The following is a 55,335-nucleotide window of genomic DNA, read 5'->3' on the forward strand; positions in this document are numbered from 1 at the left end:
CCAGGGTTCGTGGTCGTCTCCCAGCCAGTCGCCCACCGGTTTGACGGCCCCCAGGGTGTCGGTGGGGGCGAGATCCTCGGCGTCCTGGTCGTAGTAGTCGAACCAGGGCAGTCCCGCCCGGGTGTACGCGGCCCGGTCCACCGGCGACGGCGGCGGCTCCTCACCGGTGATACGGCGCCACTCCGGAGGCGTCACCAGATGCACGAACACCCGACCGGCGGGCTCCTTCGCCCAGGACGTCAGCGGGCGGTCGTCCTCGTAGACCTCCTGGCGCATCGAACCGCCCACACCGAGACCCATCCGGGGAGCGGCCGCCGGAGCGCCGGGCGCGGGGGCCAGCGGTTCGGCCACCCGCATCTGGGGCATGCCGTAGCCCCCGGACGACAGGGTGATCGCTCGCGCCCGCTCCGAGCGGCGCCGCTCGTCCTCGCGCCACTTGGCCAACTCCCGCTCGGTGAGCGGGAAGGACTGGAGCTGGACGCCGCCCCACACCTCCTCGCCCGTGACCTGGCCCTCGACGGTCGCGCCCAGGCCCAGCGGGACCGCCACGAACTGGCGGACCGTGCCCTTGCCGGAGTTGATGCCGTCGAGCCAGGGCTGGCGCGGAAGTACGAGGTAGTTCTGCGAGTCCCGGGACAGCCGGTCGCTCCACGGCTTCCCGGAGACCGCGCACACCTTGCCCACCCCGACCTGGAGGGCGGCCGGCTCGGCCGTGCCCGCGAAGCTCAGCCACATCGCCTCACGCAGATACACCGGCAGCATCACCCCGCCCCGCGCCCGCCACTCCTCAGGTGCAGTGTCCGGGAAGTCCGCGACCCGGCGGACCGGGAACTCGCCGAGCCCCGGCGGCAACGGATGCGTGCCCGTCTCGGGCAGGCGCAGGGTGCGGATGAACCGCACCGCCACCCCGCCGGGCAGCCGCAAGGTGTTCCCGTCGATCCGTACGGTGCTGTCGGTCATGCGTCCGCCCCCATCGCCGCACTACCGGAGGCGGTCCGCCCCCAGGTGACTCCGTCACCTAGAACGTTCGGCGCCCGTGTCCCGGTTCCTGCGCAGCCGCTCCGGCACGCCCACCCGCTCCCGCAGCCAGATCAGCCACGGCAGGCGTTTGCGCTGCTCGCCGGCGCACCGGTCGAGTTCCTCCAGCAGCCGGCGCGAGCGGTGCTCGGTGTCCAGCTCGTCCAGCATGCGGTTGACCTCGGTCAGCATGGCACCCAGCAGCTGCCACTGGGCCGCGTCGCGCTGGACCTCCTCCAGGAGCAGCTGTGCCAGCTTGTCGCGGGTCGCCGCGGCTGTGTGCAACTCGGCGGTGAGCCGCGACTCCGCCGACTCGGCGCTCACACTCACATCGGTGGTCACCAGCACCGCGAAACTGACCACGGCGTCCCCGATCTCCGACAGCAACTGCTCTACGGCGGCGCCGGTCGGCGGCGCGAACAGCGGCTCGGGGTCGCGCTGTTTCGCCAGGTCGGTGAAGGTGCGCGCGAGGACGCGGAGCACGACCGTGCAGATCTCCAGGGTGTCCAGACCGGTCCGCAGCACGACCCGGTGCAGCAGCCCCTCCCGTACGCGCGGATTGAGCCGCAGGCTGTCCTCGGCCTGCCGGAGGGCCGCGTCCACCTCGACGATGTCGTGGTCGAGGCGGCGCGCCTCGTGCAGTCGCGCGGTGGCGTGGTCGACGGGGGTGCGGCCCGCCGCCTCCTCGCCCATGCGCCGCATCAGCCGCCGTAGCCGACGGGCCAGGCCCTCGATCGACTCGCCGGCCTCGTCCACCCACACCGGGGGAGCCAGCAGCAGATTGCAGGCGAACCCCACGACCGCGCCGATCAGGGTCTCCACCACCCGCGCCCAGGCCGTGTCCCCGACCGTGGTGACCCCGAGGACCAGCATCGCGCTGATCGCCACCTCGGGCACGTACTCGTCGACCTTCACCAGCCGCCCGACGACCAGCGAGGCCACGATCAGCAGGGCCAGGCTCCACCAGGTCAGACCGACCAGCAGACTGAACGCGATGGCGACCAGGACGCCTGCGACCACGGCGTTCACCCGGCGGATGCCGTTGGTGAGGGTGGCGTAGAGCGTGACCTGGACGACGAGGAGCGCGGTCAGGGGAGCGGTCAGCGGCGCGGGTTCCGGGCTCAGGCGCAGCGCGACGACATAGGCGATCGTCGCGGCGGTCGCCGACCGCAGCGTCTGGACGATCACCGGGTCCCGGTGCCGCCCCACGTACCGCACCAGTGGCGCGGTCCACTCCCGGACATCTCGCATCCTTGGCCTATTCCCTCCTCACGGACGCACTGAACGTACCCATTGCGGACCGCAACTGTCCGCATGGCCTCCTAGATTGTCATCACCGGACGGAACGAAGGGGAGGGGAACATTCATGACGAACAGCCAGGGCATCGAGGTGCTGACCCGCTCGCACGACTACCTGCGCGAGGTGATCGCCGCCGTGCCCGGAAGCGACTGGTCGGCACCCACGCCGTGCAGCGAGTGGACGGTACGCCAGGTCCTCAACCACGCCCGCATCGACCAGCAGGCCTACGGCCTCGTCCTCACCGGCGACCGGCCCGACTCCGACCCCTTCCACCCCGCGGACGCCCTGGACGGGGACCCGGTCGCCGCACTCGACAAGGTGCTCCGCGCGGTGGCCGAAGGCTATGCCGCACTGCCCGCCGAAGCCGACCAGGTGCCGACCCCGCTGGGCCCGATGCCCCTTCCGTTCGCCGCGGCGACGGCCGCCATGGACGCGGCCGTGCACGCCTGGGACATCGCGGTGGCCACCGGCCAGAACCGGCCACTGGAAGCGGACCTGGCGGAAGGAATCTGGCCGGCCGCGGACCGACTCGTCGACCAACTCCGTGACGCCTACCGGGTGTTCGCACCCGCACGTGAGGTGACGGCCGAGTACGACCGGGCCGAGACACTCCTCGCCTTCCTCGGCCGAGACCCGCACTGGACGCCCGCCGCGTCCTGACCCGGCTTCACTCGGCCACGGCCGCCCGGCCGCGTGACCGATAGCCCGCGATCTTCGCGAGGTTGCCGCAGCGGTCCATCGAGCACCAACGGCGGCGGCGGGCCTGGGAGTCGTCCAGGAAGAGCAGGGAACACTCAGGGTTCTCGCACTCCTTGACCCGCTCCAGCAGCGGACCGCCCACCAGCAGGACGCCGTCCCGGGCGACCGTCGCCAGCGCCGCGCGCGCCGGATGCGCCGACTTCCAGCGCCGCTCGCCGAGTTGGGGCGCGAGATCCGGGCGCGCGGCGGCCTCGTTGACCCGCTCGACATCGGCCGCCGCCGGTTCCCGCCCCGCCATCGCGTCCCGTACGACCCGGTAGAGCGCCTCGCGCAGGGTGCGCGCGTCCGTCAGCTCCCGGGCCGTGACCCGCACCGGTTCGGTGTCCGTCGACAGTTCCGCCTCCGTGATCCAGACGGCCAGGGCGGCCGGATCGGGGAGTCGTTCGACGGGGGTGGCGTGCCGTTTGCCGAGCGTCGCCACGAAGTTCAGGCACGGGCGTCCGCCGATGAACGGGAAGACGGGCGGGGTGGTCATGACAGCGAGCCTACCTCGCACACACCGGTTCATGCGGTGTGCGCGAGGAACGCCGGCAAACCTTGACACCGGTTCGTCCGGTGTCGCATGGTGACACCAGTTCAAGAGGTGTCGGCCGGACTCGGTGGCCGCGACAGGGAGTGGGTACGGTATGCGTGCGGTACGGATCGACGAGTTCGGCGGGCCCGAGGTGCTGGTGCCGGTCGAGGTGCCCGACCCGGTCGCGGGTCCGGGGCAGATACTGGTGCGGGTCGCCGCGGCGGGCGTGAACCGCGCGGACGCCCTGATCAGGTCCGGCAATTACCACCGGGCCGGACGCCCGCCGCTGATCCCGGGCGTGGAAGGGGCCGGTACCGTCGCCGCGTTGGGGGAGGGTGTCACGGGATTCTCGGTCGGCCAGCGGGTCGTGGCCCTCGACGGCGTGAACTCACCCGGTTTCTATGCCGAGTTGGCGGCCGTACCCGAGACCCAGGTGACCGCCCTGCCCGACGGGATCGAGCTCACGCACGCCGCCGCGCTGCCCGTCGCCTGGCTGTCGGCCTGGTACTGCCTGCGGCACCTCGCCCGGGTCACCAAGGAGGACACGGTGGTGGTGAAGGCCGCCGCGAGCGGGGTCGGCAGCGCGGCCGTACAGATCGCGGCCGAGACCGGCGCCCGGGTTCTCGCCCTCGCCGGATCACCCGAAAAGGCCGCCTGGGCGGGGGAGTTCGGCGCCCACGCGACCATCGACACCTCGGCGCACCCGGACGAAGCCGAGGTCGACGAGGTGCTGCGGCTCACCGACGGACGCGGCGCGGACGTCGTCCTCGACACCGTCGGCGGCCAAGCCTTCGGACGCAGCCTGCGCGAGATCGGACACGGCGGCCGGGTCGTGGCCCTCGCCAATGTCGCCCTGGAGCCGAGCACCGTCGACACCCGCGACTTCTATCCGAAGAACGCCTCGATCCTCGGCTTCCAGCTCACCAACCTCCAGGTCCACGGCGGCTACGACCCCCGCCCCGACCTGCGTGAACTGGCCGAGCGGATCGCCGCCGGCACCTACCGCGTGCCGATCGAGACCGTCGTACCCCTTGCGGAGGCGCGTGCCGCCCACGAGCGGCTGGAGCGTCGCGACAACCGGGGCAAGATCGTCATCGCGGTGCCGGGGGACTGACGTCAGACGTACAGCTTGTCGAGGAAGGTGGTCAGATTGCCCACCGTCCGCTCGATCTGCTGCGCCACGGTGAGGCTCTCCTCGATACGGATGCCCGACTCGGGGATCTTCCTGCCGCGCACATAGAGGGAGCAGGCGAGGTCGGTGCACATGTACAGGCCGACCGAGTTGCCCTCACGGCCCGCCGGGCCCGCCTTGCGCGCGGTCATCAGGGAGACCCCGCCGCCCGGATGGGTCGTCACGCACAGCGAACACATGCTCCGGTGCAGAAAGCCGCGCTGCGCGGACGGGAACCGCAGGGTGACCCCGACCGGCCCGTCCGCCCGCTCGGCGACGAGACAACTGCGGTCGGGCGCCCCCGGATCCCGCCAGCCCAGGAAGTCCAGGTCGCCCCAGGGACGGCTGTCGAGATCGCGGGGGATCGCCAGCCGCTTCGCCTCGCCCTTGGAGCAGTTGACAAATGAGTTGCGGATGTCGTGCTCGGTGAGTGATCTCATGGGGGAGTCTCCTGGGGCGGTGTCCGTATCCAAAACCTAGGGGGTCTAGGTTTTGGTCCAGGGTAGTGAGGTGAACGGTGGGGGAGCCAATGGATTTCGGGGACGCCGGGGCACGCCAGAGGCGGGCACTGTGCCATGTCGCGGCCCGGTCGTCGGGCCCGGCAGTGGACCCGCGGCTGCGCATCACCCTCAACTTCCACCCCGACCGTACGGCGGCCGGACGCCCGATCCTCGACGCGCTGGCCCAGGACGGCACGTACCACTCGCAGTTCGTGACCGGCACCAGCAACGGCGGCCTCACCGCCCACCCCGGCGGCGACCGCTGGCGCTGGGAGAGCCGGATCTTCGCCGGTGCCTACGACGGGGCGCCCGCCGCCGAGCGGCCGGTGTACGGCGCGCTGAACTTCCGGCGCCAACCGGTCGGCGCCGCCCCGAGGTTCGGCTCCTCGCACCTCCGGCTGACCGGCGCGGCCCTGGCCCACGCCACCTTCTGCTACCCGGACAGCGCGGCCGAACCGACCGACTTCGGCGTCGCCGCCGGCATGTCCCTGATCGCGCTCGCCGAGGCCGACGAGCAGGACGCCCTCAACGACTACATCGAGGCACAGGTGCACGGCGGAGTCGACCTCGCCCGCGACGCCGAGGCCCTCGTCCTGGACGCGAGCTACCGCGGCACCCCCGTCGAGACCGCCGCCCGCCGCCTGCCCTGCCCGGTCGAATGGCACCGTGGATACCGGCTCACCGTAGGCGAGTTGAGGCGGCACGCGGACTACCGAGGGCAGGAGTACGCCGATCTCGGCGCCCTTATCGCCGAGCGCGGTGTCGTCGACCCGCGGATCATCGGCGACGCGGCCCGCACCGGCCGCCATGAACTCCAGGACCTGAAGATGGTCTGGCACACCCTGGCCCGCTTCGGAGCACCGGCGGGAGCGGGGACGGCGGTGGACGGGGTGGACGGCCGCGGTCAGCCGGTGGCGTAGACGCGCTCGTGGATCCGTTCGGCAACCATGATGACGGTGACGTTGGTGGTGGACGAGGGCACCTCGGGGATGATCGACGCGTCGACGACCCGGAGTCCGTCCACACCTTTCACGGCGCCGACGGCATCGACGACTGCCCACGGGTCGCCGGGGCCGCCCATCGGAACGGTGGAGGTGGGATGGCCGTAGATCGCGGGGTTCGCGGCGATGGCCCGGGACAGCGCCTCGTCGTCGGTCACCGTGTCACCGGGGGCCAGCTCCGCCGCGACGAAGGACGCGAAGAGCGGGTCGCGGGCGATGGCGCGGCCGAGCTTGACGCCTTCGAGCATGCGGCGGGTGTCACGGGCGGTGCCGAGGAAGTTCGCGTCGATGAGCGGGGCGAGGTCCGGATCCCGGCCGGCCGGCTTCAGCGTTCCCGTCGACTCCGGTTGGACGAGTGCGGCCATCAGCACGATCGCCCCTCCGGTGGGGCTGAAGGAGCCGTCCATCAGATGGGTGGCGGTGACATGGAGGTCGAGTTCGTCGCCGACGGCTTCGCTGGAGGCCGTCCAGAGGAGGGAGCCCACCGCCGGGCTCATCTCCAGGTGGCCGGGGGCCAGCGCGTAGGCGTTGTAGTAGCCCACCTGGTCCTGGAGGCGCTGTCCGACGGGCAGGTCGGCGACGACCGGGATGCCCAGCGCGGTCAGGTCGGCGGCCGGGCCGACGCCCGAGCGCAGCAGGATCGCCGGGCTGCCGTACGCGCCCCCGCAGAGGATCACCTCGCGGCCCCGGTACACCGTGCCGTCCGCCGCCAGGACACCGGTGGCGGTCGTGCCGTCGAACAGCACGCGGTCGACGGTGACTTCGCCGCGGACGGTGAGGTTGGGGCGGCGGCGCACCTCGGCGGTGAGGTAGACCAGCCCCGTGTTCTGCCGGACTCCGTCGACCACGTCGACCGGGTAGCCGTCGGCGCCGTTCTGTTCGGCGCCGTTGAAATCGTGCACGCGCTTGTGGCCCTGTGCGACGGCCGCCTCGACGAACCCCCGCAGGGACGGCGTCAGTTCGTCGTCCGTACGCTGCCGGATCGGGAGCGGGCCGGTCCGCCCGTGGTAGGCGTCGGCGCCGGTGGGGGTGTTCTCCAGCCGTTTGAACGCCGGGAGCACCTCGTTGTACGACCATCCGCCGACGCCGTGCTCGCCCCACCTGGCGAAGTCGGCGGCGCGGGCCCGCAGGGCGACGCAGGCGTTCACGGCGGAACTGCCCCCGAGCACCTTCCCGCGCGGGGTGGGCAGGTGGGGTGCCTGGTCGGTGCCGCGCGAGGTGTAGCCCCAGTCGTGACCGGGGTCCGCGATCCGGTCGGCGTCGAGCAGGGCGGGCGGGTAGGCGTCGGTGCCGTAGACCCGCCCTGCCTCCAGCAGCAGGACCGCGCGCTGGGGATCCTCGCTGAGGCGGGCGGCGAGGACCGCGCCGGCCGAGCCTCCGCCGACGACCACCACATCTGCGGTCGCGGGTACGTCGGACGTGGCGAACTCCTTGTGTCGCGGACGGTGTTGCCGAACAGGGCGAGGCGCGGGGGTGGTTCAGGCCCGGAGGCGCGCGGTCAGGAACTGTCCGGCCCGGTCCAGCGCGGCGCCGGCCTCGTCGAGGATCGGACCGTAGGCCTGGAAGACGTGCGGCACCCCGGGGGTGACGTCGAGGGTGACCTCCACATCCGCGCCGGCGGCCCGCGCGGCGAGGCGTACGGCGTCGTCGAGGAGGATCTCGTGGCTGCCGACCTGGATCAGCAGGGGCGGCAGGCCGGACAGGTCGGCGAAGACGGGGCTGATCAGGCCGAGCGACGGGTCCTGCCCCGCCGTGTAGCCGGCGACGAGGGGTGCGAGGAGCTCCCGGGAGAACAGCGGATCGGCCGCTTCCTTGGTGTCGATGGACGCCCCGGAGAGGGTGAGGTCGACGTACGGCGACATGACGAAGGCCGCGGCCGGCAGGGGCAGTCCGTGGTCGCGGGCGTTGACCAGGGTGGCGACCACGAGTCCACCGCCCGCCGACTCGCCCGAGAAGACGATGTCCGAGGGCCGGACACCGTCGGCCAGCAGGGCTTCGTAGACCGCCAGCGCGTCGTCCACCGCGGCCGGATAGGGATGTTCGGGGGCGAGCCGGTACTCGACGGAGTAGGCCTTGGCGGCGGTCCGCCCGCCGACCTGCGCGGCCAGACCGGCGGAGCTGAGGGCGTCCCCCAGGAGATAGACACCGCCGTGGAAGTACACGACGACATGCCGGGGCTCGACACCGTCGACCGTGACCTCGACGACGGGGACACCGCCCAGCGAGGTCGGCACCGCCTTCACCTCGGGAGGCAGCGGCTGCGCCGACGTCGCCGCGTGCAGCAGACGCCGCAGCTCCTCGACATCACCGTCCAGGGGGAAGGGCGACTGGCGCAGGAACGCGTCGATGGTCTGTTGCTGCTCGGTGCTCACGGAGCATCTCCGTTCGACGGGGGTGGATCGGCCTGCGCACTCCGCTCGGCCGGTGCGGGCCGTACCCTGCGGACTTCGAGGAGATCGAGTCCCAGGGCCTCGGCCTGGGCGAGGACACCGAAGAGCGCCGCGGTGTCCGGCAGCAGCCCGCTGAGCACCGTCTCGGTGCCCTGCTGCTCCGGCTCGAACGCGGGGAACGCCGTCAGCAGGGTGGGGCCGAGATGGCCGCCGACCCGGATCTGGTACATGACGGGGTCATCACCCATGCCCCCATGGTCCTCAGGGGCCGGGTGAACGCGCGTCGCCGGAATCCGGTGATCGTGCGGCGCTCAGCCACGGCCGTTCGACAGCAGCCTCAGTTCACGGCCGCGGTGCACCGCCGAGGACCGGTCCCCGGCGCCGAGCTTGGCGTAGATCCGCCGTACGTGGGTGTTGACGGTGTTGAGCGAGACCGACAGTTCGGCGGCGATCTCGGAGCGGGTGAGGTTCGTCGGCAGATAGCGCAGGACGCGCAGTTCGCTCGGGCTGAGCTCCTCGGCCGGACCCGGGGGCGCCGACCGGTCCGGGGTGTCCCCGCGGACGGTGTCGAGGATGTCGGAGACCAGCGCGGCGTGCGACGTGTTGCGCGGCAGGGCGTCCAGCAGTTCCCAGGCGCCGGTCATCACGAACGGCAGGATCATCCGGTCCGGCTCGGCGAGGTTCAGGGCCTGCTCGACGGCCGCTCCCGCCGCCTGCTCGTCACCGAGGTCACGGCAGGCGAGGGCGTCCAGGAGCCGGGCCTCGATCGGGGTGAGGAAGGAGCTGACGGGGGCGGTGCCGTCGAGAACCGTCCGGAGCGCGCGGCGGGCACCGGCCGGATCCTTCTCCGCGAGGTGGAGCACTGCGGCCGCGGTGCGGACCTCGCCCGCGGCGGCCTGTACGTCGTCGAGGGCGGCGAGGTCCGCCCGTGCCCGGTCGACCGTCCCGAGGCGGGCTCGGGTGGCGATCGTCCAGGCGGTCACCCGGGTCGACAGCCCGTGTCGGCTCACCATGTGCGCCTGCACCTGCTCTGCGGCGGTCAACTCGGCCAGCGTTTCGGCGTGTTGACCGCGCGCGGCGGACAGCATCGCGGAGGTCAGATGGACCAGTAGACGCACGCCGGGCTCGCCCTCGGACCGGGTGACGTGCCGGGCGCGGTCGAGCCACTGCTCGCCCCGGTCGAACTCGCCCGTGCAGATCAGCGTCCCGGCCAGGGAGACCTGGGCGGGCGCGATCACCGCCGCGGCGTCCCACCCGTACCGGGCGGCCAGCGCCACGGCCTCCTCACAGCGCTGCCGGACCAGCGCGAAGGAACGGTTGCCGGAGGCGAAGCCCAGATGGGCGCGGCAGGCCACCTCCAGATAGGGGCGGCCGATGTCCCGGGCGAGCGCGGCGCCCTCCAGGAGGTGCCGCTCGCTGTCGTCGAGCCGCAGCGACCAGGCCTCGGTGACCCCCAGGTTCAGCAGCGCGAGGGCCCGCAGGTCACTGGCGAGCGCGATCTCGGTGTTGGACCGGCCTTCGGCGGGCGAGGGCAGCGCGTCGGCCTGTTCGAACACGGCGTCGAAGTGCCCGCGCAACCGGGCCAGCAGCAGATCCAGGGACGCGATCGCCGTCCGCAGCCGGGACCGCCGGTCGGGCGCTGTCGTCTCGGCGTACGCCCCGGCGATCTCCAGATGAGCCCGGGCCTCCTCCAGCCGGTGCTGGTGCAGGTCGGCGTTGGCGTACACCAGGGCCAGTTCCGGGGAGTCCTCGCCGACACAGGCCGGGAAGGCGCGCAGCAGCGCCACCACGCTCCCGGCCTGCCCGTCGAGCGTCAGGCTGACCGTGTGGTCGGTGAGCAGCCGGGCCGCCTCGGACCAGTCGCCGGCGGCCTGCAGATGTCGTACGGCATCCACGGCCTGGGAGTGTTCGGCGAACCAGCGCGCGGCCAGCCGGTGCAGTTCCGGGATGGCCTCCGGGAAGCTACGGCGCAGCTCCAGCCGGAGCAGGTCGGCGAACATGTGGTGGTAGCGGAACCAGGTGCGCTCGGGGTCGAGCGACACCACGAACGCGTTGGCGTCCTCCAGTTCCAGCAGGATGCGCTCCGAACCGGTCGCGCCGGTGAGCAGGTCGGCCAGCTCGCCGTTGATCCGGTCGGGCAGCGAGGTGCGCAGCAACAACCGCTGTACATCGGCCGGTTGGCGCTCCAGCATCTCCGCCATCAGATACTCGGCGACCGTACGGTGACTGCCGGAGAACTCGGCGACGAACCGCTCGGGATCCGGGTGCCCGGCGAGCGAGAGCACCGCGAGCCGCAGCCCGGCCGCCCAGCCCTCGGCCCGCTGGTGCAGCAGACCGGCCACATCGTCGGGCAGCGCCACTCCGGACGCGGCGAGCAGGTCACGGGTCTCTGCCTCGCTGAAGCGCAGCTGCGCGGCGCGGATCTCGGCCAACTCCCCGGTCAGCCGCAGCCGGTGGAGATGCAGCGGCGGGTCGTGCCGGGTGGCGACGATCGCGTGGACGCCCCGGGGAAGCGCCGTCAGCAGGGCCGTGAGCTGTTCGGCGGCGTCCGCGGAGCCGAGTTCGTGCAGGTCGTCGATGACGAGGCAGAAGGTGCCGCCGGACGCGGCGATCTCGGACAGCACCTTGTCCACCATGGCGCCGCCGTCGAACCCGGGCGCCGCGGGAAGCGGCTCGGTGGCGCCCGTCGCGCCACGCACCGCCTCCAGCAGGGCGAGCCAGAACAGCTGCGCGTCCTGCTGACCCGGCCGTACCGACATGAACGCGATACGGCGGTCCCGTCCCGGCCGGTCGGCCCACGCGCGCAGCAGTGAGGTCTTTCCGCTGCCGGCGGGCGCGGAGATCATCGTCACCCGCTGTTCGGACGCGCGGTCCAGGGCGGCGATCAGGTCGCGGCGGTCGATGAGACCCGGGCGGCCCCGGCCCGGTACGCGGGCGGCGCCCGCGGTGGCCGGCAGGTCGGGCATGACGCCATGTCCTCTGGTCACGCGGCCAGCGTAGTCGATGCGAATCACCGCATCCCGGCGATGACCGGTCACCCCCACGGCGGTGATCCTGGCCACGCGCTCGAAGGGCGAGTCATGTGTGTGAGCCGACAGGAGACGGTGTGAGAGAGCAGCTGGGCGGAACCTTCCCCCTGGGACCGAGACGGGTGCACCGGGTCGGCTACGGCGCGATGCAGCTCTCCGGCGACGGGGTCTTCGGGCCACCGCGTGACCGCGACGAGGCGCTGCGGGTGCTGCGCGCGGTGGTCGACGCCGGGGTGGACCACATCGACACCGCGCAGTTCTACGGAGCGGGCACGGTGAACGAACTCATCCGGGAGGCGCTGCACCCCTATCCGGACGGGCTGGCGATCGTGAGCAAGGTGGGCGCCCGCAGCAGTGACCGGCCCTATCTGCTCCGGCAGGGCATCGAGGAGAACCTGACCGCGCTCGGCGTGAACCGCCTGGCGGCGGTCAACCTGCGGATGGTGGACCCGTCCGAGGCACCGGACAGTCGCTTCGACGCTCAGGTGGCGACGCTGGTCCAGGCCCGCGAGGAAGGGCTCGTCGAGGGCGTCGGCCTCAGCAATGTCTCCCTGCGACAGCTGCTGAGAGCCGTCGCGCAGACGGAGATCGTCTGTGTGCAGAACCTCTTCAACCTGGCCGACCAGCACTCCATGGACGTTCTGACGGAGTGTGCGCGGCGGGACATCGCCTTCGTCCCGTTCTGCCCGCTGGGCTGGCCCGGGCAGACGCGGCACCGGATCCTCGCGAACCCCGCCGTCGTCGCACAGGCCGCCCGGCTGGGCGTCACCCCGGCGCGGATCGTCCTCGGCCGGCTGCTCGACCTCGCGCCGAACGTCCTGCTCATCCCCGGAACCCGTACCCGCGCGCATCTGACCGAGAACCTCGCCGCCGCCGACGTCGGTCTCGACGACGAGGCCCGCGCGGAGTTGAGACGGCACTTTCCCGACACCGAGCAGCACAGGCCCGAGGAGGAACCGGCATGAACAACGAAGAGATCGTCCGGAAGGCCTACCAGACAGCCGAGGTCAAGGACATCGAGGGCTGGCTCGACGCCTTCACCGAGGACGGGACGTTCACCGACGAGTCGGTCGGCGTCACCTACCGCGGCCGGGACCGTGCCTTCCCGGTGGAGAACTACGGGCGCGCCTTCCCCGACATGCACCGCGAGCTCTACCAGGTCTACGTGAGCGGTGACGTCGTCGTCGTACAGCTGGCACTCCAGGGCACTCACGACGGCCCGCTGAGCCTGGGCGACGGGACACTCCAGCCGACCGGGAACCGGATGGACGCCCCCTGCTGCGATGTGTTCGAGCTGGTGGACGGGAAGATCAAACGATTCGACTGCTATCCGTCGGGCACCGTGATCCTCGCCCAACTCGGCCTCCTCGGCGCACTCGACGCGGCCCTGCTCCCCTGACCCCGGGCTCGGGGGCGCGCGGCCCGCCGCGGCTTCCGGGGCGGGCCGCGCGGGATCACTCACGCATGGACCTGCGAGTCCACGCCGAGGTCTAGGCGGAGGGATTCGAGGATGATGAACGTCGTGCTGGCCGTGTACACGTCGGCGGCGGCGAGGACGCCGGTGTACTTCTTGATGACCGGCGCGGAGGCGTAGGCGACCTGGGCCGCCTGGTACTCCTTGACCGCGGCCCACGAGTTGTTCCCGTACTTCACGAAGAACGGCGTGGGGTCGACCGCCGTGAGCGCCTTCTTGACGTTGGCGATGATGTCGTCCACGTACTGCTGGTACACGACCATGTCCCGGCGGGTGCCGAGCCTGCCGATGTGGCCGCCGACGAAGTGCTTCCACGGGTAGCTCATGGCCTTGTCGGGGGCGGCGATGGAGCCGGGGACGTCCTCGTTGAGGTTGAAGCTGTCGAAGGGGACCCAGCCGGGCAGCAGGACGTCGACGAGCATCAGCGTCTTGTGGTCGGGCAGGTGGATGTAGACGTTGTCGGGGGTGTGGTTCGTGCCGTGCCAGGCCAGCTCGACGCGCTCGCCGCCGACCCGCAGCGTGTGGCTCTTCTCGAAGGTGATGTCCGGAACAGGCCGGGCCGGGTCGTTGTCACGGGCCAGCAGTTTCCTGGTCTCGGCGTGGCCGATCCGCACCACGTTCTTGCCGAACAGCGACGAGGCGCCGAGGTGGTCGGAGTGGTGGTGGGAGTAGACCAGGTGGGTCACTCTGTTGGAGACGCCGTTGGCGGCGGCGATCTGGTCGATCGCGCGCTGGATGTTGTGCCCGATGGTCGGGGGCGCGTCGAAGAGCACGACGCCCTCACGGGTCGTCAGGAACGCCGACTGGTAGGTGCCGTCGGTCACCCAGTACAGGTTCTTCTCGATCCGGCCGACGTAGTAGCCCTGGGAGTTGACGGCGGGACCGAGCGCGGAGGGCGGAATGGGAGCGTAGTCGGGCAGGTCGGTGGACGTGGCGGCCGATGCCTGGCCGGCGAGCGCGGCGACGGTGGGGACTGCTGCCAGCGCCGCGCCGGTGGCGAGGAAAGAGCGGCGGTTCGTCGAGGACATGGTGATCTGCTCCAGTCGGTCGATGATGCGGGGGAGTTGATGCCGTTCAGGTGAGGGCGCGGGCCTCAGGCGCCGTAGGCCGGCACGACCGCTCCGCTGATGTGCTTCGAGAGGTCGCCGGCGAGGAACGCGATGACGTCCGCGATCGCCTCCGGCCGGACGGCGTGCGCGAGCGCCTGCGGAGGGAGCGCCGCCCGGTTCCGCGCCGTGTCGAGGAGCTGCGGCGCCACCGCGTTCACGCGGATGCCGTCCGGGCGCAGTTCCACGTCGAGAATGCGGACGAGGTGGTTGAGCGCCGCCTTGCCGAGGCTGTACGCGGCCATCCCGGCGGTCGGCTCGGACGCCGGCCGGGCGGACACGTGCACGATGGCACCCCCGCCCCGCTGCCGCATGTACGGCGTCACGGCCTGGCTCAGCCACAGCGCGGCGGCGAGGTTGACGTCCAGCATGAGGCGCAGGTCCTCGGGGGTCGTGGTGAGCGTGTCTCCCGGGCGGAAGGCCCCGAGCGTGTTCACCAGTACCCCGGGAGGCCCGGACCCGGCGGCGATCCGGTCGACGAGGTCCTTGGCCACGGCCTGGTCGGTCGCGTCGCCCACCTCCCGGCGGATGCCGTCGGGCAGTGCCTCCAGTGTCTTCGCCGTGCGGTCGACCGCCGTCACGGTGAACCCGGCGTTCGCGAGAACCACCGAGGTGGCGAAGCCCAGTTCGCCACCCGCACCGACCACTACCGCCACACGTCCGCTCACGAGACCGCCTCCTTGTCGTGCGCCAAGGTTCGCCGCGGGACAGGTGAGCGGTCCTCACCGGATTCCGGTGATCTCCCGAGGGCCTAGGCCGTGTCCGCAAAGTCCCCGGCACGCTCGCCCGGCACTCCCCCAGCCTTCGGCTGGGGGGACCCCCAGAGCACGCACCGGACGCCGCGGGGCCCGCCCTTCGGGCGGACGACGGGACTTTGGGGACACGGCCTGGCCTGCCGCCACCGGCGGCCAGACACCCGTGTCGAGCACGCCCAACGCATAGGCGCGGGCGACCAGTTCGGTACGGTTCGCCGCGCCCCAGCCGGCCGACAGACGCCGTAGGTGATAGGTCGACGGCCTCGCGGTCGACCGGCCCGTGACGGTACGTCAACTACCGACGAATTACGTGGAGTTGCAGGACCGGCCGACCGCCGCCCAACCGGTCGCGCTGGCCGCCGCCAACCCCTGCCCGCCCAAGCGCGCCGTCCTGGACCGGCCCACGCTCCTCGACCTCCTCACCCCGCTGCGCCCCCGCCACTACTCGATCTCGTCCTCACCCGCCGTCGACCCCTGCCACGCGGACCTGATGGTCTCCCTGCTGGAGGCCGCCGCCCGCTTGGGCAAGGGCGTCTACCGGGGGACCGGTTCCGGCCACCTCAGCACCGTCGCACCGGGCGACACCGTGTACGCCCGCGTCCAGCCGTGCCGCGAGGTCTTCCGCATCGACGACTCCACCCGGTCGTGGTGATCGCGGCGGGCACCCGGGCTGGCCCCCTTCCGCGGCGCCATTGCCGACCGTACGGCAGCCCTCGCCGCCGGCGCTCAACTCGCCCCCGCCTTCTGCTACTTCGGCTGCGACGCACCCGAGGCCGACTACCTCCACGCCGACGAACTCCGCACCGCCGAGCGCGCCGGAGCCGTCTCGCTCCGGCCGGCCCTCAGCGCCGCCCCGGAGGGCGGAGCGACCTTCGTCCAGCACCGGATCGCCGCCGAGGCCGACGAGGTGCGGGCCCTGCTGGACGCGGGCGCCCGGGTGTTCGTGTGCTGGGACGCGGCGCGCATGGCACCGGGGGTGCGGGAGGCGTTCCGTACCCTGTACCGGGACCGCACGCCAGGCGCCGACGACCCGGCCGCCGAGCGGTGGCTCAACCAACTGATGGCGGACGGGCGTTACGTCGAGGACGTGGACGCCGCCGGCTGACCCAGAGGGAGAGGTGGGCGCACGGTGACGGACTCCTGGGAGCGGGCCCGGAAGATCCTCGGCTCGGCGGGCATCCCGCCGGACCGCCTCGCCCACCTCCGCCCGATGGGCGGCGGCACCTACAACACCGTCGAGGAACTCACCCTCACCGACGGCAGCAGCTACGTCCTCAAGACCGCTCCCACCGCCCCCGGCCTCGCCCACGAGCGCCAACTGCTCGTCTCCGAGGCCGACTTCTACGGCGCCGCCGCCAAGGCCGGGGTGGCGGCACCGCGCGTCCTGGTCCTCGACGGCGACACCCTCCTGATGACCCTCTGCCCCGGCGAACCCTGGGACGACTCCCTCACGGACACCGAAGTACCCGTCCTGCGCACGGAGTTGGGCCGCCAGCTCGCCCGCCTGCACGAGATCACCGGCCCCGGCTTCGGCTACCCCTCCGGAGCCCTCGGCCCCCTCGCGCCCGACTGGCGGACCGCGTTCACCACGCTCTACGACGCCGTCCTCGACGACGCCCGCCGCTACCGGGCCTGGCTGCCGCTGCCCGCCGACGACATCGCTCGGACGGTCCGCTCCGCCTACGCCGCCCTGGACGAGGTCGCCGTCCCCCGCGCTGTCCACTTCGACCTCTGGCAGGGCAACATCCTGGTCGACCGCACCTCCGGAACGCCTCGCATCGGCGGACTCATCGACGGCGAGCGCATGTTCTGGGGCGACCCCCTCGCCGACTTCGTCTCCCTGGCGCTGCTCGGCGACATCAGGAAGGACGACGCGTTCCTCGCGGGCTACCGGGAAGCGGGCGGACGGGCCGAGTTCGACCGGCCGGCCGGCCTCCGCTACGCCCTCTACCGCAGCTACCTCTACCTGATCATGCTCACCGAGGCGGTCCCCAGGGAGTTCGGCACGGAGGAGAACCGCTGGCGGCGCGAGCGGGTCGGCCCCGAGCTGCTCGCCGCCCTCGGAGAGATCGACGGGACGGCTTCCACCACGTAGTGTGCATTCCACCGCCCCTTAGTTCAGGGCGTGAATTAAGAGGGTGCAGGGTTCGGAGGGAGCCACATGGCGGGGCGGAACGGGCGCACGGTACGCGACCTCAGGCGGGCCAACCGCACGGCCGTGCTGCAACGGCTGTACTTCGACGGACCCCTCAGCCGCTTCGAACTGGGCCCGGCGACCGGACTCAGCTCCGGCTCGGTCAGCAACGTCGTCGCGGACCTCGTCGCCGACGGCCTGGTCGAGGAGGCCGGCAGCGTCGACTCCGACGGCGGCCGTCCCCGCACCCTCCTCCGAGTCGCCCCGCACAGCGGCCACATGATCGGCGTCGATGTCGGCGAGACCCGGGTCCGGGTCGAGCTGTTCGACCTCACCCTCACCGAACTCGCCCGCGCCGAACGCCCGTTGGAGCAGCAGCGGTACGAGGTCGAGGTCATCGTCGGCCACATCCGCGACGGCATAGCCGAAGTCCTCGCCGCCGCCGACATCGCACCCGGACAGCTCCTCGGTGTCGGCATCGGCGTCCCCGGCATAGTCGAGCACACCCCGGACCACGGCGCGGTGGTCCACGGCCAGACGATCGGCTGGGACGCGGTCCCCCTCGAGGAACTGCTCCGCTCCACCTCCCAACTCCCCGACGCCGTCCCGTACTTCATCGACAACGGGGCCAAGACCCTCGGCCAGGCCGAGATGTGGTTCGGCGGCGGGCGCGGCGCGCGCAACGCGATCGTCGTCCTCTTCGGCTCCGGCGTCGGCGCCTGCCTCGTGACCCCCGAGGTGGAGAACGGCCGGGCGGTCGAGTGGGGACATCTGACCGTACGGGTCCGCGGCCGCCGCTGCCGTTGCGGAGCCCTCGGCTGTCTGGAGGCGTATGCGGGCGCCGAGTCGCTGCTCGACCGCTGGCGCGAGCAGGGCGGACGCCCGCCCGAGGGCACCGACGAGGAGACCGCGATGACCGCGCTGCTGGTCGCCGCCTACCCGGCGGAGGGCGCAGAGGCCGACCCGGTCGCGCTCGCCGTCCTGGAGGAGACCGCCGAATACCTCGGCGCAGGCCTCTCCGACCTGATCAACCTCTTCCAGCCCGAGCGCATCCTCATCGGCGGCTGGGCCGGACTCCAGCTGGGCTCACGCTTCCTCCCCGCCGTCCGCCACCACGCCACCGCGTACGCGCTGCGCCACCCCGCCGGACGCGTGACCATCGACCTGGGCCTCCTCGGCCCCGACGCGGTCACCGTCGGCGCCGCGATCCTCCCGCTCGCGGACTTCTTCGCCCGCGGCGGCCGCCGCGCCGAGCCCGAGCCCGAGGGCCCACCGCCGGCCTGGCGCACGGCTCTGGAGGAACGCGCACCGCACTGACGCGCACCGCACTGAGGCATGACTTGGGAGGTAATCGACCCGATCCCGGCCTCCCGGAACCATGAAGGGCGTACCCGCTCGCCCCGCCACCGGATTCCGGGAGGTTCCCCGTGCCGTACTTCGCCAGCCCCGTCGACGCTGCCCGACTGCATTACGTCGACTACGGCCCCGCCGACGGGCCGGTGCTGTGCTTTGTCAACAGCGCCTATATCGGTACCGAGATGTGGGAGTTCCAGATGCTGCCGCTGGCCGCGGAGGGCTACCGCTGCGTCGGCTTCGACCGGCGCGGGCACGGCAGGTCGGAGGACACGTGGAGCGGGTTCGACCTGGACAGCCTCGCCGACGACCTGCACGGCCTCCTGGAACTGCTCGACCTGCGCGAAGTGACGCTGGTCGGCCACTCCATGGGGAGTGTGGAGATCGTGCGCTGTCTGACCCGGCACGGCGCCGGGCGGGTGGCCCGGGTCGCCTTCGTCGGCGGCATCGCCCCGGGCGTGGTGCGCTTGGCCGACAACCCCGACGGCCTGGACCCGGACCTCGTACGCGGGGTCAACGAGCAGTGCCGGCGCGACCGGGCGGCGTTCTTCGCGGCCGGAGTCGACGCCTTCTTCGCCGTCGACCGACCCGGCAACGACGTCTCCACGTCCTACCGGCAGTACGTCGTCGATCGCGCCCTGATCTCGACCGCCCGCTCGACGGCCGCCGTCCAGGCGCTGGTCGCGATCGTGGACGTCGCCCCCGAACTGCCGAAACTCGACGTGCCACTGCTCGTCGTGCACGGCACGCACGACACCTCGGCCCCCCTGGAACTGACCGCCCACCGCGCGGCCCGGCTCGTTCCCGACGCCACGCTGAAGGTCTACGACGACGCCGGCCACGGCCTGTTCGTCACCCACGCCGATCAACTCAACGCGGATCTGCGCGAGTTCGCGGGATGATCACCCCATGCGCGAGATCATTCTGATGTCCGACGCCCGGGTCGCCGCCGTCCCCGTCGAGGAGTGCGGGGAGCCCCTGGTCGACGTGAGCGGCGTACTGCTGGTCGACGTCCGCAAGAACAAGGACTCCGGCGGCGCCGAACTCCACTTGCGCCGGGGCGTGTTGGACCGGCTCGTCGAAGCGGAGGCGCTGTTGCCCGACGGCCTGCGTCTGCTGTTCGTGGAGGGATACCGGCCGCCGGCGCTCCAGCGCCGCTACTTCGAGGGCTACGGCGACGAGTTGCGCGTCGCCAACCCGGACTGGCCCGCCGAGCGGATCCGGTCCGCGGCCAGCCGTTATGTGTCGCCGCCCGAGATCGCCCCGCACACCGCCGGTGCGGCCGTCGACCTGACTCTCGCCGGCGTCGACGGGTGCGAACTCGACCTGGGTACCCCGATGAACGCCAACCCGGAGCAGAGTGACGGAGCCTGCTACACCGATGCCGAGAACATCACCGGCGGGGCCCGGGCCAACCGTGCCGTGCTGGGTGAGGTGCTCGGCGCGGTCGGCCTGGTCAACTATCCGACGGAGTGGTGGCACTGGTCGTACGGGGATCGCTACTGGGCGCTGGCGACGGGTGCGCCCGCTGCCTTGTACGGGCCGGAGGAACTCGGCCCCTCGTAGAAGCTGTGCTCGGCACTAACTGGCAAAGGCGTTCACACCGGTTAGGTCGGCGGACAGCTTCCAGAGACGTGCCGCCTGCTCGGGGTCGGTCGCCCACGACTTGACGCCGGCGCGCTCGTCGCCGTCTGTGGCGGGTTCGGCGATGTCGCAGTCCTCCAGGTAGACGCCGCCCATGTCGGCCAGCTGGGGCGAGGTCGCCGCCCAGACCTCGGTGGCCGCGCCCTGCTCCGGGGTCTTGAAGCCCTCGGGCTTCAGCACGTTGCCCTGCTCGTCGATCCAGCCGCGCTCGACCATCTCCGCCTTGGGGAGGTGGCGCTGCAGCGGGGTGATGATGCCGCCGGGGTGGAGCGAGAAGGCCCGGACGCCGCGGTCGGCGGCGAGCCTGTCGAGGTGGACGGCGAACAGGACGTTCGCGGTCTTGGCCTGGCCGTACGCCTCCCACTTGTCGTAGCCGTGGCTCCACTGGACGTCGTCCCAGCGCATCCCGGAGAAGTGGTGGGCGCGCGAGGACACCGAGACCACGCGGGCGCCGCCCGGCTCGATGGCCGGCCACAGGCGGTTGACGAGGGCGAAGTGGCCGAGGTGGTTGGTGGCGAACTGCGCCTCCCAGCCGGGCCCGACCCGGGTCTCCGGGCAGGCCATGATCCCGGCGTTGTCGATCATGTAGTCGACGGTCCGGCCGGAGGCGAGGAACCGCTCGGCGAAGCCGCGCACGCTCTCCAGGTCGGCGAGGTCCAGCTCGTCCACCTCGACGCCGGGCAGACCGGCCACGGCCTCGCGGGCGGCGTCGGGGCGGCGCGCGGGGACGACCACCCGGGCGCCCGCCTTGGTGAGCGCGCGGGCGGCCTCCAGGCCGAGGCCCGAGTAGCCGCCGGTGAGGATCGCGAGCTTCCCGCCGAGGTCGAGGCCCTCCAGGACGTCGTCGGCGGTGCTCTTCGCGTCGAATCCAGAACCGATCTTGTGCTGTGCAGTGGTCATACCTGGAACGCTACGAATTGAAGTGCGCTCGAAGTCAAGCGGAGAAGCCGCGCGCACCCGGACATGGGGAAGCCCCGACCGCGACGGGGGAATCACGGCCGGGGCGGCCAAATGGTGGGCACGGAAGGCGGTCGCCTCGCGGCGAAAGGCTCCACAGGGCTTCAGCCGAACGATCTTCCCGGTGGGCGGAGGTTGAGGCCCGGGGACACTGTTCCCTCCGCACCCACGGTCTGTTCAACGGCGAACTACCGATGGGTGTTCCTGCGTGGTCCGCCGTACGCGGTGATGTGCATCACTTGCCAGTGGTCCAGTCCAGTAGCTCGTCCGCGGACCAGGTCGTCACCACCCGTTCGGCGGGCACCCCGCACTCCTCCGCCCGCGCGCAGCCGTTGATCTGCCAGTCGAGCTGACCGGGCGCGTGCGCGTCGGTGTCGACCGAGAACAGCACGCCCGCGTCGACGGCCTTCCGCAGCAGCCGCCTCGGCGGGTCGAGCCGCTCCGGACGGCTGTTGATCTCCACGGCCGTGCCCGACTCGGCACACGCGGCGAACACCTCGTCCGCGTCGAACTCCGACTCCGGCCGCGCGGCACCCCCGTCCCGCCCGATGAGCAGCCGACCGGTGCAGTGCCCGAGGATGTCCGCGTGCGGATTCCGTACGGCGGCCACCATGCGGCGGGTCATGGCGCGGGCCTCCATGCGCAGCTTGGAGTGCACGGAGACCACCACCACGTCGAGCCGCTCCAGCAGTTCCGGTTCCTGGTCCAGCGAACCGTCGTCGAGGATGTCGCACTCGATTCCGGTGAGCAGCCGGAAGGGCGCCCACGTCTCGTTCAGCGTGGCTACCACGTCCAGCTGTTCGCGCAGCCGCTCGGGGGACAGTCCGCGGGCCACGGTCAGCCGGGGCGAGTGGTCGGTCAGTACGGTCCACTCGTGGCCGAGCCGGGCCGCCGTACGGCCCATCTCCTCGATCGGGCTGCCGCCGTCCGACCAGTCGGAGTGGAGGTGGCAGTCCCCGCGCAGCAGGGCCCGCAGCTCTTCGCCGCCGGGACCGGCCGGGGCGGGGGCCTCGGCCTCCAGTTGCTCCAGATAGGCGGGGACCTGTCCGTCCAGGGCCTCGCGGGCCACCTGCGCGGTCTTCGGGCCGATGCCCTTGAGGGACTCCAGCGTCCCGGCCGCCGCGCGTTCGGCGACCTCGCCCTCGGGGAGCGCCGCCAGGACCCTGGCCGCCGTACGGAAGGCGCGTACGCGGTAGGTCGGGGCCAGGGAACGTTCCAGCAGGAAGGCGATCCGGTCCAGTGCCTGCACGGGATCCATCGAGCCTCCTCCCGCGAGGGCCCCCGGCAGGGCACCGTGGACCACTCGCGACCGCGTGATGCGTTCTAGGCTCTATTGCATGACCGAAATCGCCAGCCCGCACATCTCGACCCCGCGGATCATGGTGCTCAAGGTGCAGCCCGGTACCCCGCCGTTCCGCATCGTGAAGATCGACGGGGAGATGGTCTGCGAGGCCACCGGGATCATCGACGTCCTGGAGGTCGCGGCCGTGTGCGGCATCACGGTCCGCGACCTGGACGACCCGGACGTGGTCCGCTGGGTCGGCGGGGACAAGTTCACCTGGTTGCCGCACTAGCCCCTACGGAATCAGCCGACCGTCCACTTCTGGTTGGCGCCGCCGGAGCAGGTCCAGATCTGCAGCGGGGTGCCGTTGGCCGAGTTGTTGCCGGTGACGTCCAGGCACTTGTTGGCCTGCGGGTTGACGATGTCGTTCGCCGAGCTGACGGCCCACTGCTGGGCGGCGGAGCCGTTGCAGTCGTAGAGCTGGACCTTGGTGCCGTCCGCGGTGCCGCCGGCGTTCACGTCCAGGCACTTGCCGAGGGCGCGGATCGTGCCGTCGGAGCCCACGGTCCACTGCTGGGCGGCGGAGCCGTTGCAGTCGTAGAGCTGTATGGCGGTTCCGTTGGCGGAGCTCGCCCCGTTGACGTCGACGCACTTGCCGGCGAGGCCCTTGATGGCCACCCCGGTGGCCGTGTCGCTCGTGGTGACCGACACCGAGTCCACCACCAGCTGGGCCGGGAAGGCCGTGGCGCTGTTCGGGTCGCCCGGCCAGTCGCCGCCGACCGCCAGGTTGAGGATCAGGAAGAACGGCTTGTTGAACGCCCAGGTGTTGCCGCCCACGTCGGCGGGCGTACGGGTCTGGTAGACGACACCGTCGACCGACCACTTGATCGAGTTGGGCGCCCAGTCGACGGCGAACGTGTGGAAGGCGTCCGCGAAGGCCGCGCCGTTCGCCAGCGTGTAGGCGGCGCCGATCCCGTTGGCGCCGGAGTAGCCGGGACCGTGGATGGTGCCGTGGATCGTGGAGGGCTCGTAGCCGACGTTCTCCATGACGTCGATCTCACCCGAGTTGGGCCAGCCGACCGAGCCGATGTCGGTGCCGAGCATCCAGAACGCGGGCCACATGCCCTGCCCGCGCGGGATCTTCATCCGGGCCTCGACATGACCGTACTGCGCGCTGAACTTCCCGGAGGTGTTCATCCGGGCCGAGGTGTACTGGCAAGTGCCGTACCAGCACTGGTAGTTGGCGGGGTTCTCCTTCTTGGCCGTGATCACCAGGTGGCCCTGGCCGTCCAGGGCCGCGTTGTTGGTGCCGGACGTGTAGTACTCGCGCTCGTGGTTGTTGACGTTGTCGCCGGTCTCCTGCGTCCACTTCGAGGAGTTGACGGCACTGCCGGCCGCTCCGTCGAAGGTGTCGGAGAACGTGACGGCGTCGGCCTGCGCGTCCGACGTGGAGGCCGCCTGCGCCGGGCCGATCGCGGCGGACGCGACCAGTGCGGCGGACAGGGCGGCGAAAAGACATCTGCGGAGGAATCGTGGGGAAGCCACGGAATTCCCTTCTGTGCGGCGGACGTGGGGACCGACACGCCGACTGAGGTGGGGGGTGAAAGCGTCGCCTCTTGATTTAAGAAGTGAGATAAGGGGAGCGTCAATACCTTGGTACGGACCAGTAGTTGAATGTTACGGGCCAGTAGTTGATCGTTACGAAGCGGCCTTCGGCGCTTTGGACGCCTTCGCTGCCTTTGATGTCCTTGCCGCCTTCGCGGCGGGCTTCCGCGCGTGTACCGCCCGGCCGAGCCGGCGCCCCAGCAGGACCCAACCGATCAGCGCGCCGGTGGTGTTGAGGATGACGTCGTCGATGTCGAAGGCCCGCCCGGTGATCAGCGCGCCCTGCGCGAACTCCACCAGGAGCATCACGGCCGCCGTCAGCAGCAGCACCTTCAGGATGCCGCGTGCCCGTGGCGCGAACACCGGCACCAGCACCCCGAACGGGATGCCGAGCACCACGTTCCCGCCGATCTGCTTGATGGCGTCGCGCATGGCCGGCTGGTCGAGATAGGCCTTCAGGGAGCGGCCGGGGTGCAGATTGGTGTGCACGAGCGCCTTCGACGCGGGGGACGGCTCCAGGGTCAGCCTGGCCAGTACGACGGCGAACGCCACCATGAGGGCGAAGCCGAGCAGCATCGACAACAGGCGGAGCGGGAGGGGGAGTTGGTAGCGCTGGGGAGGTGCGGGCTTCGTCCGGCGCGGGGCGCGGGCCGCTTTCGGCCCGGCCTCGGTCTTGGGCTCGGTCCTGGCGCGGCGCAGACGTGCGGCGGTACGGCCCATGCGTGAGGTCCTCCGGTCTTCAACTGCCCTGTCTCGCAAGGCGGTTACCCCCGATTCGGCGGAGGATGCCGTGGCGGGCGGACGGAACCCGGGTGCGGCGGACGTGCCCGCACACGGGTTTCCGGCGGCTGCTCAGGACGCGTACGAGATGGTCACGGTCGTGAAGCCCAGCGAGCCGAGCAGGCCCTTGAGCATGTTGGTGGTGTTGGTCTCGGCGCGGGTGGTCAGACCGCTGGTCTTCGCCGCCTCGGCGATGTGCTTGGAGGCGAGCTTCTGCACGGCCTGCTCGCTGTTGGGGTTGTCGGAGAAGATGTCGCCCAGGCGGTCCAGCAGACCGCGCTGCTTGGAGACCGTGTACGAGTGGTCCGGGTCCAGCGCCGGCTTGCCGAGCGTCGCGTGTGGCAGCTTGATGCTGGCCGACGTGCGGTCGCCGTTGACGGTCACGTCCTGCTTGCCGAGCTTGCCCAGGTCGACATAGCCCTCCACGGTGCCCGCGCCGACGTACAGCGTGCGGGTGCCGCGGATCGCCTGGGGCAGGAACTTGGCGTCCTTCTCCAGATCCACGACGACCTGGAAGTTGCCGGAGGCCGCGTCGTAACGGCTCATGTCCTGGATGGACTTGAGCAAGGCCGGACCCGAACGGTCGTGGGTCTCGGTGCCGAAGATGTCCCGCAGCCCCGGCAGCACGGCAAGCCGGAGCCCGGCGAACAGCACGGCGATCACAACGACGACGGCGGTGAGCACCTTCGCCCAGCCCGGCATCCGCCGGGGTATACGGCTGGTGGAAGTCGTCATGGGGACGGCCCTCCCTTCCTCGGTATCCGCATGCCCCCCAAATGCCCTGTCAGACCGACCCGTTGGCGGAACGGGCGCGCTGGCGGGGGCACGGAGGGCGCACAAGCGGGAAAAGTGACTGTTCCGGCGCGCCAGGAGCCCTGGTCGACCGCGCAGACAGCATTTCCCGGCCGCCTCACCCCATGCGTCTCGTGACCTATCCGGAGCACGGTCCGCTCCATGTCGTGACACTGGCCGCGGACGCCCCGAACACGCCTCAGCGCGACCGCAGTTCACGGTCACCGGACGGCCGCGACCACCACACCCCCTCACCGTGCGTGAGCCCGGGCAGGGCCGACTCCACGTCCCGCACCCGCCGGGCCGGCAGCTCACCGGTGATCAGCCAGGAGCCGGCGCCCCCGGTCGTCCCCGTGAACTCGGCGCGACAGGACGCGAGTTGTGAGGTCACCGGTGCGAGCGCGTCCTGCGGGACCTCCGTCTCGAACGCGACATAGGGCTCGTACAGCCGCGTCCCCGCCAGCCGCAGCGCCCGGCGCAGCACGATCGGGGTGAGGCCCCGGAAGTGGGCCGCCGTGCTGAGCGGGCCGACGAAGCCGGACCGGGTGAGCGTGACCCGGTAGTCCGTCACGGGCGCGCCGTGCAGCCCGCTGAGCAGGGTCGTGTGGACCGTGTCCTCGACCGCCTGGTGGAACGCGCGGGGGAGCGCGCCGAGTTCGGTCTCGTACGCGAAGACCCCGCCGGAGCCGCGCGCTCCCGGTTCGACGCGCAGCCCGATCGTCGCCCAGTAGCGGGTGCCGTCGTGCCACGGCAGTTCGTCGCAGGCTTCGCCGGTCCCGGCCGGGCGTTCCAGGAACCGCACCCGGCTCGGCTCGAAGTCGGCCCCGACGCCGAAGTCCTGGACGAGGGTCGCCGCCAGGACCTCCTTCTGGACCTCGCCGTACAGGAGCAGCACGGTCTCCCCGGAGCCGGTCGGCCGCGCGTGCAGCAGCGGGTCCTGGTCGGCCAGCGCCAGCAGCGCCGAGCGCAGCGCCGCCGCCTGTTCGGGACACCGGGCCCGTACGACCGTCTCCAGCGTCGGCGGCGCGAACTGCGGTGCCCGCTCGGTGAGTTCACCGAGCCGGTCGCCGACCCGGATGTTCTTCGGGCCGGTCAGCGCGCCGATGTTCCCGGCGGTCAGCGGGCCGGACCGGCCGATCACGTCGAGACGCGTGACCCGTCCGGAGACCTCGACGGCCCGGCCGTCCGCCCCGTGCCGGCGGAACGTGAGCCGCTGCTGCGGGGCCACCTCACCGTCGTAGAGCCGCAGATACGCCGTCCGTTCGCGGCCGGGACCGGGGCGTACCGCGAACACGGTGCCCCGAGGGGTGCCCGGGCCGGCCCCTGCGGGCGGGATCAACTGGACCAGTCGCGCGACGAGTTCGGGGATTCCCTCGCCGCCGAGGGCCGAGCCGAACAGGAGCGGGTGGATGGAGCCGTCGGCGGTGCGGGTGGCGAGGGCATTGCTCAGGTCGTCCGGTGTGGGGTGGGGGCCGTCGACGACCGCCGCGAGGACGGACGGGTCGACGTCGGCCAGTGCCTCGGCCAGGTCGGGGTCGCCGGGCGGGCGGCGCAGTACGCGGGCGCCGGGCGTGCCGAGGCCCGTCACGTCCGTCAGCGGTACGACGTGCGGGGTCAGCCGGCGACGGATGTCCACAACGAGGTCGTCCGCGCGGGCACCCGCCCGGTCGATCTTGTTCACGAAGACGAGCGTGGGCAGCCGTAGCCGCCGCAGGGTCCGCAGCAGGACGCGGGTCTGCGCCTGGACGCCCTCCACGGCGGACAGCAGCAGCACCGCGCCGTCGAGGACTTCCAGGGCGCGCTCGACCTCGGCGATGAAGTCCGCGTGGCCGGGTGTGTCGATCAGGTTGATCTGGGTGTCGCCGGACGTGAACGCGGCGACGGCCGAGCGGATGGTGATCCCGCGCTCTCGCTCGATCGTGCCGTCGTCCGTACGGGTGTCACCGGTGTCGACGCTGCCGAGCCGGTCGATCGCGCCGTGGTCGAACAGCAGCCGCTCGGTGAGGCTGGTCTTACCGGCGTCGACGTGGGCCAGAATTCCGATGTTCAGGGTGTGCATGCGTGGTCGAGTCCTCGAGAACCGTCGTCCAGTGGGAAGGCTGGTGGATTCCGAGGAGTCGGCGCATGTGAGGGTTCCTGACGGGAGAGGGCACGGACATCGTCATCATGACGTGCGACGGCCGGGCGTCCGCAACCGGTTTTCGCGGTCAGTAGCATGAGGCACGGCCGGGAATGATCATGCGAGGAGCAGATCGTGCGAGACATCGCCGTGTTCAGCGGGAGTGCCCACCCCGAGTTGGCGAAGGAGGTCTGCGCGCATCTCGGTGTACCGCTCAGCCCGACCCGGGTCAGCCGGTTCGCAAACGACTGTCTGGAAGTCCAGCTCCAGGCCAACTGCCGGGAACGGGACGTCTTCCTGATCCAGCCGCTGGTCAAGCCGGTCCAGGAGAACCTGGTGGAGCTGCTGTTGATGTGCGACGCGGCGCGCGGCGCCTCCGCCGGGCGGATCACCGTCGTCATGCCGCACTACTCCTACGCCCGCTCCGACAAGAAGGACGCCCCGCGCATCTCGCTCGGCGGACGGCTGGTCGCCGACCTGATGGTGGCGGCGGGCGCGAGCCGGGTCCTGGCCATGACCCTGCACTCGCCGCAGGTGCACGGCTTCTTCTCGGTGCCGGTCGACCATCTGCACGCGCTGCGCGAACTCGCCGCGCACTTCCGGCAGTACGACCTCTCCCGCACCACCGTCGTCTCCCCGGACCTCGGCAACGCCAAGGAGGCCGCCGCGTTCGCCCGGCTGATCGGCGCCCAGGTGGCGGCCGGTGCCAAGCAGCGCTACGCGGACGACCGGGTCGTCATCAGCTCCGTCATCGGTGAAATCGCCGACCGGGACGTGATCGTCCTGGACGACGAGATCGCCAAGGGCAGCACCGTGCTCGAACTCCTGGACCGGCTGCGGGAGTTGGGGCCGCGCTCGATCCGGGTGGCCTGTACGCACGGCCTGTTCGCGTCCGGCGCGCTGAAGCGGATCGGCGAGCAGCCCGACGTACTGGAGATCGTCTGCACCAACACGGTGCCGGTGCCCGAGGAGGAGCGCACCGAGAAGCTGCGCATCCTGTCCATCGCCCCGGCGCTCGCCGAGGCCGTACGCCGCATTCACAACGGTGAGTCCGTCAGCGCCCTGTTCGACGCGCCGCCGAACGAATAGACATGAGGGGACGGAGCAACGCTCGGCAGCACCGAGGTGATCAGGAGGACTCGCCGTGGCGAAGGCGAAGTTCGAGCGGACCAAACCCCATGTGAACGTCGGCACCATCGGTCACATCGACCACGGCAAGACCACCCTCACAGCGGCCATCACGAAGGTGCTGCACGACCGGTTCCCCGACCTCAACCCCTTCACACCGTTCGACCAGATCGACAAGGCGCCCGAGGAACGGCAGCGCGGCATCACGATCTCGATCGCCCATGTCGAGTACCAGACCGAACGCCGGCACTACGCGCACGTCGACTGCCCCGGGCACGCCGACTACATCAAGAACATGATCACCGGCGCCGCCCAGATGGACGGCGCGATCCTGGTCGTCGCGGCCACCGACGGACCCATGCCGCAGACCAAGGAACACGTGCTGCTGGCCCGGCAGGTCGGTGTGCCGTACATCGTCGTCGCCCTCAACAAGACGGACATGGTCGACGACGAGGAGATCCTGGAACTGGTCGAGCTGGAGGTGCGCGAGCTGCTCACCGAGTACGAGTTCCCCGGCGACGACCTCCCGGTGGTCAAGGTGTCCGCGCTGAAGGCCCTCGAAGGGGACCCGGAGTGGACCGCCTCGGTGCTCGAACTCCTCGACGCCGTAGACGAGTTCGTGCCCCAGCCGGTGCGGGACGTGGACCGGCCGTTCCTGCTGCCGATCGAGGACGTCTTCACCATCACCGGGCGCGGCACGGTCGTCACCGGCCGGATCGAGCGCGGGGTGCTGAAGGTCAACAACGAGGTGGAGATCATCGGCATCCACGAACAGAAGACCAAGACGACCGTCACCGGCATCGAGATGTTCCGCAAACTCCTCGACGAGGGCCGGGCCGGCGAGAACGTCGGACTGCTGCTGCGTGGGGTGAAGCGCGAGGACGTGGAGCGCGGCCAGGTCGTCATCCAGCCCGGATCGGTCACCCCGCACGTGGAGTTCGAGGCCCGCGCCTACATCCTGTCCAAGGACGAGGGCGGCCGGCACACGCCCTTCTTCCACAACTACCGGCCGCAGTTCTACTTCCGCACGACGGACGTGACGGGTGTGGTGACCCTGCCGAAGGGCACCGAGATGGTCATGCCGGGCGACAACACGACCATGCACGTCGAGCTGATCCAACCCATCGCGATGGAGGAAGGGTTGAAGTTCGCGATCCGTGAGGGCGGCCGGACGGTGGGCGCCGGTCAGGTCACCAAGATCCTCAAATAACCACTGTGATCACAACGTGCCGGACGTGGCCTCGGGCTGCCCCAGGGCCGCGTCCAGCGTCGGCTGCGGCGGCAGCAGCCGGCTCAGGCCGGTGACCCGCAGGATGCGCAGGGTCAGCGGGTGGGTGCAGACGAGATGCAGCCTGCCGTCCCGCTCCAGCAGCCGCTGCCGTGCCCGGTACAGCAGGCGCAGCCCCGAGCAGTCGAAGAACTCGATCTGCCTCAGGTCGATCATGATCCGCGCACCCGGCCGCCCCGTCACCCGGTCCAGGGACGGGAGGATCTCCATCGCCGCGACGATGTCGATCTCCCCGCGGAACTCCAGGACCGTGAACCCACGGTCCTGGTGGATCCGCAGATGCCGGGTGAGCGGCGCGGGTTCCTGCTGCACGACCACATCCCCTCCAACCGGCCCTCGGTGAAGCGGGGTTGAGCACAAAACCGTTCCCCGCCCTGCAAGTTACCCTCGATGGAGTGAATTTGAGCATGTTCGATTGACATATGTCTTCGAATCGAGCCAGAGCTTTCTGAGATGTTCGGGGCGGGCCTACGACAGCGCGTGCCAGGCCTTGGAAAGTGCCTGGCGGAACTGCTCGCTCTGGTGCGCTGTGAGCTCGCGCACCATTCGCTCCTCCAGCTCCCGCACCGGCTCCGCGCAGCCCGCCAGCAGCTCGCGCCCCTCGCCGGTCAGCAGGATCAGCAGCTCGCGCCGGTTGCGCGGATTGCGCTCGCGGCGGATCAGCCCGCGGCCCTCCAGTGAGCGCACCAGATCGGCGATGGACTGCGCGGTGACGAAGGAATCGCGGGCCAGCTGCGCCGCCGACAGGCCGTCGTGTCGCTCCAGGACCGTGAGCGCGGTGTACTGGAGTGCGGTGATCCCATATGGCCTGACCAGCTCGTCCAGGCGGGAGCGGACCACCAGCTCCACCTGCTTGACCATGTACAGCAGGGACGGGGGTGCCTTCGTCGCGTGGGCGCCAACCAGGGATTCAGCCATGGATTCACCCTAGAGCATTGACAGGAAACCTGTCTGTAATGAGACTGCGGACCAGACGAGCAACCAACAGGAATCCTGTTGGTTGAAATCTTGGCAACGATGCTGAGGAGTGGCGATGACCGCCTTCGAGATCGAACCCGGCCGCCTGTTCGTCGGGGGGCAGTGGCGCGAGGCCGCCGACGGAGCGCGCACCGAGGTGGTCGACCCGTCCCGGGGCCGGATCGTCACCACGGTCGCCGAGGCCGGCCCCGCCGACGTGGACGCGGCCGTCCGCGCCGCCCGCGAGGCCTTCGACAGCGGACGCTGGTCCGGGCTCAGCGGTCGCGAACGCGGCCGGATCCTGCACCGCGTCGCCGAGCTCATCCGCGAGAACGCAGACGAACTCGCGCAGTTGGAGAGCCTCGACGTAGGCAAGCCCATCACTCTGTGCCGCGCCGTCGACATCACCAACGCGGCCAACGACTACGAGCACTACGCCGCCCTCGCCCACTCCCTGGACGGCTCGACCCGCGACACCCCGCTCAACGCCCTCGCCTACACCAAGCGCGAGCCGCTCGGCGTGGTCGCCGCGATCACCCCCTTCAACTTCCCCCTGATCCTTGCCGGTTCGAAGCTCGCCCCCGCCCTCGCGGCCGGCAACACCGTGGTCCACAAGCCCGCCGACGAGACCCCGCTCAGCGCCCTCTACATGGCCGGACTGCTCCAGCGGGCCGGTGTCCCGGACGGCGTCGTCAACGTCGTCACCGGCACCGGACCGGTCGCCGGAGAGGCCCTCCTGCGGCACGCGGGCGTCGACAAGATCGCCTTCACCGGCTCCACCGCCGTCGGCCGGCACGCCGCGAGCGTCGCCGGCGAGAATCTCAAGCCCGTCACCATGGAACTCGGCGGCAACGCGGCCCACATCGTCTTCGAGGACGCCGACCTGGAGAAGGCCGTCGGCGCGGTCATCAAGGGCTTCGTCTTCAACACCGGCCAGTTCTGCATGGGCGGTCCCCGCCTGCTGGTCGCCCGCCCCGTCTACAGCACCCTTCTCAACATCCTCGCCGACGCCGTCCCCGGCGTACCACTCGGCGACCCCCGGCTGCCCGAGACCGTCGTCGGCCCGATGGCGGGGGAGAAGCACCTGCGCAAGGTCGAGGAGTACGTCGACCTCGCCCGCAAGGAGGGCGCCCGCATCGTCTGCGGCGGCGAACGCCTCGACCTCGACGGCGGCTACTACTACAAGCCCACCGTCATCGCCGACCTCGCGAACGACTCCCGGGTGATCCAGGAGGAGATCTTCGGCCCGGTCCTCACCGTGCAGCCCTTCGACACCGAGGACGAGGCCGTCGAACTCGCCAACTCCACGCCCTACGGCCTGGCTTCGGGCGTACAGACCGGCAACCTCGCCCGCGCCCACCGCATCGCGGACCGGCTCCAGGCGGGCATCGTCTGGGTCAACGACTGGGCGATGCTCGACCCTAACGTCCCCTTCGGCGGCGTCAAGGACTCCGGCTTCGGCCGCGAGTACGGCCCCGAGGGCCTCGCCGCCTACACCCGGACCAAGTCCGTCGTCGTCTCGCTCGACTGACCACGCCCACCAAGGAGTTCGTACGATGTCCACCACCACGCGCGCGGCCGTCGTCGAGTCGGGCGGCGCACCGTTCACCCTCGGCACAGTCGAGTTGGCCGAGCCGGGCCCGCACGAGGCACTCGTCCGTGTCGTCGCAACAGGCCTGTGCCACACCGACCTTGGAGTGGCGAGCGGCGGACTGCCCTTCCCGCTCCCCGGAGTTCTCGGTCACGAGGGTGCCGGTGTCGTCGAGGAGGTCGGCTCCGCCGTCACCGGTGTCGCACCCGGCGACCATGTCGTGCTGTCCTTCACATCCTGCGGCGACTGCCGCAACTGCCAGGGCGGGCACCCCGCCTACTGCGCGACCTGGCTGCCGCTGAACCTCATCGGCGGTCGCCGCGCCGACGGCAGCAGCACCATCAGCCGGGACGGTCAGCCTCTCGGCGGTCACTTCTTCGGCCAATCGTCGTTCGCGGAGCGGGCGTTGGTCGACGAGCGCAGCCTCGTGAAGGTCGACCCGGACGTGCCGCTGGAGTCGATCGCCCCGCTGGGCTGCGGAGTTCAGACGGGAGTCGGTGCCGTCTGGAACGTCCTCAAGCCCCGGCTCGGTGACACGGTCGTGGTGCTCGGTGCCGGGGCGGTCGGCCTGTCCGCCGTGATGGCCGCCGCCCTCACCCCCGCCACCCGTATCATCGCCGTCGACAAGGTCGCCGAACGCCTCCTGCTGGCAAAGGAGTTGGGCGCCACCCACACCGTCAACGCCGGTGAGGCCGACCTCGGCGAGACCCTCGCGGTACTGACCGACGGACAGGGCGCCGACGGCATCGTCGAGACCACCGGCAGTGTCGCCGTGCTCCGCCAGGGCGCCGACGCGCTCGCCGCCCGGGGCACCCTGGTCGTCGTAGGAGCGCCGCCGTTCGGCAGTGAAGTCGCCCTGGACGTCAACGGGTTGATCCCCGGGAAGCGCATCGAGGGCCTCACCCTCGGCGACAGCGAGACACAGAGTTTCATCCCCGCCCTCGTGCAGCTGGTGAAGGAGGGGCGGCTCCCGCTGCACCGCCTGATCAGCACCTATCCGTTCACGGACATCGACCGGGCGGTACGGGACATGAGCGCGGGCAAGGCGATCAAGCCGGTGCTCACGTTCTGATTCAGTCGACCGTCAGCACCAGCTTGCCCGAAGTCCGGCCGGTGCCGCCGAGCCTGTGTGCCTCGGCGGCCTCGGCCAGCGGGAACGCCCCGGCGATCGTCGCGCGCAGCTTGCCCGCCGCGACGAGCTCCGCGATGGCCTCCATGTCGGCGCGGTCCGCGTCGACGAGCATCCGGACCGCCCGGACGCCGAGCCGCTCGGCCTCCTCCGGGAACTCCGCCGTGCCGATCGGAATGATCGACACCACGACGCCGCCCGGTCGCAGCACCCGCAGCGACTTGAGCGCGGTCTCGCCGCCGACCGTGTCCAGGACGACATCGACGTCCTTGACGGCCTCGGCGAAGTCGGTCTCCTTGTAGTCGATCGCCTCGTCGACGCCGAGCTCGCGCAGGAAGTCGTGCTTGCCCGCGCTCGCCGTACCGATCACATACGCGCCGCGCGCCTTCACGATCTGCACGGCCACATGCCCGACCCCGCCGGCCGCCGCGTGGACCAGCACCCGCTGGCCCGGCTGGACGTCCGCGTTCTCCACCAGCGCCTGCCACGCGGTCAGCGCGACCAGGGGCAGCGCGCCCGCCTGGACGTGGTCGACCGCGGCCGGCTTGTGGACGAAGCCGCGGGCCGGGGCGGCGACGTACTCGGCGTGCGAGCCGTGGCCCCACGGGTAGGACAGCATCCCGAAGACCTCGTCGCCGGCCTTGAAGCGGGCGACACCGACACCGACGGCCTCGACGACGCCGGAGACGTCCCAGCCGAGGACGAACGGGGGCTCGCCGAGGAATCCGCCGGTCTTCCGGTGCTTCCAGTCGGTGGGGTTGAGTCCGGCGGCCCGCACCTTGATCAGGATCTCGTTGGCGCGCGGCGCGGGCCGCTCGACCTCGGCGACTTCGAGGACCTCGGGACCGCCGAGGACGTGCTGGGTGATGACGCGCATGGTGTTCACAGTGCTCATGTTCATTGAGCCTGCCGGGTCCCGCACAACAAGAAAATGGCACGATGGCCAACCTTCGATAGAATCGTGCCATGCAGCATGTGGAACGGGTCGTGGTCCTGGCGCTCGACGGCGTCTACCCCTTCGAGCTGGGCATCCCCAGCCGCATCTTCGGCGCCGCCGACGGCCGCTACGAGGTGCTGACCTGCACGGTCGACGGCCGCCCGGTGCGCACCAGCGCCGACTTCTCGGTCGCGGTGGAGCACGGACCGGAGATCCTCGAAACGGCGGACACGGTCGTGGTCGCCTCCATGGCGACCCCGCGCATCCCCGAGGGGCTGCCCGCCGAGATCGCCGACGCCCTCGCCCGGATCCGCCCGGAAGCGCGGATCGTGTCGATCTGCACGGCCGCCTTCGTGCTCGCCGCCGCCGGACTCCTCGACGGCCGCCGCGCCACCACCCACTGGCAGGTCGTGGACCGCTTCCGGGTCCTGTATCCGCACGTCGACCTGGACCCGGACGTGCTCTTCGTGCAGGACGGCCGGATCCTCACCTCCGCGGGCGCGGCCTCCGGAGTCGACATCTGCCTGCACATCGTGCGCACGGACCACGGCAGCGAACTCGCCAACACGGTCGCCCGCCGCTGTGTCGTCCCGCCGTTCCGCGACGGAGGCCAGGCCCAGTTCATCCAGCAGCCGGTCCCGGACTGCGGCGCCACCAGCACGGCCGCCACCCGCGACTGGGCCCTGACCCGCCTCGCCGAGCCCCTCGCGCTGAACGACCTGGCCCGCCACGCCGGCATGAGCCTGCGCACCTTCGCCCGCCGTTTCAACGACGAGGTCGGCCTCAGCCCCGGCCGCTGGCTGATCCAGCAGCGGGTCGCCCGCGCCCGCGACCTCCTGGAGGCCAGCGACCTGTCGGTCGACCAGATCGCCGGCCGCGTCGGCTTCGCGACCGGCGCGTCCCTGCGCCAGCATCTGCACGCGGCGATCGGGGTCTCCCCGCAGGCCTACCGGCGTACGTTCCAGGAAGCCCGCTGAACCCCCCAACGTTTCGGCCCGCCCGTGCGTCGTAGGAACGACACACGAGGGGGTAGGTCATGCGCAGAGGGCTCACGGCGGTCGCCGTGCTGCTGGCCGTGACGGCGGTGGGGTGCGGTGACGGCGGGGACGGGAAGGACGTCGTGGTCGCGGGCACCCCGCCGGCCACGCCTTACAAGGGACCGCTGTACGTACCGGCCACCGGCTCCGACAAGTCGGGTGCCGCCGGCCGGGCGCTGGAGTGCGACGGGACGATGTACGAGAGCGGCGGCGCCGACGCCTGGAGCGAGGGCGACGGCGGCAAGACTCCCGAGGGTGGCTTGCGGGCGTACTTCACCATGGAGCAACCGGACGTGCCGCGCACGGGCTACCGCGTCGAGCGCAGGTCGGACGGGCGCGTCCTGTTCTCCTACGACGTCGGCGGTCGTACGAAAGTCGCGGTCGTCGTCGCCAAGGACGGTAAGAACAGGCCGGGTTGGGGCCCGGAGAGCAGTGCCTCCTGCGATCCGGCCGAACTCCCGGCGGGCTTCGCCGAGGCGCGCGGATACGAGATCTGGACCGACCGGGACGGCCGTCGCGTGGCGACCACGGTGGTGAGCAGCTCGGTCGGGGCCGCGCACTGCGACTGGCAGAAGGCGCACTTCCTGCAGACCGGCGACGACGAGAAGGGCAGGTTGTACGCCCGCGACCCGGACAAGGTGCTTCCGTCCGAGATGCTCACCGCCCCCTACGACGGTGACGTCCGCATGCCGGCGAACGCCCGCGACACCGGATACCGCTACCACGACTGGCAGTTGTGGCTCACGGCCGACGCGTCGAAGGCGTATGTCCGCACGCCCGACGGCGTGGAGGCGTGGCCCCTGGTCAAGCACGGTCAGGGCTGCGCCTGAGCGTCCCTCACCTGCTCATGTGCAGGGCGACCAGCAACTGCCATACCTGGTCGGCGATTTCCTCCGGCGTGCCCTCCAACAGCCCGTGCAGCCAGTCGGCCAGGACCCCGCCGAAGGTCCCGGCGACGGCCGAGGCGACCAGCGGGGCGTCCGCCGCGCCCGCGAGTTCGCGCTCACGGAGGCTGTAGGCGCGCAGGTCCCGGTGCAGCACCCGGCCGAGCGGACCACCCCCGCCCGGGCTCAACAGGGTGCGGTACAGGGCCGCGTGGGGGAGCAGCCCGGCGAAGAACTCCGGCAGCGCGGGCGGCGCGTGCACCGGGTCGGGCCGCCCGCGCCAGGCGTGCAGTGCCTCCACCGCGTCCCGTACGACGTCCGCGCAGGCGTCGACCGCGAGCGCCTCCAGGCCGTCGTAGTGGACGTAGAACGTGGCCCGGCCGACCCCGGCCCGGCGCACCAGGGCGGCGACGCCGACCTCCTCCAGGGGGTGTGCGGCGCACTCGTCGAGGAGGGCCCGGCGCAGCCGTGCCCGGGTGCGGGCGGCCCGCGGGTCCTCGGGCTCGGCGCGGCTCACCGGGCGATGAGCACGGCAGCCAGGGCCAGCGCACCGGGCAGCGCCTGCGCGAACAGGATGCGCCGGTTCGCCGTCACCGTGCCGTAGACACCCGCGACCACTACACAGCTCAGGAAGAACACCTGGGCGCGGAAGCCGGTCGGGTCGGCGGCGATCAGGCCCCAGATCAGACCCGCGGCGAGGAAGCCGTTGTACAGCCCCTGGTTGGCGGCCAACGGCGCGGTGGCTCTTGCCATTTCGGGATCGAAGCCGTGCAGGCCGCGCCCGGGCTTCTTCTGCCACAGGAACATCTCCAGCACCAGGATGTACAGATGCAGCGCGGCCACCAGGCCCACCAGCACGTTCGCGAGCGTTTCCACGATCAGCCGACTCCTCGTCATATTGGACAGGTGTCCACTATAGCTGGACACCTGTCCATGAACGACCAGTCCGGTCAGGCCCCGTCGGCCGCGTACACCTCCGCCCCTCCCACATAGGTGCGCGCCACCCGCGTCTCCGCGATCTCCTCCGGCGGAGCGGCGAACGGATCACGGTCCAGGACCACCAGATCCGCCAGCGCGCCCGCCGCCACCCGACCGGTGTCGTCCAGATGGTTCGCGTACGCCGAACCCGCGGTGTACGCCGTGAGCGCTTCGGCGAGCCCGATGCGCTCGCCGGGCAGGAACACCGGCCCGGCGCTTGCGGGTTCGACCCGGTTGACCGCGACATGGATGCCCTGCAGCGGATCGGGACTGCTGACCGGCCAGTCGCTGCCCGCCGCGAGGGTGGCGCCGGACCGCAGCAGCGCCCCGAACGGGTACTGCCACAGGGCCCGTTCCGGTCCGAGGAACGGAATCGTCAGCTCGTCCATCTGCGGTTCGTGCGCCGCCCACAGCGGCTGGATGTTCGCGACCGCGCCGAGCCGCGCGAACCGCGCCACGTCCTCCGGGTGCACGACCTGAAGGTGCGCCAGATGCGGCCGGGTGTCAGTCGGACCGTTCGCCTCCCGCGCCGCTTCGACCGCGTCCAGCGCGTTCCGCACGGCCCGGTCGCCCAGCGCGTGGAAGTGGCACTGGAACCCGAGCGCGTCCAACTCGGTGACGTACTTGGGCAGTTGGTCCGGGTCGATGAAGCTGGTGCCCCGATTGCCCGTGGCGCAGCCGCACTTGTCGAGGTAGGGATCGAGCAGGGCGGCGGTACCGGTCTCGGCGACCCCGTCCAGCATCAGCTTCACACTGCCCGCGTGGAACCGGCCATGGCTCAACGCGGCCCGCCGCTCGGCGAGTTCGGAGATCTGCTCGGCGCCGCGCTCCCGGTCCCACCACAGCGCGCCGACCACGCGCGCGGTGAGCGAGCCGTCGCGGGCGGCGGTCAGATACGCGTCCGACGGATCGTCCATCCCCGCGAACTTCCCGACGATCGCGTCCTGCCAGGCCGTGATGCCGAGCGCGTGCAGATGCCGCTGGGCGTGCAGCAGCGCGGCCAGCCGGTCGGCCGGGGTGGTCGGCGGGGTGAGCCTGCCGACCAGCTGCATCGCCCCCTCCTGGAGGGTCCCGGCCGGTTCGCCCGACGCGTTCCGCTCGATCCGCCCGTCCGCCGGATCGGGCGCGTCCCGTGTGATGCCCGCCAGCTCCAGGGCCCGGCTGTTGACCCACGCGCCGTGATGGTCCCGGTTGGGCAGATAGACCGGCCGGTCCGGTACGACCGAGTCCAGCAGCTCCTTCGTCGGCGTACCGCCCTCGAACGCCTCCATCGACCACCCGCCCCCGGTGATCCACTCCCGCTCCGGGTGCGCGTCCGCGTAGGCGCGCACGGTGGCGAGCGTGTCCGCGGCGGTCTTGGTCCCCGTCAGATCGCACTGGGTCAGCTCAAGCCCCGCCGGCACCGGATGCACATGCGCGTCCTGGAACCCGGGCAGCAGCAACCGCCCCGCCAGATCGACGACTTGAGTGCCCGGCCCGGCGAGGTCGCGCACCTCGGCATGTCCTACGGCCGTGATGCGGTCGCCGGTGACGGCCACGGCGGTCGCCGTGCGGCCCTCGGGGGTGAGGACGGGGCCGTTGGTGAAGAGGAGGTCTGCGTGCATGGTCCGTTTCCTTGCGGGCGTCATGAAGAGGTGGCGAGCAGTTGCGGGGCGTCGGCGTCGGTACCCTCCCCGGACTGGAAGTAGGGCGACCTGCGTATCCACTTCGCCCAGGCGGCGGCCACGAAACCCGACGCGATCATCACGGCCGGGGTCAGCAGCAGGAACCAGCCGTTGTCCGCGCTGACTTCGAGGTGGTCGGTGGAGGTGTAGAAGGACCAGGCGAGGTAGCCGCCGAGCCCCAGCAGGGCCAGGGCGCTCAGCGTGGGCAGCACCACCGCGCGGATTCCCTGCCGCCGGTTCTCGCGGAGGAGAGAGCGGAAGCGCACGGCGGCGGCGAGGGCGGTGAGGGCGTAGGAGAGGGCGACGACGATGCCCACGGCGTTCACCGTCGCCATGATCATGTCGGCGAGGCGGGGGATCACCAGCGCCAGTGCGGCAACCGCCGTCGCCAGCGCGCCGATCAGCAGGGTGCCGAGGGCCGGAGTGCCGTAGCGTGCGCTGACCTTGGACCAGACCGGGCCGAGCGTGCGGTCGCGGCTCATCGCGAACATGCCCCGTGCGGTGGGGATCACGCCCGCCTGGAGCGAGGCGACCGCCGAGAACATCAGGGCCACCAGCGGTAGCGCGGCCAGCGGCCGGGAGGCGAGCCGGTCGCCGAAGTACGCCAGGCCCTGGGCGCCGTGGCCCGCCAACTCGCCCTCGGACAGCACCCGTTGGAAGGCGATCGAGCCGAGCAGGAACAGTCCCAGCATCGTCACCAGGGTGATCAGCCCGGCCCGGGACGCGTCACGCGGGTCGCGCACCTCCTCGTTCACGGTGAACGCGGCCTCGAATCCCCAGTAGCAGAACACCGAGAGAAGCAGCCCCTGAGCCAGCGCCGACGCCGAGGGGATCGCGAACGGGTCGAACCAGCTCAGGCTGAAGGAGTGCGGGCCGGTGACGATGCCGTAGCCGCAGAAGCCGAGCAGGACGACGTACTCGAAGACCAGCAGTCCGGTCTGGAGGCGAGCGGCGGTGCGGACGCCGGTGACCGCGGTCAGGGTGACGGCGATCAGGACGACGATGCCGACGGCCGTCGTCTGCGCCGTCGAGCCGGGGTCGAGGGCGAGGCCGGCCAGCCGGTGCAGTCCGGCCTCCCCGGCGAGCTGGATCATGGCCGAGCCGGTGACCGCCGTGGTGTACGCGAGGAACGCGATCGTCGCCACGATGTTCACCCAGCCGACCAGGAAGCCGAGCCACGGAGTGAGTGAACGGCCCACCCACACATAGCCGTTGCCCGCGTTCGGCTCGACCTTGTTCAGCCGGGAGTAGGCGCCCGCGATGCCCAGGATCGGCAGGAACGCCAGCAGCATGACGGCCGGCAGGTGCAGCCCGACCACGCCGGCGGTCACACCCAGACCGATGCCGATGCTGGTGGTCGCGGCGGTGCTGGACGCGGCGATGGCGACGCCGTCCAGCAGACCGAGGGATTTGCGCAGTGCGGGCCCCGACGGGGGTGGCGTGTCGATCATGGCGTGCTCTCCGCTCGCACCGGGGGGCCCGAACGGCCCCGGTGAACGCACATGAAACTGCGCGGGCCCTTAACAGGTCAACGGTGTTGTCATAAGGTGCGGGCACCCGGAACCGAACAGCGAGGAGGTGCCGGATGAGCGACCGTGTCGTCCCGGCCGCCGACCGGCGGCGCAGACGCCCCACCAAGCAGGGCGTGGTCCTGTCCGAGGAACTGATCGTCGAGACCGCCCTCAGACTCATCGAGGAACACGGCGCCGAGGCCCTCTCCGTACGCCGTCTCGGCCGCGCCCTCGGCGCCGACCCCAGCTCCCTCTACCGCTACTTCCGGCACACCGACGACCTGATGCTGGCCGTCGCCGACGAGCTGATCGGCCGCACACTGCGCACCTGGCGGCCCACCGGTGACTGGCTGGCCGACCTGCGGGACCTGGGCCTGCGCATGCACGCGGGCGCGCTCGCGCACCCGAGGGCGGCGATGCTCAGTTCGTACCGGGTGACCGGGCGGGTGTACGAGATCCAGGCCGTGGAGACGATCCTAGGGGTGCTGCGCGGGGCCGGTTTCCCCGACGCCGACGCGGTGCGGATCTACCACGCCTACGTCGACCAGGCCCTCGCGTTCGGTGCCCTCGACTCCGCGAACACGGCGCTGCCGAAGCCCGCCCGCGACGCGGAGGCCGCCGTATGGCAGGCGACGTACGCCCGGCTGCCCGCCGACACGCACCCGCACATCGCGGCCACGGCCCGCCATCTCGTGGCCACCATGCGGCACAGCTCCTACCCGGCGGCCCAGGACCTGCTGCTGAGTGCGGCGGCGGCCCGGCTCGACGGGATCCGGGCGGTCGGGGAGGACTGAACACCCGTCGTGGACGTCGGACCGTCGGCATCAACTGACCGAACGGGGATACCCGTTGAGTGCGTGGCAACCGGACTCGACGCTTGCGCGCCTGAATTCTCGGAGGAACCATGGCACTCGTGAACGCAAGCTTCGTGGTGCTCGACACGGTCGAGCCGGAGAAACTCGCCGTGTTCTACACGGAGTTGCTCGACGGCGAACAGACGGACATCTCGCTCGACCAGGTGGAGATCAGGGGCGCCGACGGCACCCGGCTGGCGTTCCGCCGCGACGCCGGTGCCACTCCGCCGAGCTGGCCCCGCGCCGAGAACAACCAGCAGGTCCACCTGGACTTCCTGGTGGAGGACCTGGACGAGGCGGAGCGCAGGATCGTCGGACTCGGCGGACGCCCGCTGGAGACCAAGGACATGCCGGGCCCGTACGAGGAGCGCGTGTACGCGGACCCGGCCGGCCACTCCTTCACCCTGCGCCCGGTACCGCCCACGACGTCCGAACAGGGCTGAGGCCCCTCAACACCCCTACTCCCGGCCGCCCTTGTCCTTCGCCGGCCAGATACCGGTCGAACGCTCGATGGCCTTCGCGCCGGTGCGGTCCGCCGCGCTGCGCGCCACCGCGAACAGGGCACCCTGGAGCGCGGCGGCGAACAGGATCTCACCCCAGCCGCGGTCGCGATCCAGCGGGTCCGGGGCGTCCTCCTCGTGCCGTATCGCCTTCCACATGGCACGGAAGGCGCGGCCCGCGAGGGCGCCGCTCACTACGCCCAGGACGAGACCGACGGGCTGGTAGACGAGGGGGAGTTTCTTCTTCTTGCTCTTGGCCACGGGGGGTCTCCTTCTGCGCACGTGCCGGTCGGCACCCTGAGGGTGCCATTGAAACCGGGGCTTCGACAGAGGGTGTGAGCACCGCCCACAGGGGCAGTCGGCGTAGATGAGTGACACAGCGTCCGACCACGGATCCGACCGTACGACGGACCAGGAATCCGACGGTGCCACGGACCGGAGGACCCGGGTCACCGTCCTCGTCGCCCTCGCCGCCAACCTGGTGATCGCGGCGGCCAAGGCCGTCGGCGGACTGGTCGCGGGATCGCCCGCGCTGCTCTCGGAGGCCGCGCACTCGGTGGCCGACAGCCTCAACGAGGTCTTCCTCCTCGCCGCCCTGCGCCGCAGCCGCCGCCCGGCCGACCGGCGCCACCCCTTCGGGTACGGCAAGGAGCGGTTCTTCTGGTCGCTGCTCGCGGCCGTCGGGATCTTCGTCATGGGCGGCTGCTTCTCCGTGTTCCAGGGGGTCGAGGCTCTGCGCAACGGCGCGGAGGAGACCTCCGGCGGCTATGCGGCGGGCCTGGTCGTGCTCGCCGTGGCCTTCGTCGTGGAGGGCGTCTCGCTGCTGCGGGCCCTGCACCAGGTGCGTGCCCAGGGCGGCGGCATGGACGCGCTGCGCGACCCCGCGCTGCGGACGGTCGTCGCCGAGGACGGCACGGCCGTGCTCGGTGTGACCCTCGCGATCATCGGCATGGCGCTGCACATGATCACCGGCCAGGTGGTGTGGGAGGCGTCCGCCTCGCTCGCCATCGGCATACTGCTCGGCTACGTCGCCTACCGTCTCGGCCGTGACGCCCGCGACCAGCTCATCGGCGAGGCCGTCGACCCGGAGCTGAGCGACAGGATCCGCTCGCTGCTGGCGGCGGAGCCCGAGATCGACAGCGTGGAAGCGCTGTTCACAATGCGGATGGGGCTCGACTCGACGATGGTCGCCGCCCGCGTCGACCTGGTGCCCGGCATGGACAGCGAACGGGTCGAGGAGGTGTCCATGCGCATCAAGCGCTCGCTCGGCCGCGCGGTGTCCGAGACCGGCGAGATCTTCCTCGACATCACCGACCGGCCCGCGCGGGAGGCAGCGGAAAGCCCCGCCACGACGGGGGAGCGCGGCGGGGCCTGAACGTCGGGTGCCCGGCGGGCACCGGTTCATGCGCCTCGGAACAAGAAATTTCTTCGCGGGCGCGGAACGGCTCTCGGCGTCAGCTTCCGTCGGCCGGTTCGAGGACGAAAACAGGAATCTGCCGGTCCGTCTTCGTCTGGTACTCGGCGTACGGGGGATACGCGGCGACCGCCCGCTCCCACCACTCGGCCTTCTCCTCGCCGGTGACCTCGCGGGCCGTCAGGTCCCACTTCTGCGGGCCGTCCTGAAGCTCCACCCGGGGGTCGGCCTGGATGTTGAAGTACCAGACCGGGTGCTTGGGCGCGCCACCCTGCGAGGCGACCACGGCATACCGTCCGTCGTGCTCGACCCGCATCAGCGGGGTCTTCCGGATCTTCCCGCTCTTGGCGCCCACGGTCGTCAGCAGGATGACGGGCATACCCGTGTCCATCAAGGTCGTCCCCTTGGTACCACCGGAGCTCTCGTACAGCTCCACCTGGTCGCGCACCCACTGCGCCGGGCTGGGTTCGTACTCGCCCTCAAGAGGCATGGCATCCGTCCCATCTCGCGTTCTACGGCTGTCTGACAGTGGGATTCAACACCAGCCGACCCGCGATTCATCCACACCGCGACTCTCTTCGGCCATCCCCCCTCCACCGGGTGACGACGTCGGAGGCAATCGCGCCGACGGTGGCGAGATCCGGCTGACCGTCAGGTCCACCGGACGGCCGTATCGCGCCAGGTTCGCCTTGCATCCCACCGTCCGGGAGGGGCTGATCGCCCGTCACCGCATGTACGAGGACGGGGGCCAGGTGAACCGGACCGTCAGGTTCAGCCAGATTGTAGGGACCACCGATCTGGCCGAACTTAAGGTGGCTCCATAGATGCCTCGGGCATCTAATAAAGATCGGCACGACGCACTCTTCGTCTGCGAGGTCTTCCATGACGGATCTGACGGATCTGACAACTCCGACCGACCTGACCGAACCCGTCGCCTTCCCCCAGAGCCGCACCTGCCCCTACCACCCGCCCACCGGCTACGACCCCCTGCGCGCCGACCGTCCGCTGACCCGGGTCACCCTCTACGACGGCAGCCCGGCCTGGCTGGTCACCGGCCACGCCACCGCCCGCGCACTGCTCGCCGACCAGCGCCTGTCCTCCGACCGCACCCGGCCCGGCTTCCCGGCCACCAGCCCACGCTTCGCGGCGTTCCGGGACCGTACGGCCGCACTGGTCGGCGTCGACGACCCCAAGCACCGCACCCAGCGCCGCATGATGATCCCCGGCTTCACCATCAAACGCGCCACGGCGATGCGGCCCGACATCCAGCGGATCGTCGACGAACGGCTCGACGCGATGATCGCCCGGGGCGGCCCCGCCGACCTGGTGCCCGCGTTCGCGCTGCCCGTGCCCTCGATGGTGATCTGCGCGCTGCTCGGCGTCCCGTACGCCGACCACGAGTTCTTCGAGGCCCAGTCCCGGCGGCTGCTGCGCGGTCCCGGGCCCGAGGACAGCCGGGACGCACGCGCGCAACTCGACGACTATCTGGGCGAGTTGATCGACCGCAAGCAGCGGGAACCCGGCGAGGGGCTGCTGGACGACCTCGTCCGGGAGCAGTTGAACGAAGGAGCCCTGGACCGGGCCGAGTTGGCCGCTCTCGGCCTCATCCTCCTGGTCGCGGGGCACGAGACGACCGCGAACATGATCTCCCTCGGCACGTTCACGCTGCTGCGCCATCCCGAGCGGCTGGCCGAACTGCGGGACGATCCACGGCTGTTGCCGGACGTGGTCGAGGAGCTGATGCGGTCGCTGTCGATCGTGGACGGACTGATGCGGCTGGCCGCCGAGGACATCGAGGTCGACGGCGTGACGATCCGGGCCGGTGAGGGAGTGCTCTTCTCGACCTCGGTCGTCAACCGCGACGAGGCCGTCTACACCGCCCCGGACGCCCTGGACTGGCACCGGCCCGCCCGCCACCACATCGCGTTCGGCTTCGGCATCCACCAGTGCCTCGGCCAGAACCTGGCCCGCGCCGAACTGGAGATCGCCCTGCGCAGCCTCTTCGACCGGCTGCCCACGCTGCGCCTGGCCGCACCGGCGGAGGAGATCCCCTTCAAACCGGGCGACACGATCCAGGGGATGCTGGAACTCCCCGTGACCTGGTAGAGGCTGCACTCCATGCACACCGAAATCCACATCGACAAGGACCTCTGCATCGGGGCGGGCCAGTGCGCCCTGGCCGCCCCGAGCGTCTTCACCCAGGACGACGACGGCTACAGCACCGTGCTGCCCGGCAGGGAGGACGGCGCCGGCGACCCGATGCTCCGCGAGGCCGCCCGCGCCTGCCCGGTCACCGCCATTACGGTGACCGAACCGACGGGCTGAGCGGGAGCCGTCGTAGGAGTCGGTCAGCCCGCCGTCCCCAGTACGGCCACCTCGACACCCCGCAGCCGCCCCCGATCCGCGATCACCTCGTACGCCGCGACCCGCCCGCCCTCGACGGTCACCCGCAGGGCGAGCAGCAGCCGTCCGCCCGGAGCGACCACGATGCCCACGTCCCCGTCGACGAGGGCGAGCGCGGCGAACCGGGTCCGGCCGCGCAGCAGTACCGTCCCCTCGGCGACCGCCCGGGCCCCGCGCAGCTCGGCCGGAACACCGGGCGGCAGCGCGGCGGGTTCGGCGTGCCGGACCACGTCCGGGGCCAGTACGTCGAGCAGCGCGCCGAGGTCACCGCCCCGCGCGGCGGCGAGGAAGGCCTCGACGACCTCCCGGTGCCGGTCCAGTTCCGCGCCCGGCACCACCGGTGTGCCCCGCACCTTGTGCCGGGCCCGGCTGGCGAGCTTCTTCGCGGCGGGCAGCGAGCGGTCCAGCACCGCCGCGATCCGGTCGAACGGCACCGCGAACAGATCGTGCAGCACGAACGCGACCCGCTCGGCCGGTCCCAGCGCGTCCAGCACCACCAGCAGCGCGAGCCCCACCGAGTCCGCGAGTACGGCCTCGTCCTCGGGCAGCTCACCGGCGCCCGGCTCCGGCAGCTCGTCGCCGTAGGGGTCCTCGCGCCGGGACGCGCGGGCGCGCAGTATGTCGAGGCAGATACGGGAGACGACCGTCGTCAGCCAGGCGGCGAGGTTGTCGACGTCGTCGCCGCCCGCGCGGCTCAGCCGCAGCCAGGCCTCCTGGACCGCGTCGTCCGCCTCGCCGGGCGAGCCCAGCATGCGGTACGCGACGGCCCGCAGCCGCCCGCGCTCCGCCTCGAACCGCCGCGCCAGTTCGTCGTGCCCCTGCATGGGTCACCTTTCCTCGTCGTGTTCCGTCACCTCTCCGACGCACCCGAACCGACCGAGGTGACCACACCATGCTGCTGCACATCGACTCCAGCGCCGACACCACCGCCGACTCCGTGACCAGGCAACTCACCGAGACCTTCGCGCGGACGCACGGCACGGCGGACCACCGTCACCGCGATCTGTCCGCCGAGCCGGTGGCGCCGATCACCCCCGCCTACACCACCCTCGGCCGCCGCGTGGAACGCGAGGGCTTCGTCCCGCCGGCCAAGGTGCCCGCGCTGATCGAGAGCACCGCCGAGCAGCGCGAGTGGGACCTGACCCTCCCGTACATCACCGAACTCCTCGCCGCCGACACCCTGTTGCTCGGTGTCCCGATGTACAACTTCTCGATCCCCGCGGCCCTGAAGGCATGGATCGACCGCGTCACCTTCCCCGGCGCGCTCACCGAGCCGGACACCGGCGAGAGCCTGCTGCGCGACACCCGGGTGGTCGTGGTCATGGCCCGCGGCGGCGGTTACGGCCCCGGCACCCCGCGCGAGCACTTCGACTTCCAAACGCCTTATCTGCGGGCCTACTTCGGCAACCTGGGCGTACCGCCGGAGCACCTCCACCTCGTCGCCGCCGAGCTGACCCGGGTCGACGTCCTGCCCCAACTGGCAGGTCTGGAGGACCTGGCGGCGGCCTCTCTCGCCCGGGCCCGCGCCACGCTGACGGCACTCGCCGCCGTCTGACCTCAGGCGGCCCGCAGCAGCGACCGGACCGCCTCGCGCGCCTCAGCCGCCGGTTCCGCGCTCCCGGTGATGCCCGCCGTGACCATGGCCCCCTCGGCCAGCAGGAACACCTGCCCGGCCAGCGCGGCGGGCAGCCCGGCGTCCGCCACGAGACCCGCCAGATAGTCGCGGAACGCCCGCTTGTGCGCCCGCACTTGGGCCACCACCCGCTCCGAGGTCGCGCCCAGCTCGCCGTAGGAGTTGATCCATGCGCAGCCCCGGAAGTCTGCCTCGCCGAACCAGTTCTCCAGCCAGTCGAAGACGGCCGGAATTCGCTCCCCTGGATCATCGTGCCGCTCGACCTGCTCGGCGAGGCGTCCGCGCCAGCGCAGGTCACGCCGTTCGAGATACGCCTCCACCAATTGGTCCTTCGCCGGGAAGAGCTGGTAGAGCCGCTTGAGGGAGAGCCCGGAGGCGGTGCGGACGGCGTCCATGCCGACCGCCTGCACGCCCCGGCCGTAGAACAGCTTCTCGGCGGCGTCCAGCGCTTGTTCCCGGGCGACTGCGCTGTCCATCGAACGACCCCTCCTTGACCTGAGAACGACCGTTCTCTACGTTAGCAGTCGCCAGGAGAACGCTCGTTCTCACCCTTGCTCCCCGCTCTGGAGACAACCATGGCCGACCGCCCGCCCCTCCCGCCCTTCACCCGTGAGACCGCTGTCCAGAAAGTGCAGGCCGCCGAGGACGCCTGGAACACCCGGGACCCGCGGCGAGTCGCGCTCGCCTACTCGGAGGACTCCGTCTGGCGCAACCGCGACACCTTCGTCACCGGCCGCGCCGAGATCGTCGAGTTCCTCACCGCCAAGTGGGAGCGCGAGCACGAGTACGCGCTGCGGAAGGACCTGTGGGCCTTCGACGGCAACCGCATCGCGGTCCGCTTCCAGTACGAGTGCCGGGACGCCGACGGGCAGTGGTGGCGGTCGTACGGCAACGAGCTGTGGGAGTTCGACGAGCACGGCCTGATGACCCGGCGCGAGGCGAGCATCAACGACCTGGCCATCGAGGAGAAGGAACGCCGCGTCTTCGGGACGCGGCCGGAGGCCGAGCGGGGGAGTACCTTCCCGCTCCAGTAGCCCCCTAGGCTCCCCGGATGACCGAACAGGACTCGAAACCCTTCCTCTATGTCGTCGTCTGCGCCGCCGGTGTCGCCGTGGACGTCGGCAGGCTGATCGCCGCCGCGCAGGAGCGGGACTGGGAGGTCGGGGTCTTCGCGACCCCGGTGGCGATGGGCGGCTTCTTCGACACGGCCGCCGTCGAGGCGCAGACCGGCCGCCCGATCCGTTCGGCGTGGCGAACTCCCGGGGATCCGCGCCCTTTTCCGCCCCCGGACGCCGTGATCGTCGCGCCCGCTACCTTCAACACGATCAACAAATGGGCGTCGGGTACGGCGGACACCCTGGCCCTCGGCACTCTCTGCGAGGCGTACGGCCTCGGTGTGCCGACCGTCGTACTCCCTTGCGTGGGCGACGCGTTGGCCGCCCATCCCGCCTACCGGGCGAGCCTGGCACGGCTGCGCGAGATGGGCGTCCGCTTCGCGGAGCCGTACTCCGGCACGGCCCAAGAGGACGGCGGGCGGCCGGAGTTCGGCTGGGCGCAGGCGCTGGACCTGCTCTAGGAACAGGTCACGGTCGGCCCGGCCAGCATGCCCCCGGTGTAGAGCGTCTGGCCCTGGGGCATCCAGTAGCCCAGCTTCGAAACCACCGTGGAACAGCGGGACTTGAGGGTGACCCGGACCACCACGGTGTCCGGGTGCCCCGGCTGGAGATCGGTGAGTGCGCAGTCCAGGGCATGCGGGAGCCGGTCCTGCGCGGGGTAGCGGCCGATCAGCGGATTGACGCAACGGGTGTCGGTCGTGGTCAGTTCCGCCCCCGTGCCCTCCTCCGCGATGAGCCCGAACCGCGCGCTGCCGTCGCCCTCGTCACTGTGCCGCTGAACCGTGTACGTCAGCGTCGTCACGGAGTCCGGCCGCAGCGTGCTCCGGTCCACCTCGATGCCGTGCGTCGCCTTCGGCCTGGGCGCGGTCAGCGTGAGCGTCGCGCGGACGGTGCCCTCCACATCCACCCCCTCGGGCATCGAGCGGACGCGCACGGTGGCTGTGAAGTCGTACGTCCCCGGCCCCGGATACTGTCCCGACCCGGGCAGCGTGCCGGACGCGACCGTCTCGCCGGCGCGCCGCGCGGTCCAGGTGCCCGAGGTGCGGCACGCGTAGTGGACGGTCGCCCGGAGCTGCCGGCAGGTCGCGGGCGCCGAGACCGCCATGGTCGGGGTGCCGCTGCCCGCGCAGAGGCTGATCATGGCGTGCGCTCCGTGTTCGCCGTGCAGGGTGCCCGCGGGCGCGCACAGCGTCGACGGCGGCTCGGGCGCGGGCGGCGCCGGGTCCGTGTCGCCCCACGCGGGCGACACCAGGGCCAGCGGCAGCACGGCCGCCCCCAGCAGGGTCCTCAGTCTGGTCCAACGTCTCGGCACCGCGATCCTCCCATACGGCCACGACCGGCCGGGCGCCGGTCGTCCGCACCGAGGATGCGCACCCCCGCACACCGCCCGACCGCTCCCACGCCGCGCGGACGGGGCCGGTCACACCAACGCCGGACGCCTGTCGGTGCCCGACTTCGAGCACTCACGAAGTCGTACGCTCCAAAGCGGTACCGAACTCGAAGGCAGGAGCAGCAACGATGCAGTACGTGAAGCTCGGTTCGACCGGCCTGGACGTCTCGCGGATCTCTCTGGGCTGCATGACCTACGGCCTCCCGGACCGCGGCACCCACGAGTGGACGCTCGACGAGGAGGCGTCGCGCCCGCTGATCCGGCAGGCGCTGGAGGCCGGGATCAACTTCCTCGACACCGCGAACGTCTACTCCGACGGGACCAGCGAGGAGATCACCGGCCGGGCGCTGCGCGACTTCGCCCGCCGCGACGAGGTCGTGCTCGCCACCAAGGTGCACGGCCGGACGCACCCGGGACCCAACGGCGCCGGACTGTCCCGCAAGGCGATCATGGCGGAGATCGACCACAGCCTCGAACGCCTCGGCACCGACTACGTCGACCTCTACCAGATCCACCGCGCCGACCCGCACACTCCCGTCGAGGAGACCATGGAGGCGCTGCACGACCTGGTGAAGGCGGGCAAGGTCCGCTACATCGGGGCGAGTTCGATGTACGCGTGGCAGTTCGCCAAGCACCAGCACATAGCCGAGCGGCACGGCTGGACCAAGTTCGTGTCCATGCAGAACCACTACAACCTCCTCTACCGCGAGGAGGAGCGCGAGATGCTGCCGCTCTGCGCGGACCAGGGTGTCGGTGTGCTGCCCTGGAGCCCGCTGGCGCGGGGCCGCCTCACCCGCGACTGGGGCACCACCACCGAGCGCAGCAGCACCGACAACTTCGGCAACCGCCTCTACCAGGACGGCGACCGGACGATCGTCGAGGCGGTCACCCGGATCGCCGGCGACCGGGGTGTCCCGCGCGCCCAGGTCGCCCTCGCCTGGCTGCTGCACCAGGGGACGGTGGCCGCACCGATCATCGGCGCGGCCAAGCCGCAGCACATCGAGGACGCCGTCGCCGCCGTCGAACTGGAGCTGAGCGACAAGGAGATCGAGGAGCTGGAGCAGCCCTACGTTCCGCACGCGATCAGCGGCCATTCCTGACCCATCGTCAACAAGCTGGTTTTCAGGCCGAGTTGATACGAGGCGTCAGTGCGGGCCGTGCGGTGCGAACTCCGTGCCGCACGGCCCCGCGCCGGCGCTCTCCGCGAGCGGCACCCGTTCGCCGCTCATCGTGATCGTGCGGTAGAAACTCCCGATCCGGTCGGCCGAGCGGCCCACGTAGTGCCCGATGAACGAACGGCGGAAGCGGTCCGCGCTGCGATTGGGCTGCGAGCCGTGCACCAGGCTGCCGTTGAAGAACAGGACGTCCCCGGGCGCCATGTCGACCGGCACGGCCGAGAGCCCGGGCGGCGGGGGAACGTACTCGCGGGCGAAGGACACCCCGGGATCCGCCTCCTCCGGGCAGAAAACGTCCATGCGATGGGTGCCGGGCACGACCTCCAGGCCGCCGTTGTCCCGGTCGATCTCGTCGCAGGCGATCCACGCGGCCACACAGGTGCCGGGCTCGGCCCGCAGATAGAAGTTGTCCTGGTGCAGCGCCTGGCCCCGGGCCCCCGGCGGCTTGAAGTAGAACATGCTCTGCGCGGCCAGCACCTCTTCGCCGAACAGGGGTTCCAGGACGTCCCGCAATCGTGGGTCCAGCAGGAAGCGCAGGGCGAGGTCGTCGATCTCGTGCGGGTGCATCACCCTCGGATATGCCAGCAGCGGATCGCCGGAGGCGCGCGGCGCGAAGTGGCCGGGCACCGGACCCGCCGCGTGCAGCGCCGTGAACCGGTCGCGGAGCCGGTCGATTTCGTCGTGGCTGAACAATCCGCGCGCGACCGTGAACCCGTCCTCCTCGAACGCGCCGATGTCCGTGGTTGTCATGCGGGACCTCCTCGGTGTGGTGTCACCACCACACTGTCAGGAGGCCGGGCGCCCGCCTATTGGTTGGTCGTGAACGCTCTCATCGGTGCGGGGGTGGCAGGTGTCAACTCCCGTGGCGACACCGTCCGGTCGGGCAATGGGCCCGGCGGCTCGAACATGACCTGGGAAGACGGGAGGAGCGGCGGTGCGCACGAGCGGGGTGCCGGACGCGCCCGGCTGCCCCCGGTCAATGGTTTTGGGATTTCCCGTGTGGATACGGTGGCAATCCCATAACGGACCCCATTGACGAATCGTCAAATGGAGGGCGCCGGAACGCAATGCACAAAACCGTGGAAGACCTTGTTCCGTCTCGCTGACCTGTGCAAAGGTGTGCCTGTCGGCGTGCGGACATTAGATGATTCCCCTCTGCACGCACGAGGCCGCTCCCGCACGCCACCCCCTTGCTTCAAAAGAGCTGCCCCAGGCGGATGTTGGAGATGCCATCAATCGGACGGGCGGACCCTGTCGGCTCGTCGGCACAGTCGCATACCCGCCGGTATGGACTATATTCCGCGTTTCACCTGGAGGAATGCAGCCGTGACGGACCCAGGTCCCTCGAATTCCCCGACTTCCGCTCACCACTTCGAAGTGACCGACGAGCAGCTCAGCGCCGAGCTGAAGAAGTGGACGGGGACGACGCCAGCGCTGCAACCGGTCGGCGAACTGCTGGACCGGCACTGGGAAGCCGCCTTCGCCTATGCGGGGCTGTGCACCGACGGGCCGCACCACGCCGGAATGCTCACCACGGCCGCTTTCACCCGGCTCTTCGGGGAATCCCTGCGGCAGTCCGGACCGACCGCGGCCTGGCGACCTCAGGTACTGGTCACCGTCCGCCGTATCGCCGCGGAATGGGACACCGACCGCCGGCAGGAAATGCTCCACCCGGACCTGCGCTCGGCGGCCGGCGACGGCGACCGCGTCGCCGCCCGGCTGCTCCCGGTGCCCGAACGGCGCCTGCTCTCCCGGGCGTTCCAGCGGCTGCCCCAGACCGCCCGCACCCTGCTGTGGCACCTTGAGGTCGAGAACGAGCCGGCCGCGATAGCCGCCGGACTCGTCGGCCTCGACGAGGAGGGCGCCCGCATCGAACTCGGCCGCGCCGTCGTCCGGTTGCGCGAGGAATGCCTCCTGGTCCACCGCGAACTCGCCCACGACGACGAGTGCCAGCTCTACATACGGCTGCTGGACGTCACCTTCCGGCGCGGCGGCGCGGAGGTCGACCCGGACCTCGGCATGCACCTCACGGTCTGCAAGCACTGCCGGCACACCGCCGACCAGCTCAACCAGTTCAACGCCGGACTCGGCGTGGCGCTCGCCGAAGCGGTGCTCGGCTGGGGCGCACGCGCCTACCTGGAGGTCAGGGCCGGCAGCCGCAACCTGCCCGCGCAGGTGTCGTCCGCCTCGACCGAACTCGCCCTGGGCCCCGGCCCGCGCCGCGGCGAACTCAGATCGGCCCACAAGGCGGCCCGCCGCGTCCGCCGCCGCAACCTCACCGCGGCCGTGCTCACCGTGAGCGGACTGGTCGTCCTCCCGCTCGTCCTGTGGTCCGCCGGCGGCTCCGGCGGCGCCAAGAGCACGACCGAGAACCAGGCCACCGGGGCGTCCGGCACCGGCAAGGAGTCCGCCAACCCCTCCTGGGTCGGCGCCAACGACACCACGCAGGGCACGCTCAGCGGCCGGCTGCACAACGTGGACTCCGGCCTGTGCATCGGCATCGAGGGCAACAAGCCCCTCAAGGGCGCCGAGGCCGAACTGCAGACCTGCTCGTCGTCGGCCGGCCAGCAGTGGTCGTACGAGACCGACGGACAGCTGCGCAGCACCGCCGACCCCGGCCTGTGCCTCGACTCGCACCTCGCCTACGAGGTGCAGCTCGCCCCCTGCACGAGCGCGTCCTCGGCGACCGCGAAGAACATCCGCTACGACTTCACCCTGCAGGGCATCCTCGTACCGCGCTGGAACCAGGACCAGGCGATGACCCCCGCCTCCACCGACGGCGGCGGCGCGCTCGTCCTGAAGACCCGGGCGGACGGCACGGCGCAGCGCTGGGTCTTCGACACGTCCAAGGCCGACCCGCAGATGCAGGTCGTCAACTGGGACACCGACAGCAGCGACTCGCCGACCGCCACCACCAAGAAGGCCGTCCCGACGCCCTCGAAGACGCCGTCGGCCACGCCCACCCCGACGCCGACCGCGTCGACCCCGCAGTCCACGCCGACGACGTCGTCCCCGACGGACTACTGCGACTACTACCCGTCCTACTGCTCGGGCGGCGGCCAGGGCGGTTGGTCCGGAGGCGGCGGATACGGCGGTGGCGGGTACGGCGGCGGCTATCACGGCGGCCACTGAACCTCAGTGGTGCGGCGTTGGAGGAGGCGGCAGGGTGGCGATGCCCGGCGCCGCCTCCGGCCACACCAGCAGCACCGGACAGGGCGCGTGATCGACGGCGAACCGGACGGCGGGCCCCAGACTGTGCGGGCCCAGCCGGGCCCGGTCGCCGTCACGGGCCAGCACCAGCAGATCGGCGTCCCCGGCGGCGGCCACCACCTCCCGCTCGACCCGTCCGGCCCGCTCCAGCCGTTCGCACGGCCGCCCCAGCCGCTCGGCCGCCGCATCCAGCAGCTGTGCCGCCGACGTGCTGCCCAGATCCTCCAGCCGGGTCCCGGGATCACGCGCCGGACCACCACCCCGCCCGAGCAGCCCGGCGAACGCCCCGTGCGCGAGCCCGGGCACGTCCGGCCCGCTGACATGCAGCAGCACGACCTCGGAATCCTCCGGCGCATGCGTCCGTACGGCGTCCACACAGGCGGGCCAGGTGCCCTCGACCAGCCAGGCGATCACACGCATTCGGCCTCCCTCGGTGTCAGAGAACCTGGAGCGACACCCACAGTGCCACCGTCGCCGGGACGAGCGCCGACGGCACGGCGAGCAGCCCCAGCTTCGTGAACTCCTTGAGATCCACGCCGTGTTCGTGCTGATGCACGATCCGCCGCCACAGCAGCGTCGCGAGCGACCCGGCGTAGGTCAGGTTCGGCCCGATGTTCACCCCGAGCAGCACGGCGAGCACGGCCCCCGGCCCGGACTGCGCGGTCAGCGGCAGCAGGACCAGCACGGCCGGCAGATTGTTGATGAGATTCGCCAGTACGGCGGCCAGCGCGGCGATCCCGAGCAGGGCCGCGATCCCGGTCCCGCCGGGCAGGACATGCCCGAGCGCGTCGGAGAGCCCGTTGTCCACCACCGCCCGCACCACGATGCCGAGCGCCAGCACGAACGCCAGGAAGG

At 71.3% G+C, this 55,335-nt stretch carries 57 protein-coding genes and 2 pseudogenes (2 of these 59 only partly in view); 27 read left to right on the top strand and 32 right to left on the bottom strand.

The genetic code is table 11. The features are described from left to right. Together OH768_RS48595 and OH768_RS48600 are read right to left on the bottom strand one after the other, a co-directional pair. Positions 1-960, bottom strand: the 5' portion of a protein-coding gene (locus OH768_RS48595; RefSeq protein WP_406463542.1) for a hypothetical protein. 75 nt of this gene lie to the left of the window's left edge; only the first 960 of its 1,035 coding nucleotides appear in the window; its start codon is at positions 958-960; its stop codon lies off the left edge, out of view. Between the two features lie 54 nt (positions 961-1,014). Next, complete coding sequence (locus tag OH768_RS48600) at positions 1,015-2,268, bottom strand: FUSC family protein (protein WP_406463544.1); 1,254 nt, start codon at positions 2,266-2,268, stop codon at positions 1,015-1,017. 115 nt (positions 2,269-2,383) lie between these two features. Here OH768_RS48600 and OH768_RS48605 point away from each other — a divergent pair, with 115 nt between their 5' ends. Beyond that, positions 2,384-2,977 (top strand): TIGR03086 family metal-binding protein, encoded by a 594-nt coding sequence (locus OH768_RS48605; protein ID WP_406463545.1) that lies wholly within the window; start codon positions 2,384-2,386, stop codon positions 2,975-2,977. 7 nt (positions 2,978-2,984) lie between these two features. On the opposite strand, the gene OH768_RS48610 is transcribed toward OH768_RS48605, so the two are convergent. Next, complete coding sequence (locus OH768_RS48610; protein WP_406463546.1) at positions 2,985-3,551, bottom strand: CGNR zinc finger domain-containing protein; 567 nt, start codon at positions 3,549-3,551, stop codon at positions 2,985-2,987. Positions 3,552-3,702: 151 nt separating this feature from the next. On the opposite strand from OH768_RS48610, the gene OH768_RS48615 reads away from it, so the two are divergent. Next, a complete protein-coding gene (locus OH768_RS48615; protein ID WP_406463547.1) occupies positions 3,703-4,704 on the top strand; it encodes a zinc-binding alcohol dehydrogenase family protein in 1,002 nt (333 codons plus the stop codon). Between the two features lie 2 nt (positions 4,705-4,706). Here OH768_RS48615 and OH768_RS48620 read toward each other — a convergent pair whose 3' ends face one another. Next, positions 4,707-5,201, bottom strand: coding sequence for an FBP domain-containing protein (locus OH768_RS48620; RefSeq protein ID WP_406463549.1), 495 nt, complete (start codon positions 5,199-5,201; stop codon positions 4,707-4,709). Positions 5,202-5,290: 89 nt separating this feature from the next. Between OH768_RS48620 and OH768_RS48625 the strand changes: the two genes are divergently transcribed. Beyond that, positions 5,291-6,181, top strand: a complete 891-nt coding sequence (locus OH768_RS48625; protein ID WP_406463551.1) for a DUF3626 domain-containing protein — start codon at positions 5,291-5,293, stop codon at positions 6,179-6,181. On the opposite strand, the gene OH768_RS48630 is transcribed toward OH768_RS48625, so the two are convergent. From OH768_RS48630 to OH768_RS48645, 4 genes are all read right to left on the bottom strand, one after another. Next, positions 6,166-7,653: a GMC family oxidoreductase gene (locus OH768_RS48630; protein ID WP_406463553.1), complete on the bottom strand. Its 1,488-nt coding sequence runs from the start codon at positions 7,651-7,653 to the stop codon at positions 6,166-6,168. The genes OH768_RS48625 and OH768_RS48630 overlap by 16 nt on opposite strands. A gap of 87 nt (positions 7,654-7,740) precedes the next feature. After that, positions 7,741-8,634, bottom strand: a complete 894-nt coding sequence (locus OH768_RS48635) for an alpha/beta hydrolase (RefSeq protein WP_406463554.1) — start codon at positions 8,632-8,634, stop codon at positions 7,741-7,743. Continuing rightward, the gene (locus OH768_RS48640; RefSeq protein WP_406463556.1) at positions 8,631-8,900 is read right to left on the bottom strand and encodes a hypothetical protein; all 270 of its coding nucleotides are present in this window, start codon (positions 8,898-8,900) and stop codon (positions 8,631-8,633) included. The genes OH768_RS48635 and OH768_RS48640 overlap by 4 nt, the downstream gene beginning before the upstream one ends. Positions 8,901-8,963: 63 nt before the next feature. Beyond that, positions 8,964-11,639: a LuxR C-terminal-related transcriptional regulator gene (locus tag OH768_RS48645; protein WP_406463558.1), complete on the bottom strand. Its 2,676-nt coding sequence runs from the start codon at positions 11,637-11,639 to the stop codon at positions 8,964-8,966. Between the two features lie 119 nt (positions 11,640-11,758). On the opposite strand from OH768_RS48645, the gene OH768_RS48650 reads away from it, so the two are divergent. After that, positions 11,759-12,646: an aldo/keto reductase gene (locus OH768_RS48650; protein WP_406463560.1), complete on the top strand. Its 888-nt coding sequence runs from the start codon at positions 11,759-11,761 to the stop codon at positions 12,644-12,646. After that, positions 12,643-13,080, top strand: a complete 438-nt coding sequence (locus OH768_RS48655) for a nuclear transport factor 2 family protein (RefSeq protein ID WP_406463562.1) — start codon at positions 12,643-12,645, stop codon at positions 13,078-13,080. Before OH768_RS48650 ends, OH768_RS48655 begins: the two co-directional genes overlap by 4 nt. 59 nt (positions 13,081-13,139) lie before the next feature. Here OH768_RS48655 and OH768_RS48660 read toward each other — a convergent pair whose 3' ends face one another. The 3 genes and pseudogenes from OH768_RS48660 to OH768_RS48670 form a co-directional block, all read right to left on the bottom strand. Further along, positions 13,140-14,183 carry an MBL fold metallo-hydrolase gene (locus OH768_RS48660; RefSeq protein WP_406463563.1) on the bottom strand — a complete coding sequence of 348 codons (1,044 nt, stop codon included), beginning with the start codon at positions 14,181-14,183 and terminating at the stop codon, positions 13,140-13,142. A gap of 65 nt (positions 14,184-14,248) precedes the next feature. Further along, positions 14,249-14,929: an SDR family NAD(P)-dependent oxidoreductase gene (locus OH768_RS48665; RefSeq protein ID WP_406463565.1), complete on the bottom strand. Its 681-nt coding sequence runs from the start codon at positions 14,927-14,929 to the stop codon at positions 14,249-14,251. 222 nt (positions 14,930-15,151) lie between these two features. Further along, a pseudogene (locus tag OH768_RS48670) lies at positions 15,152-15,271 on the bottom strand (diguanylate cyclase); the annotation flags it as partial. Between the two features lies 1 nt (position 15,272). Between OH768_RS48670 and OH768_RS48675 the strand changes: the two are divergent. From OH768_RS48675 to OH768_RS48695, 5 genes and pseudogenes are all read left to right on the top strand, one after another. Beyond that, a pseudogene (locus OH768_RS48675) lies at positions 15,273-16,121 on the top strand (reductase); the annotation flags it as partial. Between the two features lie 24 nt (positions 16,122-16,145). Then, positions 16,146-17,111 carry a phosphotransferase family protein gene (locus OH768_RS48680; protein WP_406463566.1) on the top strand — a complete coding sequence of 322 codons (966 nt, stop codon included), beginning with the start codon at positions 16,146-16,148 and terminating at the stop codon, positions 17,109-17,111. Positions 17,112-17,177: 66 nt separating this feature from the next. Then, complete coding sequence (locus tag OH768_RS48685; protein ID WP_406463567.1) at positions 17,178-18,467, top strand: ROK family protein; 1,290 nt, start codon at positions 17,178-17,180, stop codon at positions 18,465-18,467. 110 nt (positions 18,468-18,577) lie between these two features. Further along, the gene (locus OH768_RS48690; RefSeq protein ID WP_406463568.1) at positions 18,578-19,405 is read left to right on the top strand and encodes an alpha/beta fold hydrolase; all 828 of its coding nucleotides are present in this window, start codon (positions 18,578-18,580) and stop codon (positions 19,403-19,405) included. Positions 19,406-19,412: 7 nt separating this feature from the next. Continuing rightward, positions 19,413-20,069, top strand: a complete 657-nt coding sequence (locus OH768_RS48695) for a M15 family metallopeptidase (protein ID WP_406463570.1) — start codon at positions 19,413-19,415, stop codon at positions 20,067-20,069. 15 nt (positions 20,070-20,084) lie between these two features. On the opposite strand, the gene OH768_RS48700 is transcribed toward OH768_RS48695, so the two are convergent. Both OH768_RS48700 and OH768_RS48705 read right to left on the bottom strand, forming a co-directional pair. Continuing rightward, the gene (locus OH768_RS48700) at positions 20,085-21,047 is read right to left on the bottom strand and encodes an SDR family NAD(P)-dependent oxidoreductase (protein ID WP_406463571.1); all 963 of its coding nucleotides are present in this window, start codon (positions 21,045-21,047) and stop codon (positions 20,085-20,087) included. 292 nt (positions 21,048-21,339) lie between these two features. Continuing rightward, positions 21,340-22,362, bottom strand: coding sequence for a PHP domain-containing protein (locus OH768_RS48705; RefSeq protein ID WP_406463573.1), 1,023 nt, complete (start codon positions 22,360-22,362; stop codon positions 21,340-21,342). A gap of 79 nt (positions 22,363-22,441) precedes the next feature. Between OH768_RS48705 and OH768_RS48710 the strand changes: the two genes are divergently transcribed. Continuing rightward, on the top strand, positions 22,442-22,678 hold the full coding sequence (locus OH768_RS48710) for a hypothetical protein (RefSeq protein ID WP_406463575.1): 237 nt from the start codon (positions 22,442-22,444) through the stop codon (positions 22,676-22,678). 11 nt (positions 22,679-22,689) lie between these two features. Here the strand turns inward: OH768_RS48710 and OH768_RS48715 are convergent, their stop codons facing one another. The 4 genes from OH768_RS48715 to otr(A) all read right to left on the bottom strand — a co-directional run bounded on the left by OH768_RS48715 (position 22,690) and on the right by otr(A) (position 27,622). Then, complete coding sequence (locus OH768_RS48715; RefSeq protein ID WP_406463577.1) at positions 22,690-23,931, bottom strand: ricin-type beta-trefoil lectin domain protein; 1,242 nt, start codon at positions 23,929-23,931, stop codon at positions 22,690-22,692. Positions 23,932-24,084: 153 nt separating this feature from the next. After that, on the bottom strand, positions 24,085-24,711 hold the full coding sequence (locus OH768_RS48720; protein WP_406463578.1) for a VanZ family protein: 627 nt from the start codon (positions 24,709-24,711) through the stop codon (positions 24,085-24,087). Positions 24,712-24,843: 132 nt separating this feature from the next. Then, positions 24,844-25,506: a DUF4230 domain-containing protein gene (locus OH768_RS48725; RefSeq protein WP_406463580.1), complete on the bottom strand. Its 663-nt coding sequence runs from the start codon at positions 25,504-25,506 to the stop codon at positions 24,844-24,846. 256 nt (positions 25,507-25,762) lie between these two features. Further along, the gene (otr(A), locus tag OH768_RS48730) at positions 25,763-27,622 is read right to left on the bottom strand and encodes a tetracycline resistance ribosomal protection protein Otr(A) (RefSeq protein WP_406463581.1); all 1,860 of its coding nucleotides are present in this window, start codon (positions 27,620-27,622) and stop codon (positions 25,763-25,765) included. A gap of 195 nt (positions 27,623-27,817) precedes the next feature. Here otr(A) and OH768_RS48735 point away from each other — a divergent pair, with 195 nt between their 5' ends. Both OH768_RS48735 and tuf read left to right on the top strand, forming a co-directional pair. Beyond that, positions 27,818-28,771 (top strand): ribose-phosphate diphosphokinase, encoded by a 954-nt coding sequence (locus tag OH768_RS48735; protein ID WP_406463583.1) that lies wholly within the window; start codon positions 27,818-27,820, stop codon positions 28,769-28,771. 55 nt (positions 28,772-28,826) lie between these two features. Then, positions 28,827-30,020: an elongation factor Tu gene (tuf, locus tag OH768_RS48740; protein WP_406463585.1), complete on the top strand. Its 1,194-nt coding sequence runs from the start codon at positions 28,827-28,829 to the stop codon at positions 30,018-30,020. A gap of 9 nt (positions 30,021-30,029) precedes the next feature. On the opposite strand, the gene OH768_RS48745 is transcribed toward tuf, so the two are convergent. Beyond that, a complete protein-coding gene (locus OH768_RS48745) occupies positions 30,030-30,410 on the bottom strand; it encodes an anti-sigma factor antagonist (protein WP_406463586.1) in 381 nt (126 codons plus the stop codon). A gap of 156 nt (positions 30,411-30,566) precedes the next feature. Further along, entirely contained in the window at positions 30,567-31,016 is a 450-nt protein-coding gene (locus OH768_RS48750) for a MarR family winged helix-turn-helix transcriptional regulator (RefSeq protein WP_406463588.1), read from the bottom strand. A 115-nt stretch (positions 31,017-31,131) separates the two neighbouring features. Here OH768_RS48750 and OH768_RS48755 point away from each other — a divergent pair, with 115 nt between their 5' ends. Then, complete coding sequence (locus OH768_RS48755) at positions 31,132-32,586, top strand: aldehyde dehydrogenase family protein (RefSeq protein ID WP_406463590.1); 1,455 nt, start codon at positions 31,132-31,134, stop codon at positions 32,584-32,586. A gap of 25 nt (positions 32,587-32,611) precedes the next feature. Next, positions 32,612-33,718 (top strand): NAD(P)-dependent alcohol dehydrogenase, encoded by a 1,107-nt coding sequence (locus OH768_RS48760; RefSeq protein ID WP_406463592.1) that lies wholly within the window; start codon positions 32,612-32,614, stop codon positions 33,716-33,718. 1 nt (position 33,719) lies between these two features. Here the strand turns inward: OH768_RS48760 and OH768_RS48765 are convergent, their stop codons facing one another. Beyond that, positions 33,720-34,670, bottom strand: coding sequence for an NADP-dependent oxidoreductase (locus tag OH768_RS48765; protein ID WP_406463594.1), 951 nt, complete (start codon positions 34,668-34,670; stop codon positions 33,720-33,722). Between the two features lie 71 nt (positions 34,671-34,741). Between OH768_RS48765 and OH768_RS48770 the strand changes: the two genes are divergently transcribed. Further along, on the top strand, positions 34,742-35,689 hold the full coding sequence (locus tag OH768_RS48770; RefSeq protein WP_406463596.1) for a GlxA family transcriptional regulator: 948 nt from the start codon (positions 34,742-34,744) through the stop codon (positions 35,687-35,689). Between the two features lie 59 nt (positions 35,690-35,748). Then, positions 35,749-36,579: a hypothetical protein gene (locus OH768_RS48775; protein ID WP_406463598.1), complete on the top strand. Its 831-nt coding sequence runs from the start codon at positions 35,749-35,751 to the stop codon at positions 36,577-36,579. A 7-nt stretch (positions 36,580-36,586) separates the two neighbouring features. Here OH768_RS48775 and OH768_RS48780 read toward each other — a convergent pair whose 3' ends face one another. The 4 genes from OH768_RS48780 to OH768_RS48795 form a co-directional block, all read right to left on the bottom strand. Next, positions 36,587-37,150, bottom strand: a complete 564-nt coding sequence (locus OH768_RS48780) for a TetR/AcrR family transcriptional regulator (protein WP_406463600.1) — start codon at positions 37,148-37,150, stop codon at positions 36,587-36,589. Further along, entirely contained in the window at positions 37,147-37,509 is a 363-nt protein-coding gene (locus OH768_RS48785; protein WP_388106828.1) for a DUF1304 domain-containing protein, read from the bottom strand. Before OH768_RS48785 ends, OH768_RS48780 begins: the two co-directional genes overlap by 4 nt. Positions 37,510-37,583: 74 nt before the next feature. After that, positions 37,584-39,215 (bottom strand): amidohydrolase, encoded by a 1,632-nt coding sequence (locus OH768_RS48790; RefSeq protein WP_406463602.1) that lies wholly within the window; start codon positions 39,213-39,215, stop codon positions 37,584-37,586. Positions 39,216-39,235: 20 nt separating this feature from the next. Then, positions 39,236-40,726: an APC family permease gene (locus OH768_RS48795; RefSeq protein WP_406463603.1), complete on the bottom strand. Its 1,491-nt coding sequence runs from the start codon at positions 40,724-40,726 to the stop codon at positions 39,236-39,238. Positions 40,727-40,860: 134 nt separating this feature from the next. Between OH768_RS48795 and OH768_RS48800 the strand changes: the two genes are divergently transcribed. Both OH768_RS48800 and OH768_RS48805 read left to right on the top strand, forming a co-directional pair. Then, positions 40,861-41,580, top strand: a complete 720-nt coding sequence (locus OH768_RS48800) for a TetR/AcrR family transcriptional regulator (RefSeq protein WP_406463605.1) — start codon at positions 40,861-40,863, stop codon at positions 41,578-41,580. 110 nt (positions 41,581-41,690) lie between these two features. Then, positions 41,691-42,083 carry a VOC family protein gene (locus OH768_RS48805; RefSeq protein WP_406463606.1) on the top strand — a complete coding sequence of 131 codons (393 nt, stop codon included), beginning with the start codon at positions 41,691-41,693 and terminating at the stop codon, positions 42,081-42,083. A gap of 15 nt (positions 42,084-42,098) precedes the next feature. Here OH768_RS48805 and OH768_RS48810 read toward each other — a convergent pair whose 3' ends face one another. Beyond that, the gene (locus OH768_RS48810; RefSeq protein ID WP_406463608.1) at positions 42,099-42,401 is read right to left on the bottom strand and encodes a DUF4235 domain-containing protein; all 303 of its coding nucleotides are present in this window, start codon (positions 42,399-42,401) and stop codon (positions 42,099-42,101) included. Positions 42,402-42,507: 106 nt separating this feature from the next. Here OH768_RS48810 and OH768_RS48815 point away from each other — a divergent pair, with 106 nt between their 5' ends. Further along, on the top strand, positions 42,508-43,515 hold the full coding sequence (locus OH768_RS48815; protein WP_406463610.1) for a cation diffusion facilitator family transporter: 1,008 nt from the start codon (positions 42,508-42,510) through the stop codon (positions 43,513-43,515). A gap of 79 nt (positions 43,516-43,594) precedes the next feature. Here OH768_RS48815 and OH768_RS48820 read toward each other — a convergent pair whose 3' ends face one another. Continuing rightward, on the bottom strand, positions 43,595-44,044 hold the full coding sequence (locus tag OH768_RS48820; protein WP_019068527.1) for a nitroreductase family deazaflavin-dependent oxidoreductase: 450 nt from the start codon (positions 44,042-44,044) through the stop codon (positions 43,595-43,597). 392 nt (positions 44,045-44,436) lie between these two features. On the opposite strand from OH768_RS48820, the gene OH768_RS48825 reads away from it, so the two are divergent. Beyond that, positions 44,437-45,660, top strand: coding sequence for a cytochrome P450 (locus tag OH768_RS48825; protein ID WP_406463612.1), 1,224 nt, complete (start codon positions 44,437-44,439; stop codon positions 45,658-45,660). A 12-nt stretch (positions 45,661-45,672) separates the two neighbouring features. Beyond that, complete coding sequence (locus OH768_RS48830; protein ID WP_406463614.1) at positions 45,673-45,879, top strand: ferredoxin; 207 nt, start codon at positions 45,673-45,675, stop codon at positions 45,877-45,879. 23 nt (positions 45,880-45,902) lie between these two features. On the opposite strand, the gene OH768_RS48835 is transcribed toward OH768_RS48830, so the two are convergent. Further along, a complete protein-coding gene (locus tag OH768_RS48835) occupies positions 45,903-46,781 on the bottom strand; it encodes a sigma-70 family RNA polymerase sigma factor (RefSeq protein ID WP_406463616.1) in 879 nt (292 codons plus the stop codon). A gap of 68 nt (positions 46,782-46,849) precedes the next feature. Here OH768_RS48835 and OH768_RS48840 point away from each other — a divergent pair, with 68 nt between their 5' ends. Next, positions 46,850-47,512, top strand: a complete 663-nt coding sequence (locus tag OH768_RS48840) for an FMN-dependent NADH-azoreductase (protein WP_406463618.1) — start codon at positions 46,850-46,852, stop codon at positions 47,510-47,512. A 2-nt stretch (positions 47,513-47,514) separates the two neighbouring features. Here the strand turns inward: OH768_RS48840 and OH768_RS48845 are convergent, their stop codons facing one another. After that, positions 47,515-48,066 carry a TetR/AcrR family transcriptional regulator gene (locus OH768_RS48845; RefSeq protein ID WP_406463619.1) on the bottom strand — a complete coding sequence of 184 codons (552 nt, stop codon included), beginning with the start codon at positions 48,064-48,066 and terminating at the stop codon, positions 47,515-47,517. Positions 48,067-48,165: 99 nt separating this feature from the next. Between OH768_RS48845 and OH768_RS48850 the strand changes: the two genes are divergently transcribed. Together OH768_RS48850 and OH768_RS48855 are read left to right on the top strand one after the other, a co-directional pair. Further along, complete coding sequence (locus tag OH768_RS48850) at positions 48,166-48,624, top strand: nuclear transport factor 2 family protein (protein ID WP_406463621.1); 459 nt, start codon at positions 48,166-48,168, stop codon at positions 48,622-48,624. Between the two features lie 17 nt (positions 48,625-48,641). Next, on the top strand, positions 48,642-49,166 hold the full coding sequence (locus OH768_RS48855; protein WP_406463623.1) for a flavoprotein: 525 nt from the start codon (positions 48,642-48,644) through the stop codon (positions 49,164-49,166). On the opposite strand, the gene OH768_RS48860 is transcribed toward OH768_RS48855, so the two are convergent. Next, positions 49,163-50,017, bottom strand: coding sequence for a hypothetical protein (locus tag OH768_RS48860; RefSeq protein ID WP_406463625.1), 855 nt, complete (start codon positions 50,015-50,017; stop codon positions 49,163-49,165). The genes OH768_RS48855 and OH768_RS48860 overlap by 4 nt on opposite strands. 206 nt (positions 50,018-50,223) lie before the next feature. Here OH768_RS48860 and OH768_RS48865 point away from each other — a divergent pair, with 206 nt between their 5' ends. Beyond that, positions 50,224-51,195 carry an aldo/keto reductase gene (locus tag OH768_RS48865; protein WP_388106854.1) on the top strand — a complete coding sequence of 324 codons (972 nt, stop codon included), beginning with the start codon at positions 50,224-50,226 and terminating at the stop codon, positions 51,193-51,195. 45 nt (positions 51,196-51,240) lie between these two features. On the opposite strand, the gene OH768_RS48870 is transcribed toward OH768_RS48865, so the two are convergent. Continuing rightward, the gene (locus OH768_RS48870; RefSeq protein ID WP_406463627.1) at positions 51,241-52,020 is read right to left on the bottom strand and encodes a phytanoyl-CoA dioxygenase family protein; all 780 of its coding nucleotides are present in this window, start codon (positions 52,018-52,020) and stop codon (positions 51,241-51,243) included. A 576-nt stretch (positions 52,021-52,596) separates the two neighbouring features. Here OH768_RS48870 and OH768_RS48875 point away from each other — a divergent pair. Next, a complete protein-coding gene (locus tag OH768_RS48875) occupies positions 52,597-54,402 on the top strand; it encodes a ricin-type beta-trefoil lectin domain protein (protein WP_406463629.1) in 1,806 nt (601 codons plus the stop codon). Between the two features lie 3 nt (positions 54,403-54,405). Here the strand turns inward: OH768_RS48875 and OH768_RS48880 are convergent, their stop codons facing one another. Together OH768_RS48880 and OH768_RS48885 are read right to left on the bottom strand one after the other, a co-directional pair. Then, on the bottom strand, positions 54,406-54,900 hold the full coding sequence (locus OH768_RS48880) for a universal stress protein (protein ID WP_406463631.1): 495 nt from the start codon (positions 54,898-54,900) through the stop codon (positions 54,406-54,408). A 16-nt stretch (positions 54,901-54,916) separates the two neighbouring features. Next, positions 54,917-55,335: the final stretch of an arsenic transporter gene (locus OH768_RS48885; RefSeq protein ID WP_406465743.1), read on the bottom strand. Its footprint extends 832 nt past the window's final position; only the last 419 of its 1,251 coding nucleotides appear in the window; its start codon lies off the right edge, out of view — the gene reads right to left on this strand; its stop codon occupies positions 54,917-54,919.

Source organism: Streptomyces sp. NBC_01622 (assembly GCF_045209635.1).
Lineage (GTDB): Bacteria > Actinomycetota > Actinomycetes > Streptomycetales > Streptomycetaceae > Streptomyces.

Excerpts from the sequence above, each read along its gene's own strand:
- OH768_RS48600 (WP_406463544.1), bottom strand. The coding sequence starts at position 2,268 with ATGCGAGATGTCCGGGAGTGGACCGCGCCACTGGTGCGGTACGTGGGG.
- OH768_RS48605 (WP_406463545.1), top strand. The coding sequence starts at position 2,384 with ATGACGAACAGCCAGGGCATCGAGGTGCTGACCCGCTCGCACGACTAC.
- OH768_RS48610 (WP_406463546.1), bottom strand. The coding sequence starts at position 3,551 with ATGACCACCCCGCCCGTCTTCCCGTTCATCGGCGGACGCCCGTGCCTG.
- OH768_RS48615 (WP_406463547.1), top strand. The coding sequence starts at position 3,703 with ATGCGTGCGGTACGGATCGACGAGTTCGGCGGGCCCGAGGTGCTGGTG.
- OH768_RS48620 (WP_406463549.1), bottom strand. The coding sequence starts at position 5,201 with ATGAGATCACTCACCGAGCACGACATCCGCAACTCATTTGTCAACTGC.
- OH768_RS48625 (WP_406463551.1), top strand. The coding sequence starts at position 5,291 with ATGGATTTCGGGGACGCCGGGGCACGCCAGAGGCGGGCACTGTGCCAT.
- OH768_RS48640 (WP_406463556.1), bottom strand. The coding sequence starts at position 8,900 with ATGGGTGATGACCCCGTCATGTACCAGATCCGGGTCGGCGGCCATCTC.
- OH768_RS48655 (WP_406463562.1), top strand. The coding sequence starts at position 12,643 with ATGAACAACGAAGAGATCGTCCGGAAGGCCTACCAGACAGCCGAGGTC.
- OH768_RS48660 (WP_406463563.1), bottom strand. The coding sequence starts at position 14,183 with ATGTCCTCGACGAACCGCCGCTCTTTCCTCGCCACCGGCGCGGCGCTG.
- OH768_RS48685 (WP_406463567.1), top strand. The coding sequence starts at position 17,178 with ATGGCGGGGCGGAACGGGCGCACGGTACGCGACCTCAGGCGGGCCAAC.
- OH768_RS48695 (WP_406463570.1), top strand. The coding sequence starts at position 19,413 with ATGCGCGAGATCATTCTGATGTCCGACGCCCGGGTCGCCGCCGTCCCC.
- OH768_RS48700 (WP_406463571.1), bottom strand. The coding sequence starts at position 21,047 with ATGACCACTGCACAGCACAAGATCGGTTCTGGATTCGACGCGAAGAGC.
- OH768_RS48705 (WP_406463573.1), bottom strand. The coding sequence starts at position 22,362 with ATGGATCCCGTGCAGGCACTGGACCGGATCGCCTTCCTGCTGGAACGT.
- OH768_RS48710 (WP_406463575.1), top strand. The coding sequence starts at position 22,442 with ATGACCGAAATCGCCAGCCCGCACATCTCGACCCCGCGGATCATGGTG.
- OH768_RS48720 (WP_406463578.1), bottom strand. The coding sequence starts at position 24,711 with ATGGGCCGTACCGCCGCACGTCTGCGCCGCGCCAGGACCGAGCCCAAG.
- OH768_RS48725 (WP_406463580.1), bottom strand. The coding sequence starts at position 25,506 with ATGACGACTTCCACCAGCCGTATACCCCGGCGGATGCCGGGCTGGGCG.
- OH768_RS48750 (WP_406463588.1), bottom strand. The coding sequence starts at position 31,016 with ATGGCTGAATCCCTGGTTGGCGCCCACGCGACGAAGGCACCCCCGTCC.
- OH768_RS48755 (WP_406463590.1), top strand. The coding sequence starts at position 31,132 with ATGACCGCCTTCGAGATCGAACCCGGCCGCCTGTTCGTCGGGGGGCAG.
- OH768_RS48760 (WP_406463592.1), top strand. The coding sequence starts at position 32,612 with ATGTCCACCACCACGCGCGCGGCCGTCGTCGAGTCGGGCGGCGCACCG.
- OH768_RS48765 (WP_406463594.1), bottom strand. The coding sequence starts at position 34,670 with ATGAGCACTGTGAACACCATGCGCGTCATCACCCAGCACGTCCTCGGC.
- OH768_RS48770 (WP_406463596.1), top strand. The coding sequence starts at position 34,742 with ATGCAGCATGTGGAACGGGTCGTGGTCCTGGCGCTCGACGGCGTCTAC.
- OH768_RS48775 (WP_406463598.1), top strand. The coding sequence starts at position 35,749 with ATGCGCAGAGGGCTCACGGCGGTCGCCGTGCTGCTGGCCGTGACGGCG.
- OH768_RS48790 (WP_406463602.1), bottom strand. The coding sequence starts at position 39,215 with ATGCACGCAGACCTCCTCTTCACCAACGGCCCCGTCCTCACCCCCGAG.
- OH768_RS48795 (WP_406463603.1), bottom strand. The coding sequence starts at position 40,726 with ATGATCGACACGCCACCCCCGTCGGGGCCCGCACTGCGCAAATCCCTC.
- OH768_RS48800 (WP_406463605.1), top strand. The coding sequence starts at position 40,861 with ATGAGCGACCGTGTCGTCCCGGCCGCCGACCGGCGGCGCAGACGCCCC.
- OH768_RS48805 (WP_406463606.1), top strand. The coding sequence starts at position 41,691 with ATGGCACTCGTGAACGCAAGCTTCGTGGTGCTCGACACGGTCGAGCCG.
- OH768_RS48815 (WP_406463610.1), top strand. The coding sequence starts at position 42,508 with ATGAGTGACACAGCGTCCGACCACGGATCCGACCGTACGACGGACCAG.
- OH768_RS48820 (WP_019068527.1), bottom strand. The coding sequence starts at position 44,044 with ATGCCTCTTGAGGGCGAGTACGAACCCAGCCCGGCGCAGTGGGTGCGC.
- OH768_RS48825 (WP_406463612.1), top strand. The coding sequence starts at position 44,437 with ATGACGGATCTGACGGATCTGACAACTCCGACCGACCTGACCGAACCC.
- OH768_RS48830 (WP_406463614.1), top strand. The coding sequence starts at position 45,673 with ATGCACACCGAAATCCACATCGACAAGGACCTCTGCATCGGGGCGGGC.
- OH768_RS48835 (WP_406463616.1), bottom strand. The coding sequence starts at position 46,781 with ATGCAGGGGCACGACGAACTGGCGCGGCGGTTCGAGGCGGAGCGCGGG.
- OH768_RS48840 (WP_406463618.1), top strand. The coding sequence starts at position 46,850 with ATGCTGCTGCACATCGACTCCAGCGCCGACACCACCGCCGACTCCGTG.
- OH768_RS48845 (WP_406463619.1), bottom strand. The coding sequence starts at position 48,066 with ATGGACAGCGCAGTCGCCCGGGAACAAGCGCTGGACGCCGCCGAGAAG.
- OH768_RS48850 (WP_406463621.1), top strand. The coding sequence starts at position 48,166 with ATGGCCGACCGCCCGCCCCTCCCGCCCTTCACCCGTGAGACCGCTGTC.
- OH768_RS48855 (WP_406463623.1), top strand. The coding sequence starts at position 48,642 with ATGACCGAACAGGACTCGAAACCCTTCCTCTATGTCGTCGTCTGCGCC.
- OH768_RS48865 (WP_388106854.1), top strand. The coding sequence starts at position 50,224 with ATGCAGTACGTGAAGCTCGGTTCGACCGGCCTGGACGTCTCGCGGATC.
- OH768_RS48870 (WP_406463627.1), bottom strand. The coding sequence starts at position 52,020 with ATGACAACCACGGACATCGGCGCGTTCGAGGAGGACGGGTTCACGGTC.
- OH768_RS48880 (WP_406463631.1), bottom strand. The coding sequence starts at position 54,900 with ATGCGTGTGATCGCCTGGCTGGTCGAGGGCACCTGGCCCGCCTGTGTG.